At 36.1% G+C, this 57,671-nt stretch carries 41 protein-coding genes (1 of these 41 running past the window's edge); 34 read left to right on the plus strand and 7 right to left on the minus strand.

Annotated elements, in window-relative coordinates:
* Positions 1 to 434 (plus strand): aminotransferase class III-fold pyridoxal phosphate-dependent enzyme (locus MRY82_07835; protein ID MCI5072831.1); only part of this gene is annotated, 434 nt, incomplete at its 5' end.
* A gap of 115 nt (positions 435 to 549) precedes the next feature.
* Here MRY82_07835 and MRY82_07840 read toward each other — a convergent pair.
* Complete coding sequence (locus tag MRY82_07840; protein MCI5072832.1) at positions 550 to 1,368, minus strand: HEXXH motif-containing putative peptide modification protein; 819 nt, start codon at positions 1,366 to 1,368, stop codon at positions 550 to 552.
* 508 nt (positions 1,369 to 1,876) lie between these two features.
* Between MRY82_07840 and MRY82_07845 the strand changes: the two genes are divergently transcribed.
* From MRY82_07845 to MRY82_07985, 29 genes are all read left to right on the plus strand, one after another.
* Complete coding sequence (locus MRY82_07845) at positions 1,877 to 3,391, plus strand: ABC transporter substrate-binding protein (GenBank protein ID MCI5072833.1); 1,515 nt, start codon at positions 1,877 to 1,879, stop codon at positions 3,389 to 3,391.
* The gene (locus MRY82_07850) at positions 3,366 to 4,688 is read left to right on the plus strand and encodes an MFS transporter (GenBank protein MCI5072834.1); all 1,323 of its coding nucleotides are present in this window, start codon (positions 3,366 to 3,368) and stop codon (positions 4,686 to 4,688) included. The genes MRY82_07845 and MRY82_07850 overlap by 26 nt, the downstream gene beginning before the upstream one ends.
* Positions 4,681 to 6,828, plus strand: a complete 2,148-nt coding sequence (locus MRY82_07855; protein MCI5072835.1) for a HAMP domain-containing histidine kinase — start codon at positions 4,681 to 4,683, stop codon at positions 6,826 to 6,828. The genes MRY82_07850 and MRY82_07855 overlap by 8 nt, the downstream gene beginning before the upstream one ends.
* Positions 6,829 to 7,073: 245 nt before the next feature.
* Complete coding sequence (gene tsaA, locus MRY82_07860; protein ID MCI5072836.1) at positions 7,074 to 7,538, plus strand: tRNA (N6-threonylcarbamoyladenosine(37)-N6)-methyltransferase TrmO; 465 nt, start codon at positions 7,074 to 7,076, stop codon at positions 7,536 to 7,538.
* Between the two features lie 29 nt (positions 7,539 to 7,567).
* Positions 7,568 to 8,872, plus strand: coding sequence for an MATE family efflux transporter (locus MRY82_07865; protein ID MCI5072837.1), 1,305 nt, complete (start codon positions 7,568 to 7,570; stop codon positions 8,870 to 8,872).
* Positions 8,873 to 8,985: 113 nt separating this feature from the next.
* Complete coding sequence (locus MRY82_07870) at positions 8,986 to 10,506, plus strand: ATP-binding protein (protein ID MCI5072838.1); 1,521 nt, start codon at positions 8,986 to 8,988, stop codon at positions 10,504 to 10,506.
* Positions 10,499 to 11,980, plus strand: coding sequence for a type I restriction-modification system subunit M (locus tag MRY82_07875; protein MCI5072839.1), 1,482 nt, complete (start codon positions 10,499 to 10,501; stop codon positions 11,978 to 11,980). The genes MRY82_07870 and MRY82_07875 overlap by 8 nt, the downstream gene beginning before the upstream one ends.
* Positions 11,977 to 13,464, plus strand: a complete 1,488-nt coding sequence (locus MRY82_07880; protein MCI5072840.1) for a type I restriction-modification system subunit M — start codon at positions 11,977 to 11,979, stop codon at positions 13,462 to 13,464. Before MRY82_07875 ends, MRY82_07880 begins: the two co-directional genes overlap by 4 nt.
* A gap of 6 nt (positions 13,465 to 13,470) precedes the next feature.
* Positions 13,471 to 14,640, plus strand: a complete 1,170-nt coding sequence (locus MRY82_07885; GenBank protein MCI5072841.1) for a restriction endonuclease subunit S — start codon at positions 13,471 to 13,473, stop codon at positions 14,638 to 14,640.
* A complete protein-coding gene (locus MRY82_07890; protein ID MCI5072842.1) occupies positions 14,637 to 17,702 on the plus strand; it encodes an HsdR family type I site-specific deoxyribonuclease in 3,066 nt (1,021 codons plus the stop codon). The genes MRY82_07885 and MRY82_07890 overlap by 4 nt, the downstream gene beginning before the upstream one ends.
* A gap of 78 nt (positions 17,703 to 17,780) precedes the next feature.
* A complete protein-coding gene (locus tag MRY82_07895) occupies positions 17,781 to 18,992 on the plus strand; it encodes a DUF2130 domain-containing protein (GenBank protein ID MCI5072843.1) in 1,212 nt (403 codons plus the stop codon).
* An 8-nt stretch (positions 18,993 to 19,000) separates the two neighbouring features.
* Positions 19,001 to 19,945, plus strand: coding sequence for a phosphotransferase (locus MRY82_07900; GenBank protein ID MCI5072844.1), 945 nt, complete (start codon positions 19,001 to 19,003; stop codon positions 19,943 to 19,945).
* Between the two features lie 144 nt (positions 19,946 to 20,089).
* On the plus strand, positions 20,090 to 21,229 hold the full coding sequence (locus MRY82_07905; GenBank protein ID MCI5072845.1) for a Fic family protein: 1,140 nt from the start codon (positions 20,090 to 20,092) through the stop codon (positions 21,227 to 21,229).
* A 438-nt stretch (positions 21,230 to 21,667) separates the two neighbouring features.
* Positions 21,668 to 26,101, plus strand: a complete 4,434-nt coding sequence (locus MRY82_07910; protein ID MCI5072846.1) for a DEAD/DEAH box helicase family protein — start codon at positions 21,668 to 21,670, stop codon at positions 26,099 to 26,101.
* 421 nt (positions 26,102 to 26,522) lie between these two features.
* Positions 26,523 to 26,765 (plus strand): zinc ribbon domain-containing protein, encoded by a 243-nt coding sequence (locus tag MRY82_07915; GenBank protein MCI5072847.1) that lies wholly within the window; start codon positions 26,523 to 26,525, stop codon positions 26,763 to 26,765.
* A gap of 25 nt (positions 26,766 to 26,790) precedes the next feature.
* A complete protein-coding gene (locus MRY82_07920) occupies positions 26,791 to 27,270 on the plus strand; it encodes a nucleoside deaminase (protein ID MCI5072848.1) in 480 nt (159 codons plus the stop codon).
* A gap of 371 nt (positions 27,271 to 27,641) precedes the next feature.
* Positions 27,642 to 28,736 carry a pilus assembly protein PilM gene (locus MRY82_07925; GenBank protein ID MCI5072849.1) on the plus strand — a complete coding sequence of 365 codons (1,095 nt, stop codon included), beginning with the start codon at positions 27,642 to 27,644 and terminating at the stop codon, positions 28,734 to 28,736.
* Complete coding sequence (locus MRY82_07930) at positions 28,733 to 29,311, plus strand: PilN domain-containing protein (GenBank protein MCI5072850.1); 579 nt, start codon at positions 28,733 to 28,735, stop codon at positions 29,309 to 29,311. The genes MRY82_07925 and MRY82_07930 overlap by 4 nt, the downstream gene beginning before the upstream one ends.
* Complete coding sequence (locus tag MRY82_07935; GenBank protein ID MCI5072851.1) at positions 29,308 to 29,868, plus strand: type 4a pilus biogenesis protein PilO; 561 nt, start codon at positions 29,308 to 29,310, stop codon at positions 29,866 to 29,868. The genes MRY82_07930 and MRY82_07935 overlap by 4 nt, the downstream gene beginning before the upstream one ends.
* A 50-nt stretch (positions 29,869 to 29,918) precedes the next feature.
* Positions 29,919 to 30,428: a pilus assembly protein PilP gene (locus MRY82_07940; GenBank protein ID MCI5072852.1), complete on the plus strand. Its 510-nt coding sequence runs from the start codon at positions 29,919 to 29,921 to the stop codon at positions 30,426 to 30,428.
* Entirely contained in the window at positions 30,421 to 33,672 is a 3,252-nt protein-coding gene (gene pilQ / locus MRY82_07945; GenBank protein MCI5072853.1) for a type IV pilus secretin PilQ, read from the plus strand. Before MRY82_07940 ends, pilQ begins: the two co-directional genes overlap by 8 nt.
* Before the next feature lie 2 nt (positions 33,673 to 33,674).
* Positions 33,675 to 34,187 carry a hypothetical protein gene (locus MRY82_07950; GenBank protein MCI5072854.1) on the plus strand — a complete coding sequence of 171 codons (513 nt, stop codon included), beginning with the start codon at positions 33,675 to 33,677 and terminating at the stop codon, positions 34,185 to 34,187.
* A 47-nt stretch (positions 34,188 to 34,234) separates the two neighbouring features.
* Positions 34,235 to 34,810 carry a tetratricopeptide repeat protein gene (locus MRY82_07955; GenBank protein MCI5072855.1) on the plus strand — a complete coding sequence of 192 codons (576 nt, stop codon included), beginning with the start codon at positions 34,235 to 34,237 and terminating at the stop codon, positions 34,808 to 34,810.
* Positions 34,807 to 35,169: a hypothetical protein gene (locus MRY82_07960; GenBank protein MCI5072856.1), complete on the plus strand. Its 363-nt coding sequence runs from the start codon at positions 34,807 to 34,809 to the stop codon at positions 35,167 to 35,169. Before MRY82_07955 ends, MRY82_07960 begins: the two co-directional genes overlap by 4 nt.
* Before the next feature lie 41 nt (positions 35,170 to 35,210).
* Positions 35,211 to 35,693 carry an acetyl-CoA carboxylase biotin carboxyl carrier protein gene (accB, locus tag MRY82_07965; GenBank protein ID MCI5072857.1) on the plus strand — a complete coding sequence of 161 codons (483 nt, stop codon included), beginning with the start codon at positions 35,211 to 35,213 and terminating at the stop codon, positions 35,691 to 35,693.
* A 4-nt stretch (positions 35,694 to 35,697) separates the two neighbouring features.
* Entirely contained in the window at positions 35,698 to 37,032 is a 1,335-nt protein-coding gene (gene accC, locus MRY82_07970; protein ID MCI5072858.1) for an acetyl-CoA carboxylase biotin carboxylase subunit, read from the plus strand.
* Positions 37,033 to 37,108: 76 nt separating this feature from the next.
* Positions 37,109 to 39,169, plus strand: coding sequence for a tetratricopeptide repeat protein (locus MRY82_07975; GenBank protein MCI5072859.1), 2,061 nt, complete (start codon positions 37,109 to 37,111; stop codon positions 39,167 to 39,169).
* Positions 39,170 to 39,181: 12 nt separating this feature from the next.
* On the plus strand, positions 39,182 to 39,976 hold the full coding sequence (locus tag MRY82_07980; protein MCI5072860.1) for a prolipoprotein diacylglyceryl transferase: 795 nt from the start codon (positions 39,182 to 39,184) through the stop codon (positions 39,974 to 39,976).
* 14 nt (positions 39,977 to 39,990) lie between these two features.
* Complete coding sequence (locus MRY82_07985; GenBank protein ID MCI5072861.1) at positions 39,991 to 41,115, plus strand: thioredoxin domain-containing protein; 1,125 nt, start codon at positions 39,991 to 39,993, stop codon at positions 41,113 to 41,115.
* Between the two features lie 52 nt (positions 41,116 to 41,167).
* On the opposite strand, the gene MRY82_07990 is transcribed toward MRY82_07985, so the two are convergent.
* On the minus strand, positions 41,168 to 41,401 hold the full coding sequence (locus tag MRY82_07990) for an oxidative damage protection protein (protein MCI5072862.1): 234 nt from the start codon (positions 41,399 to 41,401) through the stop codon (positions 41,168 to 41,170).
* A gap of 91 nt (positions 41,402 to 41,492) precedes the next feature.
* Between MRY82_07990 and MRY82_07995 the strand changes: the two genes are divergently transcribed.
* Positions 41,493 to 42,005 carry a DUF4230 domain-containing protein gene (locus MRY82_07995; GenBank protein MCI5072863.1) on the plus strand — a complete coding sequence of 171 codons (513 nt, stop codon included), beginning with the start codon at positions 41,493 to 41,495 and terminating at the stop codon, positions 42,003 to 42,005.
* A gap of 37 nt (positions 42,006 to 42,042) precedes the next feature.
* Here MRY82_07995 and MRY82_08000 read toward each other — a convergent pair whose 3' ends face one another.
* The 4 genes from MRY82_08000 to MRY82_08015 all read right to left on the minus strand — a co-directional run bounded on the left by MRY82_08000 (position 42,043) and on the right by MRY82_08015 (position 49,668).
* Positions 42,043 to 42,633 (minus strand): porin family protein, encoded by a 591-nt coding sequence (locus MRY82_08000; protein ID MCI5072864.1) that lies wholly within the window; start codon positions 42,631 to 42,633, stop codon positions 42,043 to 42,045.
* A gap of 199 nt (positions 42,634 to 42,832) precedes the next feature.
* Complete coding sequence (gene acnA, locus MRY82_08005; GenBank protein ID MCI5072865.1) at positions 42,833 to 45,499, minus strand: aconitate hydratase AcnA; 2,667 nt, start codon at positions 45,497 to 45,499, stop codon at positions 42,833 to 42,835.
* Positions 45,500 to 46,118: 619 nt separating this feature from the next.
* A complete protein-coding gene (gene aceE / locus MRY82_08010) occupies positions 46,119 to 48,761 on the minus strand; it encodes a pyruvate dehydrogenase (acetyl-transferring), homodimeric type (GenBank protein MCI5072866.1) in 2,643 nt (880 codons plus the stop codon).
* An 82-nt stretch (positions 48,762 to 48,843) separates the two neighbouring features.
* Entirely contained in the window at positions 48,844 to 49,668 is an 825-nt protein-coding gene (locus tag MRY82_08015; GenBank protein ID MCI5072867.1) for an EI24 domain-containing protein, read from the minus strand.
* Positions 49,669 to 49,698: 30 nt separating this feature from the next.
* On the opposite strand from MRY82_08015, the gene MRY82_08020 reads away from it, so the two are divergent.
* From MRY82_08020 to MRY82_08030, 3 genes are all read left to right on the plus strand, one after another.
* Entirely contained in the window at positions 49,699 to 53,574 is a 3,876-nt protein-coding gene (locus MRY82_08020; protein ID MCI5072868.1) for a translocation/assembly module TamB domain-containing protein, read from the plus strand.
* An 87-nt stretch (positions 53,575 to 53,661) separates the two neighbouring features.
* The gene (locus MRY82_08025) at positions 53,662 to 56,340 is read left to right on the plus strand and encodes a BamA/TamA family outer membrane protein (GenBank protein ID MCI5072869.1); all 2,679 of its coding nucleotides are present in this window, start codon (positions 53,662 to 53,664) and stop codon (positions 56,338 to 56,340) included.
* A 198-nt stretch (positions 56,341 to 56,538) separates the two neighbouring features.
* A complete protein-coding gene (locus MRY82_08030; GenBank protein ID MCI5072870.1) occupies positions 56,539 to 57,474 on the plus strand; it encodes a hypothetical protein in 936 nt (311 codons plus the stop codon).
* Positions 57,475 to 57,485: 11 nt separating this feature from the next.
* Here the strand turns inward: MRY82_08030 and MRY82_08035 are convergent, their stop codons facing one another.
* On the minus strand, positions 57,486 to 57,671 hold the 3' end of the coding sequence (locus MRY82_08035; protein MCI5072871.1) for a hypothetical protein. Its footprint extends 2,496 nt past the window's final position; 186 of the gene's 2,682 nt are visible here — the last part of the coding sequence; the start codon falls outside the window, past its right edge; the stop codon is at positions 57,486 to 57,488.

Raw genomic sequence — 57,671 nt, forward strand, 5'->3', positions numbered from 1 at the left:
GTGGACTAACTTACAGTGGTTATCCCTTAGGTTGTGCAGCGGCATTGGCTAGCATATCCGTTTATGAAGAAGAGAACCTTGTTGAAAAAGCTGCAGAAAATGGGGTATATTTAGAAAAAAAACTTCATGAATGTTTGGATGGGAATCCGTGGTTAGGAGAAATACGAGGTAAAGGTCTTTTGCAAGTTATAGAGCTGGTGAGTAACACAGACACTAAAAAACCTCTTTCTCCTTGGAATGCAGAGTTAAGCAATGAAATGAAAGTTTTAAAACAAAAGCTATTAAGTCATGGTTTGTTTGTATTTTTAAGGTGGAATATGCTCTTTATAACGCCACCTTTATCTGTGTCGAAAAAGCAAATAGATCATGGTGTAAATATAATTAAAACCGCTATACATGAGACTCAGGCGTATTTTATTTCCGAAGGAGGTTAATAGATTAAGAAGCAGTATAACCGTATGTATAAGATATATTTTTTACTACCGTTAAATAAAGCTAAGGTATAACTTAAGTGATGCCAGTAAAAGCTTTTAGCTACAAAAAATTAATTTATTTGTTTAAAGATAGATTGTAAATGTCATGAATAATTTTATTTGCAAAAGTTGTAAGTTCTCTTCCAGAGTTAAAGGTTTTGATTGTGTTTTTTAAGGTTAGATCTAGATCCGAAGTAGACTGTTTTGCACTTTTTTTAAACTGTCGCATTCTAAATAAAGCATGAGCTGAATGTAACCTACCAATTGGAGGCCGCTCTCTTTTTTGGAAAGGTGCGTGAACAAGGTTGTAATCAGAATCTGACAAAACTAATCGATCAATAAGGTTTAATAAAAATAACTCTTGATGAGCAAGTTCATGAACAATGGCTAACGCAAGCTCTTCAATTGCTTGATCTATATTTAGAAAAATACACCCAAAAAAGTGGGGGTGTGAACCAGACTTCCAGCTATCACTTTTAAAAAAACAAATATGAGTAATTGTTTCATTTGTATTTTTGTATGATGTTAAACAATGTTTTTTTAAGTAAAAAAAAGCTTTTTGTACTTTTGTGAGTTCGTTATTATTAGGGCAATGTAGACTAGCTTTTCTTTCTTTCACTTCATTAAAAATGAATTCCCAGCTACTTAGATCAGAATCGGTTCTTTCTATTATAATCGGAGTCTTTGAAGTCATTTTTAAAGTATGAAAGTGATCTAAGCAGTTTCTGTATACAGCCGCTGAAAGTGATAAAGTGCTTGAATTATTCAGTTCTTCAGCAGGTAATATTTTTCGGTTTAATATTTTTTGAATTAAAGATGATCGAAATGGAGGGACTAAGTGATCAAAAACAGTATTTTTGCTAATTTCTTTAATTAAATCTTCTTTTTTAATCATGATATAGCAGGTTAAATTTATTTTTAAGGATTTTCAATTATATATTAAGATTATTTAAAAATATATGAAGTTGAGAGTGTCCACATTTTGTACAATGATATGTACAAAATATGGACACATGATTAATTTAATAGCTATTTTTTTAGAATACAAACGATTTGATTTTGGCATGATTTATGCTTATAACAATGCATCGAACCGTTAAAAAGATGTTATCTGATTAATTAAGGTTAGAAATATCTATTTTATAGTTTGATAAGCAGTAAAAACTTGAAAGGAAGGTGAATTGTTTATGAAAATTAACTTAGATATTTTTGATAATGAAATTTTTTCTGAATTAAGACAAGATTTTAATTAATCAAAGAACTGAAAAGTAAACTTAAAAAGAGCAATTAATTACTTTCTTGCTCTTTAAGTAAAGGATCTCCTCTCAGTGTTTTTTATTGTAGGAAGCATTGAGAGGAGTCATTATTTTAAATGAAAAAAGTAACATAACGGTTAATTAGTGATGTGTAACGATAAAAAGATCTTAATTTTATGCCTAGTTCTTTCAACTATGGTTGTGACTTTCTTTTCATGTCAATATAAAAAAAAACGCGAAGTAGGTAGTGAAATAACTGTGTTAAAAGTTCCAATCACTTCGATGCCAGATTTTCGTATTAGTCGAGGTAATCACTTAAGTACAAAAAAAATTATTGATAATGTGTATGAAAACCTTGTGAACATAGATGAAGCTTTGTCACCTATGCCAGAAATTGCATCTATATGGAAGATAGATAATAAAAATAATGCGATTAAGTTCTCAATTGATAAAAGCAAGGTTTTTCATGATGGTGAAAGAGTAACTTCTAAAACTATTTTAAATGCATTTTTGAAAATGTATGAAAAAAATAGTGCGGCTGTTTCTCAATTAAAATCGTTAGAGAAGTGCAAAAGACATGATTATTGTGAGGGATTTGAAATTATAGATGATTTTAACTTTATAATTAGAATTAGAAATAAAAATTTTTCTCTACTTATGAAAAAATTAGCAAGCACTAGAGCTATGATATTTAGAGAGGTGAAAGGGAGTTTCCTTGGAACGGGTCCGTATAAAATTACTTCTTCTAATGAAAAAAGGACTGTTCTCACGAAAAATGATGAAAGAGCAAATTTTGAAAGTATTGTATATACAAAAATGGAACCTGAAGAAGCATATCAAAATTTTCTTAAAAAGAAAGTTGATACAATAATAGATATAGAATCTAATATAAATTTAACTGAACTCCCTCAAGGTGTTTCTTCAACTCAAAAAGTTGCTGGAACATACACGCTTTTATTTAACTTAGAAAATAGTGTTTTTAGAAACAAGCAAGTTCGTTTAGCAGTTGCTAAAACAATGAATGTTTCTTTTATTTCTAAAGTTCAAAAAAATAAATGTATTCCTGCAGGAGGTATGATTCCCCAAGGTTATTTAGGCCATACTCCATATGGATATAGTATTAATATAGCTGAAGCTAAAAGACTAATTGAAAAAAATGTAAAATTGAAAGATAGACATGTTAACTTAGGTTTAAGAAATAGATTTAAAAATAATATTAAAATGCATAATTATTTAGTAGAAAATTTTAATAATATTGGTCTAAACCTTTCTATTGAGTATTTGCCATATGATAAGCTTAATCAAAAATTTAGAAATAGAGTTCTTGATATGATGTATAAAGGAGAGGCTCTTATTAATTATGATCCAGTTACTTTTTTCTCAGGCTATCTTGGTACTAAATATACAAAAAAGTTTTCAGGATATGAAAATATTAAATTAGTTCAACTATTTGAAGAGTATGAAAACATAACATCAAGAATAGAAAAGTTGAAAATTTTAAAAAAAATGCAAAATATATTTTTCGAGGATGTGCCTGCTATACCATTGTTTTATTTAGTTGCTGAAACTTGGTATGGTCCTGGTTTAGCAGTCGAGAAAGAAAAAAGTTTAAACTTAAAATTTTGGGATTTTTCGTATGCAAAAATTAAATCAAAATCTTGAGGTAAATATGCCTAAAAAATTGAATGTAGAATTGATTATTAAACACTTGGGAATTTATAGAGCTTTTCATGCGTCAGCTGTTCAATTTAACTCTGTAATATTTCGACTGATTGTAGGTGTTTTGGCACTTATTTCAGGAATTTCTCCAACTGCTGTAGCAATTGTTACGTTTATTGAGTTTTCACTAAATGGTTTATTAGAAGTCCCCCTTGGTTATCTGGCAGACACTCTTGGTCGAGTACCTTCTATTATTTTAGGCTTAATGATGTATATGTCAGGTTTAAGTTGTGTGTATGTAGCTTTGATTCTTAATAATCAATGGTCTGCTTATTTATTTGTAGCTCACGGCATATTAATTGGTTTGGGAAAACCATTTAAATCTGGGTCTGTTGAAGCTTTTTATCAAAATGCTTTAGATTTACATTGTAAAAATGATTCAGAAAAAAAGCTTTTGTTAACAAGCCTTACAGACAGTCAAAGGTATGGAAAATTTTATGTTTTAATCTCTGTGACAGTTGCCTTTTTTTTGTCTTGGATATTTAATTTATTAAACGCTTTACCTCATGTGTTTATTGTTGGAATATCTCTATATGCGGTTTGTATTAGGATTTTATGGAAAGATTATTTGATTTTTGGTGATATAGAGAAGCGCAAAAATAACTCAAGTTTTAAAAAAGTTTTCAAAACTATATTGCAGAATAGAAAAATTAAATTGTCAATACTATATAACTTTTACTTTTGGATGATTGGAGTGGTTATTGCTGGTTATTTACTTGTTTCTTTAGGTAGGGAGCATGAAGGAAGTGAACAGTGGATTTTTATGCTTTCCTTTATGTATGGATGGTCTGCAATTGGCCCAATTGTGAGAGGCTATCTACTTCCTCATCTTATTAAAAGAATGAGCACAAAAGCTTATTTAATAACTTTTTGTGCAAATATTGTGGTTTTTAGTTCAATATTTTTATTGTTATATCAAAAGGTGCATTTTACTTTTCAAGCCTTGTATCTCCTTTTTTACGGAGTAATATTTCATGTATCTTTTTCAGCTTTTCAGAATTTGTCAATGAATCACCTTATGGAGCAAATTAAAAAAGAAAATTATGCAACTGCTTTGAGTATACAAAATATTCCGGGATTTTTAGGAGTAGGTTTATATAGTTTATATTTAATTTTATTTCGTAGTGGAGCGCCAACAGTTCATGAAGCATTTATATCAGTGTTAATTTTTTCACTTTGCTATATTTTTGTTATTTATTACTTTGAAGGGAATAGTAAAGGTATAGCTGAGAATGAGTAACAAAAAAAAAGTTAGTTTGAAGCAGGTTCTAAAAAAGTCTGAACAATCAATTTTAGTATATGCATTTATATTTAATTTTGTAGTGATATCAATTGTACTTTCAAATCTTCTTATTAGTTCTGAAAAAAGTAAACTAAAACAAACAGTTAATCAATTGTCAGCTATAGTTAAGTCAAGTATTCAAATTGGTGATGAAATTGAAATTAGAAATATTCTAGTGAAAACTCTAGAAACATCTTCAGTTGTTAACGTTGATGTTGTGGGTGATAATATTATGCCGATAAATATCTCAAAAAATAAAAAATATGGTAGAGATAAAGGCACGTTGTTTGATTTTCTGTTTTCAAATTTTATAACTCAAAAAGAAGATTTCTATATTTATGAAAATTCAAAATTAAAGTATTCAATGGCAGTTACATTTCCAAATTTTGTTAGAGGTCAGATTCTTTTGTATGCAATATTTTCAGCGATTTTAATTGCGGCAATTCTAATGCTTATTCTTAGAATACACCTTAAAATGGTTTTAATCAGAGTAGTTAATCCTATTGATAATTTAACGTATTATATTGAAGGATTTAACGCTAGAACTAATGCTAGTTATTTTAGTAAAAATAACAATTTAGATCTTGTGGAAGTTAGAAAAATTAAAGAGTCATTTGATTTGCTTCAGAATAAAAATAAAAAGTTATATGAAAAATTATTAAAGAATAAAATTGATGAGGAAGCTATAAAAATTGCCTCACAAGTTGCACATGATATTCGCTCTCCTTTAACTGCTTTAAATGTAGTATCTAAAGACTTAGCAAGTTTATCTGAAAACTCAAGAGTTCTATTAAGATCATCGATACACAGGATACAAGATATTGCCAATAACCTTGTAAGTCAAAGTAGTGAAAAAGTTAAAGAAAAAGAAAGTATTGAAAAACAAAACCTAGAATCAAATTTATTACTTCCAATCATCGAGGAAATAGTTTCAGAAAAACGTTATCAACTAAGAAGTAGAGCAGGAGTTAATGTAACTTTAGATGGTGAGAAAGCTTATGGTTTGTTTGCAAAAGTAAATGATTCTTCATTGAAACGTATTATTTCAAATTTGATTAATAATAGTGTGGAAGCGTTTGATGATTCTGGAGAAGTTGTTGTTACTGTCAGTGATAACGAAAAAAATAATACTGAGGTTTTGTTAAGTATAAAAGATAATGGAAAAGGCATTTCAAAGGATATCTTGCCAAAACTAGCACAAAGAGGCATCTCATTTGGAAAAGATACAAATAAAGAGTCTGGTTCGGGATTAGGTCTATACCACGCAAAGAATAATATAGAGCAATGGGGCGGTAGATTCTTGATAGAATCTGAAGAAGGTAAAGGAACAGAAGTTAAGCTTTATCTTCCAAAAGCCAAAGCACCCACTTGGTTTGTGCCGGCAATTCATCTTAAAGGTATTAAAAATATTGTTATTTTAGATGATGATGAGTCGATTCATCAAGTATGGGACAGGCGTTTAAGGAAGTATATAGATAAGTACGCAATTAATTTACAACATGCTCGAAGTCCAGAAGATTTTAAAAAATTAACAGAGGGTCAGAAAAGCCTATTATGTTTATGTGATTATGAGTTGCTAGGCTTTGAAGATACGGGTTTAGATTTAATTGAAGACAATGGTTTAGAAGATGTATCTATATTGGTAACCAGTAGGTATGCTGAAGAAAAAGTACAAGAACGATGTGAAAAAATGGGTGTAAAACTGATTCCTAAAACATCCGCCGATCTTGTACCTTTTAATGTAGAAGAAGTTCAGAGAAAAACACAGTATGATGCAGTATTGATTGATGATGATCCACTGATTCATAGTGTTTGGAAGATGAGAGTAAGAGATACGGATAAATCAATTTTGATGTTTGAAGATCCTAAAGTGTTTTATCAAAAGGTTGATGAAATTTCTAAGCAAACACCTATTTATATCGACCAGAATTTAAGTGATGGTCAGCTAGGGACTGAAGTGGCAAAAACGATTGCAAGCCTTGGCTTTAAAAAATTATATTTAGCCACTGGAGAAGAAAAAAGTTCAATTAAAGTAAAATTGAAAGATGATGTGAATATTTTTGTTGATATTGTTGGTAAAGATGTGCCCTGGGACTGAAATGGCGTGATGTCAATCAAGCTGTTTTTAGAGGTATTTGAGGTATAGCTAAGAAACTGTACAAATATTAGACAGTTTAATGTTCATTTTTTGGACACAACTTTTATATTCAATGCAAAAAAAAATTCTTATGAGTGTGTTGTGTTGTTAAAAAACATAAGTTTAAGATTTTAAGCTTATTAAGTAGCTAGGCATAAAATTTGAATAAGATATACGGTTAAGCTGTCGTTCAAATAGGAGTGAATATGATTAAAGAAGTTACGTTATATCCTATTGGGTATGTTCAATCTCCAAGGAAAAAACATCAAGACGATGAATGGGGAAATATTATTTCAAAAATTGAAATAGATAAAAAATATGGTGTTGATTCTTTACAGGGAATGGATAGTTTTTCACATGCAGAAATTGTTTTTTATATGGATCGCGTATTACCAGACAAAATTATAACGGGTACAAGGCACCCCAGAAATAATCCTAATCATCCCAAAGTTGGAGTTTTTGCACAGAGGGTAAAAAACAGGCCTAATCAGATTGGAGTTTCAACTGTCAAAATATTAAAGCTTGAAGGTAATATACTAACGGTTCAAAGTTTAGATGCCATTGATGGCACCCCAGTTTTAGATATTAAACCATTTTTTAGTGAAATGCGTCCAAATGAGGGCATACGATCTCCCAAATGGGTAAAAGATATAATGAAAAATTATTATTAAAAAAGCGTTGTGAAATTATAGGGCGCGCTATGTACTATCTAAAGAAAATCCTTAAAATATCTTTGCCGAACGTTATCGGCTTAGGTTCAAAGTTTGTCTGTGATTTGATCAACATTTTTTGGATGGCTCAGGTGAGCACGGAAGCTGTTGCTGGCGTTGTTACGGTTACTATGATCACGTGGATGGTTATAGTTTTTGATGACATGTTTAAGGCAGGAGCGGTATCGATTGTCTCTAGAAACTTCGGTGCTAAAGAATACTCTAAAGTAAAGTCTTATATCTTTCATTTATTGGTGTGGAAGACACTGTTTATTGTTTTATTTGTTGGCTTTGTCTTGACTCTGCTAGGCCCCATTTTGGATTTGTTTGTCATCAGTGATGTGAAAACGGCGGCCTATAACTATGGCTTGATTCGAATTGCTACATTGCCACTTCAATTTTTATTATTCTCAACAGTATCATGTCTAAATTGTCTAGGAAAAGGAAGTTTGGCCATGTATCCACCCCTTATTGCCAATATCATTAACTTGCTGTTGGACCCCATTTTTATATTCAAGAAAGCCTATGGTTTAAATATTGGCATGGGTTTGAATGAAAGTGGGGCTGCCTTGGCAACAGCAGTGTCTTTCTTAGTATCATCTGTGATTGGACTGATTATTTTAGCCAGACATTCACGCAGCATTGGAACAGAGGATTATGATAAAAGTTTCAGTACTCAAAAAATGCTCAGCATGCTTAAAATTGGTTATCCAGTAGGTATACGCAATTTTATACGCCATGGAACCAACTTGTTTCTTCTTAAAATAGTGGCTTTGTACGGAACGGTTCATATTGCCGCTTATGGAACTGTAGGTAGGATGATGGGTGTGTATTATGTACCAATTTTGGCTTTTTTAATGGGTGGAACCGCTTTAATTGGCCATGAAATTGGTAAAAAAAATCAAGAAGCCATACAGCACATCGCAAAAACCATTTTTTGGTGCATGGGGGTGATTATGGGGTCTTTACTATTGTTTAATATTGTCTATGGCGTTGAATTAATCCAATTTTTTAGCCAAAGTGCTTTGGGTGTAGAGTCGTCTTATAAGCTTTTGGTTTTTGGTATGTTAGGGCTTTTATTTATAGCGCTGAGTGCACATAAGCTAGCTCAAATAGCAGCCAGTAAAAACCTCAATAAACTTTTTTATGCCGTAGCCCTGTCTAGGCTGGGTGTGCAAGTGCCGTTGGTCATTGTTTTTGCATTGGTTTTAGACTTACCCATAGGATACATATGGCTAACATTTCCTATAGCGGACTTTGCTGAGATGGGATATTTGAACTTTTTTAAAGAGTAATTCTCCATTAAAAAGGTAAAACAATACGGCATTAGTGGTAACATTTGATTATTTAAAATAAGATAAGAAAGCAATGTTAGTCTAATTTTATGAAAATTCACGCAAAAGTTTAGATGACAGATATATTTTTTAAAAAAATAGTGCTTGAAAACTATAAGTGCTTTCAAAGCCAATCTATTGAGCTTAATTGTCCTGATGGAAATACATTAGGTAGTGGGCTAAATATATTAATTGGAGAAAATGGCACAGGTAAAACTTCAATTCTAGAAGCGGTTAATTTTTTAACTCAGTCAAGATATAGCTCTGAAAATAAGCTAACTATCAATGATTATTATGATTATGGAAAAACAATTAAAATCCTTGGTCATACAAAAGAATTTAAATGTAAATCTTCTATTGATTTTAATAATACACAGAATAACAAGTTACATTTTAAAGCTTCAGGGATTGTTTTTGAAGCTAAGTCAAGAGACCGTAAAGAAGCCAATAAGCTGCTTTCTTCCCCGCTCATGATTAAAAACCGTTTTTATGTTAATGATAGAAAGTATTATAAAGGTTCTAAACAAAAAGGAGATATTGATTCTCGGGATATAAGCTTTTCTGATAGTCGAATTCAAGAAGGAGGGATTGATGTTTTTTATTTTGATAAAAATAGATCTCGGCACCTTGTTTCAGGCATTTATAAAACAACATTCGACAGAGTATGTGAAGATTTGAACTGGAAATTTTTTAAAAATCTTAATGAAGAAAACATAGAAAAAATTTTGCAAAGTATAACGGGTGAGTATTTTTCGAATACGATTAATATCTCTCAAAAAGATATTGGTAAAAAGCTTGCCAAGGAAATGGTTCAGTTCTTTAAAAATGATCTCTTTAAAGATTTAAAGATAGACCTTGTTGATATACTCAGGCCTTTTTCTAATGCTTCCATAGTAATTAGAGCCGATGAAGGTTTAAAGCAGATCAATACAAAAAATCTCGGCTCAGGTATAGAGATTATAATGACATTGCTTTTATTAAAATCTTTATCAGGTGGTGCAAAAAATAACAGTGTCATTTATCTTATTGATGAACCTGAGCTTCACCTTCATCCAAAAGCACAGGAATCTTTAGCAAAGATACTGCTCGAGGAATCAAAGGAAAAACAAATAATAATATCTACGCATTCACCGTATATGTTCAAAGAGCTTCTTCCCCATTCGGGGCTAATAACATTGCAAAATAAAGAAAGTAAAATACTGATTCAAAAGGAAGATAGTGCACAAAAACCAAGATTGCTTCCATGGAGTCCATCATGGGGAGAAATTAATTTTATAGCATACGGTATGCCTACAGTTGAATTTCATAATGAACTTTACGGTTATTTATGTGAAATCACAAATAACAATCAAATTAAAAGCTTTGAAACATTTTTAAAAAATAGAGCTGTTAAGCAAAATAAAACCTGGATCAAAATTAAAGATAATAACGAAGAAATTAATGAACCCGTAACCCTTCATACATACATAAGAAACTCTATTCACCATCCAGAAAATAGAAAAAACCTTGAGTATTCGGACAAAGAATTAAAAAATTCAATTGAAGGCATGATTGAAATTTTAAAGCAAATAAAAGAGGAAAAACTCAATGGGTAAGGAGTTAGAGTATTTACTCTGGATGGCCGCGCATATCATTACCGGGCCTATCGATGCGTCTGATTACAAGACCTACATCTTCCCGATCTTATTCTTCAAGCGCATCAACGATGTCTATAACGAGGAATTTGAAACGGCGATGGAGCTTTATGGTGATGAGGACCTTGCCAACGCTGCTGAGCAACACCGCATTCAAATTCCAAAAGGCTGCCGCTGGAGCGATGTGCTTTCAACCACAAAAGATGTCGGTAAAGCCCTGCAAGGTGCTTTCCGCTGTGTTGAAAAAGCCAATCCGCACCTCTATGGCATATTTGGTGATGCGCCGTGGACCAACAAAGATCGCTTGCCCGACGCCTTAATCACGGAGCTGCTCAATCATTTCCATCAAATTCCGATGGGTGTGAAGGATGTGCGTGACGATGACATGGGCCGCGCTTATGAATTTTTGATCAAGAAATTTGCTGATAAGGCCAATAAAAAAGCGGGTGAGTTCTATACACCGCGTACTGTTGTCAGACTGATGGTCAATGTCCTTGATCCAAAAGCAGGTGAAGTTGTCTATGACCCGGCTTGCGGTACAGGCGGCATGCTGCTTGAAACAATCCATCACGTTCAGGAGCGCGGCGAAGACCCACGGCTCTTGACGCTCAAAGGCCAAGAAAAAAACCTGACCACCGAAGCCATAGCCCGCATGAACCTGTTTCTGCATGGCATGGAAGATTTTCAGATCATTCGCGGTGACACGATGCGCGATCCCAAATTTACCGATGGTGACAAGCTGGAAACTTTCGATTGCGTGATCGCCAACCCGCCATTCAGCCTTGAAGAATGGGGACATGACAGCTGGAGCGCTGATCAATATAACCGCCATGCCTACGGCATCGCCCCGAAAAAGAACGGCGACTTTGCTTGGGTCATGCACATGTATGCTTCTATGCGTGATGACACAGGTCGGATGGCCGTTGTTGTGCCGCATGGCGTATTGTTCAGAGGAAGCTCAGAAGCCAAAATCCGTGAGGCGCTTATTAAAAATGGCGCTCTGGAATGTGTGATTGGCCTTGCAGAAAATTTGTTCTATGGCACAGGGATTTCCGCTTGTGTGCTTGTCCTGCGGAAAGACAAGAAAACGCTGAACCGTAAAGAAGTCCTCTTTATCAACGCTGATGAGATTTACACCAAAGGCCGCGCTCAAAACACCATAAGCGAAGGCCAAGCCGATGAAATCTACGACATCTATAAACGCCAGCATGAAGCAGCGGAAGAAATTGAGGGCGTAAGTCGCTGGGTGCCGATTTCAGAAATTGAAGAAAACGACTTTAACCTCAACATTGCGCGATATGTGCAAAAGCCGCTTGAGGAAGAAACCATCACGGTGGAAGAAGCCCTGAAAGATTTCAAACAGAAACTTGCCGATCTTGAACAGGCAGAAGATGAATTAGAGGCCCTGCTAGCCAAGGAGGGTTTCGAGCTATGAGCATCACGCAGAAACAACTGGAAGATTTGCTCTGGGGCGCGGCTGTTTTGCTGCGCGGTCAAATCGAAGCATCGGATTACAAACAATACATCTTCCCATTGCTGTTTTATAAACGCATGGATGATGTCTATCAGGAAGAATATATTGAAGCGCTTGAGCTTTATGAAGATGATGAGCTTGCCAAAAAGCCTGAACAGCACCGATTTGTCATTCCCGACAATGCCCGCTGGAGCGTGGTGCAATCCACCACCAAGGATGTTGGGAAAGTCCTGAAAGATGCCCTGCGAGCCATCGAAAAATCCAACCCGCGCCTGTATGGCGTGTTCGGCGATGCCGTATGGACGAACAAAGAGCGCCTGCCTGACCATTTGCTGGTATCGCTAATCAACCATTTCAGCCAAATTCCGCTCGGCGTGAAGGACATTGATCAGGATGATCTGGGTAACGCTTACGAATATCTGATCAAGCAATTCGCCGATGATTCCGGCCATACCGCCGCTGAGTTTTACACCAACCGTACCGTTGTGCATTTGATGACACGTATCCTTGGCTTGCAGCCGGGTGAAACTGCTTACGATCCCACCTGTGGCACAGGCGGTATGCTGCTCAATGCCGTCATGGATTTACGCAAAGACGACCGCGAATGGCGCACCGTCAAACTCTATGGGCAAGAGGTCAATCTTTTGACCTCAGCGATTGCCAAGATGAACATGCTGCTCCACGATATTGAGGAATTTGATATCGCCCGTGGCGATACGCTGAAAGAGCCCAAATTCACCAAAGGCGACAAGCTCCAGCAATTCGATGTGATCTTTGCTAACCCGCCATACTCCATTAAGAAATGGGACCGGGAAGCATTTGGATCGGACCTATATGGCCGTAACATGCATGGCGTGCCGCCGCAGGGCTGTGCTGATTATGCGTTTTTCCAGCACATCATGAAAAGCCTGAACTCAAAAACAGGCCGCGCCGCCATGCTTTGGCCGCATGGCGTACTGTTCCGTGATCAGGAAGAAGATATCCGCAAAGGCGTGATTGCCAGTGATTTGGTTGAGGCCGTCATCGGCTTGGGGCCAAATCTGTTTTACAACAGTCCCATGGAATCTTGCGTGGTGCTGCTGCGTCATAACAAAACTGCAGACCGCAAAAACAAGATCGTTTTTGTGAATGGCGTGCATGAAGTCACCCGCGAACGCGCCACCAGCTTTTTATCCGATGACAACTTGGAAAAGCTGGTCGAAGCCTATTACGAGCCAGAAGACCACCCGGATATCGCGCGGCTGGTCGATCTGGATGAGGTCAAAGACAATTTATTCAACCTGTCCATTCCGCTCTATGTCACCGCCAAGAACGGTAATGGCAACGATGCGGAAGAACAAGATTTGGAAGGCGCGATTGAAGATTGGAAAATCTCTCGCACTCTTCTCAAAAAACAAACAAACAAGCTGTTCGATAGCTTGAAAGAGTTGGGATATGAGGCGTAAACACCGATGCAGTTAACAGAGAAACAAAAAACAGAAGGCTGGCGCATCGTTAAATTTGGTGATGTGGCAAAAGAATGCAAAGAAAAAGTAGATAGAGATAACAATCCCTTTGAAAAATATGTTGCTGGTGGAGATATGGATTCAGAAAATCTGAGAATTAGCCGTTGGGGTGTGTTCGGAGATGATTATGTCGGTCCTGCTTTTCATCGAGTATTCAGAAAGGGGCAAATCCTTTATGGCTCCCGTCGTACGTATTTAAAAAAAGTAGCTGTTGCGGATTTTGATGGAATCACGGCAAATACCACATTTGTTATAGAGCCGAGGAAAGATAGTTTCTTAGTGCCTGGTTTGTTGCCACATATCATGCTTTCTGATTGTTTTACAAAACACTCGGTTGCGAATTCAAAAGGCTCCACGAATCCATATATAGTTTGGTCTGATATTGCTAAATATGAATTCCCACTGCCACCCCGCCCACGGCAGGAGGAGATGCTAGAGGTTTTTGAGAAAATTGAAGACAACCTTTTTCAGTATGAGCAATCATTGTCCCAAGCAGACCGAACGCTTTCTGTCTTGCGATACGAAAAAATGATGAAGCATGATGAAGGCGATGAATTGCAAAGCATTTCAAGTGTTGCTGAGATCAATCCCAAGTGCCAACCAAACAAGGGCAGCCCAATTACGTTTTGTGATATGGCAGCACTAGATACCGATAGTAAAAGTATTTCTGGAGAACTGATTAAAAAGGAAAAGCCTTCCGGAACAAGGTTTATGAATGGTGATGTATTATTTGCACGCATAACACCATGCACAGAAAACGGTAAGCTCGCTCTCGTGGATTTCCTTAAAGATGGTGAAACTGGTTATGGCTCTACAGAGTTCATTGTGCTGCGTGGGAATAAAGTAGAACCTCTTTATCTTTACCATTTATGTCGGACGAGAAAGCTCCGACACTACGCAATTGATAGAATGATTGGGACTTCTGGCCGTAAAAGGGTGCCGAAGGAGGTCTTTGACGAAATCAAGGTTCCATTACCGTCTAAAGATGAACAGCAGAAGATACTTAACGTATTAGAGTCAATCGAAGGACAAAAAGAAAATATAAAGACATCTGTCAAATCTTTGATTGGTGTAAGAAATAAATACTTAAAAAATATTCTTGAGGAGGCAGCATGAGCGGATTTAACGAAGCCAATACCATCGAAGAAGCCATCCGCGACCGCCTTGCTGCGTTACCGGGTGATCACTGGACATTCATCCACGGGGCCGAACTGCCGCGTGAGGCACAAGATGTGCTGATTGAAAGCTGGCTGAAAGATGCGCTATGCCGTCTGAATCCTGATATTGCCAAAGACCCTGAAAAAGCCGATGAGGTTATTTACAAGCTACGTGGTGTATTGCTGGAGGCCAGCCATAGCGGCCTTGTACGCGCTAATGAGCTGTTTACCGAATGGTTGCGCGGTGAAAAATCCATGCCGCTGGGCAAAGATGGTGAGCATATCACCATCAATTTGATTGATTATCACGACCATTCCAAAAACCAGTATGTGGTTTCACAACAAGTGCCATCCATGGGCGCAAAAAATGCCTTCTTTGATTTGGTGCTGTATGTGAACGGTATACCGTTGGTGGTTGGGGAAGTCAAAACACCTGTCCGCATGGCGATCAGCTGGCAAGACGGTGCCTCTGATTTTATGGGCGGTGATAAGCATTACTGGCATAACCAGAGCAGTTTCTTTGTGCCGAATCTTTTATGCTTCGCCACGGAAGGAAAGACCTTTGCCTATGGCGCAGTGAATGCCGGGTTCAAACACTGGATGCCTTGGCACAAAACCACAGATGGCGATGAAATAGCACAGAATATGAACACGGTCCTGACCAGTGCTGAACGCTTGTTGGAGCCGCAAACATTGTTGGAATTGTTGCAATCCTTTGCGCTGTATTCAGCCACCAAGCTACCCAACACCAATGTCATTAAACGCATCAAGCTGCTGCCGCGTTATCCGCAATATGAAGCGGCCAAACAAATCGTGGATCGTGTAAAAAGCGGCGAAATCCGCAAAGGGTTAATCTGGCACTTCCAAGGCTCCGGTAAATCCTTGCTGATGCTCTATGCCGCGAAGATGCTGAAAGCTGATCCTGATTTGAAAAACCCAACCGTGGTGGTTGTGGTGGACCGTGTCGATCTGGACAGCCAAATCAACACCACCTTTGACAATGCGGATGTGAAAAACGTCACCCCGGTGAAATCCTGTAAGCAGCTCTCCAAGGAGCTGGAGCATGATAGCCGGAATATCCTTGTGACCACCGTCTTCAAATTTGATGACGTGGAAATTGATGAGAACAATAAGGACGGCCTGAACCCACGCGAAAATATTATTGTTCTGGTCGATGAAGCGCACCGCACACAAGAAGGTATGCTGGGCGAAAAAATGCGCTGGGCGTTGCCGAATGCGTATTTCTTTGGCCTGACAGGCACACCGATCTCCGGCATTGAGCGCAATACATTCCGTCTCTTTGGTGCCGACCAAGACCAAGGTCGGTATATGAATCGCTATTCATACAAACAGTCCATTCGTGATGAGGCCACACTTCCTGTAAAGTTTGAACCGCGTCTGGCAGAGCTGCGTGTTGATCAAGAGGCCATCGATAAAGAGTTTGATGCACTGGCCGAGGCCAATAACCTGACGGAAGAAGAAAAAACACAGCTCTCACAAAAGGCTGGAAAGCTCGCGCATTTGCTTAAGGCTCCCAAACGCATGGAAGCCATCGCCAATGATATTCAAGAACACTTCACCAGCCATGTTGAGCCTAAAGGGCTGAAAGCCATGGTGGTGGTGTATGACCGCGAAGCCTGTGTTTTGATGTATGACCTGCTGACCAAGCGTTTTGGTGAAGGTACCTGCGAAGTGGTGATGAATCTCTCGCAAGGGGCGATTGATGATGAAAAGGACGAAAACGGCAATCCAAAGAAAAAGGCTGCCGATTGGGTGAAATGGGAAAAGCTGGGCCTGCCGCTAGACAAAGAAGCCTTTAGACGCTGGCAGTCTATTGATGCCAGCTCAACCAATCAGGAAAAAGTGCTCGATCAATATCGTGACTCCACTGATCCGCTGAAAATCCTGATTGTGACGGCTAAGCTCCTGACCGGATTTGATGCGCCGATTTGCTATTGCATGTATTTGGACAAGCCTCTGCACGACCACACATTGTTGCAAGCCATGTGCCGGACGAACCGCCTGTATGATGAAACCAAGCAACATGGTTTGATCATCGATTATCTGGGCGTGTTTGAAAATTTGGCAAAGGCGCTTGCCTATGATCCGAAAGAGATTGAAGGCGTTGTTGATCAGCTGGGCAAATATAAAGACGAAGTGCCTGTTGCGATTGAAAAATGCTTGGCCTTTTTTGACGGCGTTGATCGCACCGTTGGTGGATATGAGGGCTTAATCGCGGCGCAGGATTGCCTTGCCTCAAATGAGGTGCGTGACCAGTTTGCAGCACAATTCAATGTTCTGAAAAAATTGTGGGAAGCTCTAACTCCTGATCCATTCTTACAGCCATTCCAAAAGGATTATCGTTGGTTGGCGCAGGTGTATGATTCAGTGCGTCCTGTTGGTGGTTTAGGCTCATTGATTTGGCAGTCGCTTGGGCCAGAAACAATTCGCTTGATCCACCAGCACACAGATATTGACCAAATTCGCGGTGACCTTGATGAGCTGGTGATGGATGAGGATTCCATCTTCACTTTAACAGAGGCAGAGCAATCGAGACGCTCCAAAACACTGGAAATCAGTTTGATGGCTAAAGTTCGTAAGAAGTCAGGTGATCCCAGATATGTTGAGCTTGGCGAACGCCTTGAAAAACTCCGCGAAAAATATGAATCTGGGGTGTTAAGCTCTATCAACTGGCTCAAAGAACTTCTCGACGCTGCTCGTGAGGCTGTGCATTTAGACAATGGCTCTGGGCATGACGAAAAAATCGTCGAAGATAACAAAACGGCGCTGTCTGAATTATTTAAGGAAGTTCGCAACGATCAGACACCTGAAATTATCTCTCGTATTGTTGATGACATTGATAAAATTGTTAAAGCAACACGCTTCCCGGGATGGCAAAACACGACAGCAGGTGATCGTGAAATGAAGCAAGTGCTGAGAAAAACATTGCTCAAATATCAGCTGCACAAAGATGCGGAACTGTTTGAAAAAGCTTACGGCTATATTAGCGAACACTATTGATTTACAGTGTATACAGTGAAAAGGCACGAGGAATAATTTACAATTGAATTAATTAGTATTTTACTTAAGAGGTATATGATGAACGAAATCAAATGTCCACATTGTCAAAAAGCGTTTAAAGTAGATGAGTCTGGTTATTCTGAAATATTAAAGCAGGTTCGGAATAGCGAGTTTGAAAAAGATTTACATGACCGCTTAGAGTTGGCTGAAAAAGAAAAGCAGAGTGCTATTTTATTGGCCAAAGAAAAAACCAAAAATGAACTTAAAAATGACCTTGCTAAGCTTGAAAAAAAACTTACGGAATTAGAAGCAGAAAAAGACAAAGAAATTACCTCGCTTCAAGCCAAAATTAATGCGGCTGAAACTGAAAAGAAACTGGCTCTTTCTGAGGCAGTTAATAAACTGGAAAAAGAGCGTGATACACTAGCTAATCAACTAGAAAATAAAGAAACAGAAAAAAGGTTGCTTGAAACATCACTTAAAGAAAAACATGAAATTGAATTAAAAAGCAAAGATGAAGCAATTGAATATTATAAAGATATGAAAGCTAAGTTGAGTACTAAAATGCTAGGGGAAACACTTGAACAGCACTGCGAAATTGAGTTTAATAAGCTTAGATCTGCAGGTTTTCAAAATGCTTACTTTGAAAAAGATAATGATGCTTCTTCAGGTACTAAAGGTGATTATATTTATCGTGAAAAAGAAGAAGGTGGTATTGAAACCATTAGCATTATGTTTGAAATGAAAAATGAAGGCGATGAAACTGCTACAAAAAAGAAAAATGAGGATTTCTTAGCTAAACTCAACGATGATCGAAATAAAAAAGATTGTGAATATGCAATTTTAGTTTCATTGTTGGAATCGGAAAGTGAACTGTACAATGCTGGAATAGTAGATGTGTCGCATAGATTTCCTAAAATGTATGTAATTCGTCCACAGTTTTTTATTCCCATGATTACACTTCTGAGAAATGCAGCAAAAAATTCATTAAAATATAAATCTGAGCTTGCTTTAGTTAAATCTCAGAATATTGATGTGAGTAACTTTGAAAATGAGTTGAATGCTTTTAGGGACTCATTTGGTAAAAATTTTCGTCTAGCTTCAGATAAATTTAAAAAGGCAATAGAAAGTATAGATAAATCTATTGCGCAACTTCAGAAAACCAAAGATAACCTCTTAAGCTCCGAAAATAATTTAAGGTTAGCCAATAATAAAGCAGAGGATTTAACAGTTAAAAAGCTTACAAAAAATAACCCCACAATGAAGGCAAAATTTGATGAAACAAAATAAAGAGTAAAATGGGCGCTCTTGATAATAAAACATTAGGCTTTGCTAAAAAACGTTGGGGAATAACTGACGAATTACAGTTTGTTAGAAGAGTTGCAAATTATATTTATTATGCACCTGGTTCAAAAATTTACCTTAGGTTAACAGAGCCTTGGCATAGAAGCGTAGAGCAAGTTAATTCTGAGCTTGATTGGATGTTTTACTTAAAATCTAAAGGAATTGAGCTGGCTCAGCCTATCAAATCTAAAAACGGTCAATATTGTGAAGTTATAGAGAATAATCATGAGCCGTATATTGTTTCAGTATTTGAAGAAGCAAGAGGGAGAAAAATCTTAGAAAAAGAAGATTTTACAGAAATGGTCTTGTCAAACTGGGGTGAGCTTTTGGGTAAAATGCACAAAGTCACTAAAGACTATATGCCGTCAGGTATTAAAAAAAGATCTGAGTGGGATCAAGGAGAGTACCATAAGAATATCTTAACCTTAGCAAGCCCAGAACATGGCAAAATATATGATGAGTTTAAGAGGCTTGAACAGGACTTTTCTCAATTACCTAAAGATAAAGACAGTTATGGTTTAATTCATGCCGATCTTCATGCAGGCAATTTTCATATTGATAAAAATCATCAAATTATTCCCTTTGATTTTGATGACGCCATTTATTCTTGGTTTATGTATGACATCGTTGTTTTTTTATCGGCTTTAGAACGATTTGATCTTGATTGGACGTTTGTTAAAGGTTCTATCTTTGAAGGCTATTCAAAGCATAACCCAATAAGTGAATTTTGGATTAAGCAGGCACCGGATTTCTATCGTTATAGGTTAATATTGCTGCATTATTATTTCATGAGATGTTCAGCCGATCCAAAACGTGATCAAGCCTCAGTGGAGTTGATGCTACTGCAGGCTAAAGAATATCGGGATTTTTTTGATTTAGAAAAATCATGTCCTTTTTAGAGCTTTATATTTCAAATTGATTGGCGTTTTAAAATACTTTAAGCTTAATAGGTTTAGAGTATTTGATAGATAAGTTTTAAATTTATCAATCATAAAATAATAAATAATGATTGATATCTAGGCATTTTTATATATCATTGGAGTATGAGTACTCAATATGCGTGGCAGTTGAAAGACTGGAAGGCTTTCAAACATACACCCAAAAAATTTGCTGAATATGAAGCAGAGTTTTTACATATGGCAGGTATGGCGTATGGCTTACAAAAAGGCCTTTCAGAAGATGATATTGCTCAGTTTAGAGTTGTCCATATGGTTGAAGAAGCCTATCAAACTTCGGCTATTGAAGGCGAGACTCTTAATAGAGAGAGTTTGCAATCATCGATTAAGCGCTATTTTGAACTCAAATCTCCACAGTCTAAGAATCATCCTAAAGAAAACGGTATTGCCAAAATGATGGTGAATTTATTTCATCATTTTGGAGCTGATTTAGATCATCAAACACTTTGGGATTGGCATCAAATGTTAATGAATGGTCGTACAGATTTAGATGCCATTGGAATGTATCGATTTCATGAAGAGCCTATGCAAATTGTTTCTCAGAAACATAATCTGAGCACTGTTCATTATCAAGCACCACCTTCAGAACATATTAAAACTGAAATGGATGACTATATAAAGTGGTTCAATACAGCTGAACATACTCCACTGATAAAAGCTGGGATTGCGCATCTCTATTTTGAGATGATTCATCCATTTGAAGACGGCAATGGCAGGATAGGAAGAGCTTTAATTGAAAAGTCTTTGGCTATAGCACTAAAGAAGCCGAGCTTGATTGCGATTTCAAAAGAAATTGAAAAGCACAAAACAGATTATTATGCTGCCTTAGAGCAGGCCAATAAATCAAATCAGATTGACGGTTGGTTAGATTATTTTTGTAAGACTATTCTAGGCGCACAAAAAAATAGTATTGTGTCGATAGAACTTTTGATTCAAAAGTCACAGTTTTTCTCAAAACATGATGCTGAACTAAATGAGAGGCAAAAAAAACTTATGCTTAAACTATTTGCTTTAGAAAAAGATTTTGTTGGGGGGATTAGTGTCAAAAACTATATCCAGTTGGTTTTAACGTCAACGGCAACAGCAAATAGAGATTTAAATGATCTGATAAAAAAAGGTATTCTTTATAAAACAGGTGAACTTAAATCCACCAGGTATTGGTTTAGCTTGTACAAAAACATGAAGCTTGGGAAAGAAATGGGAAAGAAGAATCATGACAAGAGATGATTTGTGATGTAGTACGATGTAATCAAAGTATGATTAAGTTGTTGTTATTGTTGAATTTAGCAATGATTTTAATATCTTAAGAAACGCTAGATTGCTCCCAATCGCCCCGACCATCATAAAAAGCCAGAAAAAATAAAGTTATTAAAACTAAGTACATCGTTGGTTTAAAGCTATACTAATGATGAGTAAGCCGAAGGCGCAGCGAAGAGTTTAGTATAACTTATGGCAACACCGAAGGTGTTGGCCAAATCTAATCACCCCGACCATCTTTTTTCTTATTAGTAAAGTGTTAGTTTTTTATCCTTTTTTTAAAAGATCATTTTGTATATTGGATTTGAACTAAGCGCCAAAGGCGATGGTTCGCTTTAATTAATATTGGTTGAAATGCTATGTATTATTTGATAGATGCGCCAGCATTCATATGTAGAGGGGATTTTTATGAAGAGTTATTTGTACAGCGTTTGCTTGCGCTACTTGGTTGTTTGTTTTTTTACCTTGCAAAACTGTCTACAGTTCTTGCCAATTGTACATGCAAAAACAAATAGAGATACCAATCACTTTGAAAAAATTACAGAGCGTCAAGTTCAAGAAATACTATCGTACACAAGAGAAAAAATTTCTGTAAGATCTCAGGTTAATGAAAGCGGTGAGTTATTTGCAGAATATCGAGCAAGCGGCATAGATAAGAAGCTTTCTTCATCTGAGCAGTTTTTGGTTGGTTTTTATGGACTGTCTTTACTGAGTGAAAACATACAAAGCACTATAGATAATAGTGAGTTTGAGCTAGAGGAAGATTTTAGTAATGTCACAATTAGATTTGTAAGACAAGATGCACGTCTTTGTGGAAAACTAGAAAACAATGAATGTATTATTGAATTGGGTGGAAAAAACGGCATTTTTTTTCAACAGCCTAATCGAACAAAGTTTGGGTTGTTTAACTTATTACTTATTGAAAATGCTTATGCACAAAATAGCTCTAGTGATGAAGATACATTTACCAAAGGTTTTTTAGATGGCTTAGCTATTGATTGGGCAGATGATGCTTTAAATGCGGGTATCAGTGCTGCTGTGGGTACTGTTATTGGGTTATTCGGTGGTCTTGGTCCACTTGGTTGGGCAGCTTTAGGTGCCGTAGCTTTGTATACTGTAGGTTCTGACATGTTAACTATGGGAGAGCATTTATATTATGGTGAGTATTATAAAGCCGGAGAAGTATTAGGTGACCTTCTTAAAGACCTTGTTATATCTGTTGCCAGTGGTTTTGCTGGAGGAAAAGCAGGTAAGGCGCTAAAAGATCTATTGATAAAAGCTGCTGAAAAAAGTGATAAGTTTGCAATTGTTGCAAGAGCTGTTTTAGAAATCGTTGAAAGAGTAACAGCTTCTATTATTCGACCTGCACCGGAAAATAATACTTCTAGTAGAAATTCAGATAAGGGTGGTAATGATTCTGGTCCTGGCGGAAATGGTACTTCGCCGAGTAATAACTCACCTACCGCCAATAATTTACCCTCTAGCTCTTCGCCAGGTAATATAGGTAGACCGCAAACTAACAGCAGTTCACCTCAAAATCAGTATAGAAATGATTCCAATGTTTTGGAAAAACCAGCTGTTGAAGTTATGCAGCCAAAACCTGCTCCGAATCCTACAGCAAGAAATCCAGTTGCTGATGCAATGGGAGTAACTATTATCCCGAATCAACCCAGTGTTACAGCTCCAGCATTTTCTGGTGCAGCGAGACCTTGGATACCACCTACAATTGATGATGATCAAAATGATATTGAAACAGCACCAGTCTTTGTAAATAACTCACCTCAGCAAAGCTTCTTTAATTTAAGTTTTAATCCATTGAATATTAATATTTCTGAAAAAACAATGATGAGTAAACCTACTTATCCTACACTTCTCTATGCCAAGGATTATGGAGAAGACTATGTGATTCATCTTCCAAAAGGAGGAGCTTTAGAAGAGTGGGCAGCGTATCAAAAGTTTCAGCTGCAAGGTAAGCTTGGGATTAACGGCGTAGCTATTCCACGAGTAGAATTGTGGCAAAAGACATATTCTGGTGCAAGTCCTGATACACCGTATACCGATAGCGATCCTCCAAGGACGTATATTTTTGCGATTCAGCATTTGCCAGGAAGTAAGCCAGAAGATGTAGGTTTTATTGAAGAGTCTTTTTCAAACAATATTCCGAGTATGACGATTCAAACAGTGCAGGCGATGGATCGCATAAATGGCAGGCAAGTCCGAAGAAATTGGTTTAAAGATTTAAGAATTGATGGAAGCACCTATTATGCGATTAATAATGCTGATTTCTCGCCCGCGGTATCAAAAAGAGAAATGATACCTTTTGAGTTAGACTATAATCAAGCATTGGTAACGCTTGAAGAAAACCAATGGGATCCATCAATATTTTTAACCAACCATATACCAAGCATGAACTATGTTTTTGGTGTTCAGTCTGAGTCACAATGGAGCGCCTTAGAGCATGAGATGGATCCACTCAATGGAACATTTGAAGATGATTTTACAAAACTGCGTAAGGCTTTGTCCGGTGACATAGCATATGCAATGTGGCTTCGTCAGCAAGCAGAGCTTTGTCGTTTAGGAGAGAGTTCCTTTAGTGATGAACTGTGCGCAATACTTATACTAGTATCAAAGTTTAACTCGGCAGAGCAGTATGAAGATATTCCGTTACCTAAGCATTTAGAAGAATCTATCAATGAACAGATAAGAGTAATAACCGATAAGCAATTTAAAAAGAGTATTAAAGAGTTACTGATGCTGATGTACTTGGTTAGTGGAGGTAAAGAAGATTTGGTTGCTTTTGTTGAAGGAGACCCTGTTTTATCAGAAGTCGATGGCATTTACCTTATCATCGATCAAATAGTTGAAGAGTTAGAGGCACTAACTAAAGATTTTACTCAAATATTAAATAATTTGCGTTCATATACCGGCCATAAAGAGGGAGATAAACCTTCGTTGTATGAAGAGCAGCTTCCCATTTTTAGAGCTATATCGATGTATCTTTATGGAGGTGGTAAGTCTGGGTATATCAAAGCGCCAACAGGCATTGGGAAAACCGTTATTTTTTCAAAAATAGTTGAAGGGTTAGCTAAAGGTCTTGAAGAAAAAGTGATGATCGTTGTTCCTAATCAAAATTTGGTGAAACAAACGGCAGAAAAAATTATTAAGTTTACTGAGTTTACTGAAGATCAAATTGGCTTTTATTATACTCAAAAAAAGATACTTGGACGGCAGATTACTATTACAACATATCATTCACTTGTATCTGCAACGAATTCTGGGGTTTTTAATCCTGATGAGTATCCTATTATGATTCTTGATGAAGCTCATCGAGGAACAAGTAAAAAAAGAGCTAAGGTTATTGATAGCTATAAAGGAATAAAAATTGGATTCACAGCAACACCACATTTTTCAAAAGAAAAAACAGTGAAAAACGTATTGCCAGATGAAATTTATCATATGAGCGTATTGGAAGCTGTAGAGCAACTGGGTCTTTTGTCTAGTTTTAAAGTGGTGGTTCAATATTTTTCAGACGTTGACTTAGCTGAAGCAGACACTGGAACTGGAGACTATGAAGAAGCTGCTTTAGGAAAAATACTTCAAAGACATGGTGTGTCATTAGCGGCGCTTAATGCTTACAATAATTACATCGAACAAGGTGACGATAGAGCAATTATATACTGCAGCGGTATTGATCATTCCGAGAATGTTGCTCAGGTGTTTAGAGATGCGGGAATTGAGGCTCAAGCGGTTCATAGCAAATTAAGTAGAGCTAGAAGAGATGAAATTTTAAATGATTTTCACGAAGGTAAAATCAAAGTTTTAACCAACCCTGATGTTTTGGTTGAAGGTTTTGATGAAGAAAAGATAAAGCTTATCATCAATTTAAGAGCAACTTTATCAAGAGTAGTGGCTGAGCAAAGAGGTGGAAGAGGTATTAGGAAAGATCCAGATAATCCTAATAAAATAGCAATCATTATTGAGTTTGTTTATTACAATTCCAAAAGAGCTAGAAATGGCAAACCTTTACAAATTTTATACCCCGAAGTTGTGGGTATTTCAGAAGCATTTTCTAGCGTTCTAGATGAAGAAACCATTGATAGACTTAAGCGAAGAATTAATCAAAAAAGTGAAAGATTAAGGCAAAGTAATCAAAACAGTGACGAACCTCAATCTGAAGTCGTTATTATTGATGATGCTAGAGAAATTACAGTTCTTTCAAAAAGAATCGCTGCAGAAAGAACAGACTATCCTGAAGAGTTTGCCTTTGAAATAATTCGCGATGATATCGATGATTGGAACAGATACAGCCAAATGGGTATGCTTCGTCAGTACGTTACTGCCTATGCGAGTGAAGACGTTTGGGAAGAGGCAGTAAATGCTACTGGAGTAGTTATTATAAATGAAAGTACTTACTATGAAGTCTATAGAAACTTTGGAAAATATGTAGGATGGCACACGCCAGCTAAAATAAAGAAAAATCAAAAGTTTCTTGATTTAGCAAATTCAAACAAAGAGCGTTGGGAGATTTATACAAATTATAATCAGGATATGGAGTTTCAAAATGATGATAATACTCCTATGCAGGAGCCAGTTGTTGAACCTGAACCTGAACCTGAACCTGAACCTGAACCTGAACCTCAACCAACCGTTGAAGAGGATCAAGGTGGTGATGAAACTACGGAGAATCAAGAAAACTTTGGTGATTCACAACAAAATGATGGTTCAGGATCTAATCAAGATACAGGCGGTCAAAATAAAAATGATAACGAAAGAGATGAACCAAGCTCGAATGAAACAGGGAACTGGATTCAGAGGTGGTTTAGAAGAATATTTGGTGGATAGAAGTTGAACAGCTTTAATATTGTTTACATAGCTAGTATTATTTTTAACGTCTTTGAATAGAATTAAGATTTAAAAAAATTGTAATTCCGGGGACAGTCGACTGAATTAGAATTATTTAAATGGAGTAATTACGCTAGCTGTCCCCAGAATTAAAACCACGTTTTTGTTTTTGAGTGGGAAGCATTTCCCCTCTAAAGAAACAGAGGACTTGAACTACGCGCCAAAGGCGCTAGCTCACTTTAATATTTGGCATGCTAAAGTAGGCATGGAATCCTCCCAACATTCATAAAAATTCAGAAAAAAGAAAATAACTAAAATAGGTACGTCGTTGGTTTAAAGCTAAACTTAATGATGACCAGAACGCTTTTGGCAGTTTTATAGAAACCTTTATTTTACTGACTTCAAATGATAATAAAAAATTATGAAAGCAAAAAACTGTGCCTGTTGTTTTATGCCACTCAAGCAAGATTTAAAAGAGAATGGTTCAGATATTTATTGTAGCTATTGTTATATTGATGGTCAGCTTTTGGCTGAGGGTATGACTTTAAAAGAATTTAAAGAAAAAGCTTATCAAGGCATGCTTGAAAAAAATATGAACAAATATCAGGCAAAGTTTTTTTCCTGGATGATTGGTTTTGCACCTTATTGGAAAGCACGGAGTTAAATCTTTAAAGTAAGAAGGCGTTGATTTGAATCAGCCAACAGTTTTTTCAGAAGAACAAGATCTATTTTATATGCAAAGGGTTTATGCTTTGGCACAAAAAGCTTTTAAAAAAGACGAAGTGCCCATAGCGGCTGTTTTGCTTTTTAATGATCAAGTTTTTGAAAGTTTTAATCAAAGGCAGTCAAGTCAACGACCTAATGATCATGCAGAGTTTAATGTCATTGATCAAGCTTGCCGTCAGTTCAATACCTGGCGTCTGAATGATGCTATGCTTTATGTAAATGTTGAGCCGTGCTTGATGTGCAGTGGACTGATTTATCAAGCGAGAATCTCACGAGTTGTTTTTGCTGTTGAAAATCCTAAGGGTGGGGCATTAAGCTTTGCTCAAGAGCATAGAATAAGCTTGGGGCTCAATCACTCTGTGGATATTCACTGTGGCTTGTTGCAGGAAGAAAACAAAGAATTACTAAAGCAGTTTTTTAAAAATAAAAGAAAAAAACTCTAATATAAGTCACTGATTTTCTTGACATTCATAGACCATGAGCAGTACCATTTAAAGTAGTAGTTAAGCTCAAATAATAAAATTGGTACGACATCAATTTTTGCGCAAAAAGTTAAGTAAACCTAACGACGTTTTTTGTTTGCAAGGGGGCTTTGCATAAGAAACTGTAAGACCACAGGTCCAACAGTTTCTAAAAAGCGATTTTCCCTTTTGAGTATAGTGAAGAGAAGCGAGGTCTTAAGAGTAAGGTAAGCCTGCTAAAGACTAAAAAACCAATTTTATATTGGTTTTTGCGCAAAGGGATAGCAAACAAAAACGACGTTTTTTGTTTGCAAGGGAAAAGCGATTTTCCCTTCAAGAAACAGAGGAGAAGGTTGTTTTTTAAAAGATCAAATAAATTAGTGGGTATTGACTTGGGTGCAAGCTCAATCAAGTTAGTGGCTTTGGAGAAAGTTGCTGATAACGAATATCATTTAAAACACTTTAGAATGTTGCCCTTGCCCAAAGATACAATTCTTGAAGGATCAATTATGGATACCGCCATGGTTACCGATACCATCAGCAAACTGTATGAGTTAGAGAATATTAAAGAAAAAAATGTAGCCACATCCATTAGCGGTAACTCTGTGATTGTCAAAAAACTACTTTTACCTCAAATGAGTTCGGAAGAGTTAGAGCAATCCATACATTGGGATGCAGATCAATACATACCGTTTGATGTGAATGAAGTGAATCTTGATGTTAAAATTTTAAAAGACGCCGGAGAAGGCGCTGGGTTTGATGAAATGGAAATCTTGCTTGCTGCGGCAAAAAAAGAAGTGATTGCAGATTATGTTTCAGTATTTGAAGCTGCATCGCTTAAGCCTGTTGTTGTTGACTTGGATGTTTTAGCTGTTGGTAACATGTTTGAAGTCAATTATCCTGAATATGCTGAGCAGACAGTTTTGGTAGCCAATATAGGGTCGAGTGTGACCAATATCAACATTGTTGGTCAAGGAACGTCAAAATTTACTCGTGACGTACCTTTGGGTGGTATAAATTATACTTCAGATATTCAAAAACAGTTGCAGGTGAGTTTTGAAGAGGCCGAAGACTTAAAAATAGGGGGTAAAATTAATGTGGAAAGCCCCGATGCAATTGATGGTTTGTCTGAAAGCAATGAAGTTGGGAGTATTTTGCATGCTGTATCAGAATCCATTGCGGTAGAAATTCAACGTTCGATAGACTTTTTTTCATCCCAAGCTGTTGGTGAAGAAGTGTCGGCCATTTTTTTAACCGGAGGTGGTGCTAAGTCTCCAGGTTTGAAAGAATCCATACAGCAAAACACTGAACTACCAACAGAAATTATTGATCCATTTAAATCAATTTACATTGATAGTGCAAAGTTTGATGAAGAACAAATTAGAGAAGTTGGTCCAATTGCTGGAGTGGCTGTAGGTTTAGCCTTGAGGGAAGTGTTAGAGTCATGATTAGGATTAACCTCTTACCTACTAAAGCCAATATTAGAAAAGAAAATGCTTTGTTTCAGCTTGGTGCAGGCGCTTTTGCTTGTGTTTTTCTTATGATCGTATGTTTTGTTATCAATAAAAGCTACGACAGTAAGATTAAAAAACAGCAAGCGACCATTGCAGATTTAAAAACAAAAATCAGTAGGTTGGCCAGCATAAAAAAACAGGTGAATGACTTTAAAAAGAAAAAACAAGATTTGGAAAGTAAAATTAAAACAATAGAAGATTTGGATAATAGTCGTTCTGGCCCGGTGAAGCTTTTAGAAGAGTTTACATATGTTTTACCAGAAAAAGCTTGGTTAACGGAATATAAAGAAAACAATAAGCGTTTAGAAATATCGGGTGTTGCAGTGGATGGCCCAACAGTATCTCAATTTGTTGATCAATTGAATCAATCAAAGTTTTTTAAAAATATAAAGCTTGTTCAAGTAGAGCATGGTCAACAAAGTGAAGCAAGTTATAAGCGGTTCAATATTGTATGTAATGTAAATTACAACGTTGGCAGTGATGAGAATGATCAGGGAAGTCAGTCATGAACGATTTTCTGTCTCAATTTGAAAAGCAACCCAAAGCCTTAAAAATTGGCATACTGTGTTTTTTGCTACTGCTGATAGCTTTTGTCGAATATCAGTTTTTTATCTCTTCAAGAAATGAAGTTATGAATAAAAATGAAAAAGAAATTGCTAAGTTGCAAAAAGATTACAGTGAAAGTCAGGCAATCGCAGATAACTTAGAGAACTTTATTGCCCAAGTTGCTTTTTTAGATGAAGAGTTAAAAAGGGCTTTGCTGCTACTGCCTAATGAAGAAGATATTCAAGGCGTATTAAGGGCTGTTTCAAAAGAAGCCAATATCACTAATGTTCGTTTAATTAGTTTTAAGCCGCAAAGCAGGGCCAATAAAGGATTTTATTCTAGCTTAACCATGACTATAAAATTTGAAGGCAGCTTTCATGATATTGCAAAGTTTATTGATAGGGTCGGTAAACTGAAAAGAATTATCAATGTGTCTGATATTGTTTTTGAGCGGGTAGGTGGAAAAAGCCATACAGTCAGTGCCAAAGCTACAACGTACATGTTCGGAGGTAATGCATGAAATATAGGGTGAAATGCATACTTCACACGAGTTTAATATGTGCTTTGGTATTGTTAGTTTCTTGTGGTGAAAAAGTGCCAGAAGATTATGATTCTAAAAACAATAAGCAAGAGCAGCGCTTAGATAAAATAAAAAAACAAAGTGTTATAGAGCCAACAAGCCGTTTTGGAACAGAAAAAAACATCTACTTTTATGATCCTGAAGGTAAGAGAAATCCATTTGAACCTTATGACCTAAATAAAGATAATGTCGCAAGTATCGTTGAGTCGCCGCTTGAAAAGTATCAGTTAGAGGAGCTGTCTCTTGTTGGGATTATTTGGGGCATTGCCGACCCTAGAGGTATGATTAAAGCTCCTGATGGAGAAACTTATGTTGTAAGGCGTATGTCTAGAATAGGTCGCAATCGAGGCAAAATTTCCAGGGTTGCAAAAGATAGTGTTTATGTAGAAGAAGAGTATCGTGATCCTGCTTCTGGCAATATTGCAATGAAGGAAACAAGAATAGAATTAGAAAAAGATAGTGTTGATGCTTTATCTGGAGGTCTGAAAGCAGATGATTAGAGTTAAAAATAAATTTACAGTTAAAACAATCAGTTTCGTTATGATGATTGTTTTCTTTGCCTTGTACGGCTGCAGTCAAAGTAAGCAAAAAGTTTCAAACTTAAAACAAAGCAGGGTTTCTGATGTTGGGGCACAACAAAGCAACGGCTTAAAGAGTTTAACTTTGCAGGAAGATGAAGGCCAGCTGGCGATTAAGTTTCAGGCAGAAAGAGCCTTGTCTCCAAATATATTTAGATTATCAGATCCGCAAAGAATTGTGGTTGATTTAGTCAATACCCGTAATTTGTTAAAAGATCGTATTGTCATTGCCTCTAAAAACAATGTCATCCAGGAAGTCACAGTCAATGAGTTTAATGACAGTAATAACATACTAAGCCGGGTAGTGATTGTATTGAACGCAGCTGTTGAATATGAAGCACATGCACTGAATAATGGTTTAGCCCTAAAGATTTCAAGGTCAGATCAGCAAAAAACAATAGAACAAGACAACGATAACTTATCTATAGCTGAGTTTTCGCTTATGGAAAATGAGGAACAAAACAATTCTCAAGCATCAGCTGCGAGATCAATGGCCGATAAAGCTTCAAATTTTGACTCAATGCAGTCATCTAATACAACAAAAAACCAACTTATAAAGATATTGTCTCGTCCAAAGCTAGACGGTACCGAGATTGAGTTGATTTTTTCAGGCTCCGTAAAGCAGTATGAGGATTTTTCATTGAAAGGGCCAAACAGAATTGTGTTTGATCTTCAGCAGGTTGAAAATGTTTTAGCGGAAGGTAAGACAGTGTCTGTTCTTAGTGATGAAGTTTCTAAAATAAGGCTGGGTGAAGCCAAGAATAAAACGAGAGCTGTAATTGACTTGTCTCGTGATACCAATCCAAAATACGAGGTTTCAAAACAAGAAAACCGCCTTAAAATTTATATTCCAGCAAAAAATACACTTGATGCAGTACCTGTGGTGAATAAAACTGTTGATATTGCAGCAAAAGAAAGAATAAAAGTTAACTTAGCCCGCAAAGAAGAGAAAAAAAGTGTTGAGCCAGAAGTGTCGATGGCTCCTGTTGATGTAAAGACTAACAATATAGAACAACAAAACACAGCTTTGGAGCAAAACAAAAGCCAACCTTCAGCACAAAAGCAAAATAGTTTTCTTGATACAGCTGCTTTAAACAAGGCTACACCCTCAGCGGCAAGGTCACCTAAGAATTCTCTCTCTGTTAACCCTGTTGATAAAACTAAACCCAAGTCAACATTACTCAATGAGTTGAATGATGTTAAACTGGAAAAAAGTAAACAAGAAACAGTGGTCAAGTTAATGCTTGATAAAAATAGTCTTAACTATGACGTTCTCAATCCAGAACCAGGCGTTTTAAATATACAGCTAGACAACACTGTATATAAAAAATCAAAACTAAAAAAAATATTGAAACGACAAAACTATTCTGGAACGGCAATTAAAAAGATAAATCTAAAAAAGGTTTCTAAACAAAGTGCCGTGCTTGAAGTATCTTTACAAGATCAAGCCATTTTTGAAGTTGGAGAAGAAAATAAAGGCTTATTGCTTAGAGTTCGACCTAAAAAACAAATCATTAGTGACATAGTAGATAGTAATAGTGCTATAAAAAATACGAAACAAACGCCTTTAAAACAAAATAAAACGCTGGCAATAGCCAATACTCAGCCAGCAACACAAAAACAAGAAGTATCAACCAATAGTAAACCTATGGATTTTGAAGATAAAACTATTGATATTGCGGAAAGTGAAGTTGAAACCTTGGCCAACGATTTAGTAGAAATTGAAGGCTTAGAGGATAATGTTAAAAATACTTTTCCGCAAGAACGAGTGATAAAGAATCCATTGGGAGTTGAGGTACAAGATAGCAGTAAAATAAAAAACTATGCATATGTTAAAGAAGAGTTCATGAGCGATACGATAGCTGACGGTGAACCTTTGAGTCAAATGGGTTCAATTTTGTCTGGTGCCGTGGAAGGTAAAAAGTTTACCGGTAGAAGAATTTCTCTAGACTTTAAAGATGCTGAGGTCAAGAGTATTTTTAAGCTTATTGCTGAGATCTCTCAGTTTAATATTATTATTTCTGATGATGTGGTCGGAAGGATTACCATACGTTTAGATGAGGTTCCATGGGATCAGGCTTTTGCAATTATTTTACAAACACGTGGCCTCTGGTTTGAAAAATATGGTAACATTATCCGTGTTGCACCCGCAGCTAAATTACAGCAAGAAAAAGAAGCTGCCGCCAATGCTGAAAAAGCGGCCAAAGCGGTAAAGCCATTGGATATTTTGTTTAAACCCGTCAGTTTTGCGCAAGCAGGGACTCTAGAAAAACAAGTCAAAAGTGTCCTCAGTGATAGAGGTACAGTTGATATTGATAGCAGAACCAATACCTTAATTATAAAAGATATTAGAGAGCACTTGGATAAAGCCAAACGCATGATAGATATTTTAGACACACAAACACCTCAAGTTACAATTGAAGCGAGAATTGTGGAGGCAACAACCACCTTTACCCGTTCATTTGGTATCAATTGGTCTGGGAGTGCATCGTTTACTTCAGCAACAGGAAATCCTACAGGATTGTTTTTTCCAAACTCAATTGGAATTCCTAATTTTGCATTAAACTTTCCAGTTGAAGCAGGTGCTATTAATACACAAGCTAATTTGAGATTGGGTAGTATTAATAATATATTAGATTTAGACTTGGCCATTGCTTTGGGTGAACAAGAAGGTAATTTTAAGCTGATATCTTCACCCAAAGTTACAGTGTTGGATAATAGTTCGGCAACCATTTCAGCTGGAACACAAATTCCTTATCAAACCCAAAGTGATAACTTGGGTACCAATGTTAACTTTCAGACAGCCAATACCAGTTTAACGGTAACACCACACATAACAAATGACGGCTCTATTTTGATGAATATCAGTGCAACCCGAGATGAACCTAACTTTTCAGCATCAGTTGAAGGTAATCCCACGATCGATCAGAGAACAGCCAGTACAGAGGTTCTTGTTAAGAGCGGTAACACTACTGTCATTGGTGGGATTTACTCTACATCATCTGGAGGAAACCAGTCTAGACTTCCAGTGTTACACCGTATTCCTATTATTGGAGCTTTGTTTAAAAACTATAATAAGACAGTTAGACGGTCTGAGCTTTTAATTTTTGTAACGCCAAGGATTGTTGGCGATGAACGTAAAGCAATAAGAAATGTTAGGGAATAGTTATGAAAAAGTGTTATAATATATTTATTATGAATATTTTTTTTGCAGCAATTATAAGTTTACTACTAACATCTTGTAACCAAGCACCCGTTGGTTATGGCGCACCTTTTGGGTCTACAGTATCTATTTCTGAGGATGCGAGTTACACAGTACCTGTTGGGACAACACAGGTCGCTGTGGTTTCAGGTTCAGTGGTCTTACCGCAGGCGAATGTGGGTCAAGGAGATCAACAGCAGCAAAGTGGTGATCAACAGCAACAGGGTCAACTTCAACAGAACCCAGGGAATAACATTTATGTAAAGCTAACTTGTTTTGGTTGTGAGTTTATAAATGAAAACTCTGAATCCTTAGGAACAGTTTTGGAGACGACTACCAACAGCTCAGGAATATATGTTGCATATGTACTGTTACAATCTCCAGCTCAGACAGGTTTAGACCAATATGAAGCAAACGTTACAGCAGACATTACGGTTGCCAATGCATCGACCAAAATTACAGTTTTGGATTCTAATTGATTATTTCTAGTTTGATGATATTTTGAGTTGAGTATACACTATAAATCATGCATCAAGATAATTTAAAACAAAAGCTTATTGAGCATCCTTCAGTTGAGAATTTTTTTAATTATGCTGACTTTTTTAGAAGACTCGCGCAGTATAAAAAAGCTTTGGAGATTACTTTTGATGGATTGAATGAATTTCCTTTGAGTGTTAAGCTCAAACTCTTAAAGGCTCAAATTTATTTTGAAATGTCGGATTTAAGCAACAGTTTGGAAACATACCAGAGAATTGTAGAATATACACAAAACAATCCTCATGCAATTAAAGCTATTGCACAAATTCAGATTGAACAAAAAAAGTTTTCAGAAGCAAAAAACACCCTTAAAAAATTAAAAGAAGAAGATAGAGAAGACGATGCTTGGGTGGAAAGAATGTTGAATAAAATTAATGTGTCTAGCCAAGATATTAGTAAGATACATTCTAAAACTTTAGCAAAACTTTATCAACAGCAAGGCTTTAATCAAGAAGCAAAGTCCGTTTATGAAGAAATCGGCGTTGATCATAAGCATGATTTAGGAAAAGTTGAAAAACTAAAAATATGCTTGCAACGGATACAAGAAAGAAGGCGATCTTTATGAGTTTAGAAAATGCACTTGAAGAAATCTTTTCAAATACAGACGGTGCTCAATTGGTGGCTTTACTGGGTTTTGATGGTGTCCCAGTCTTGTCTCAAGGAAGTGAAGAGAGTAAAAGTATTTTAGATGGAGAAGAGCTTGTAACGGTTGTCAGTATGATCAATGGGATGCTGGAAAAATCACAAAACGTTCGGTTAAATGGAATTGAGCGATGTTTGATTGAGGCAAAACAATATGACTTTTTTTTTCAAGTGGTTAATTATGAATATTTTCTATTGTTGGTCTTAGAAAAAGCTCAAAATATCGGAAAAGCTAGGTATTTGCTTAAAAAATGGACGCCACAAATTGTCCAAGATTTATAAATGCATTGGACAATCTTCTTTTTTATGGTTATCAAAGCTCAATGAATTTAAAAGAACTCAAAGAAATTTTTAGGTTGATTGAAAAAACTGACTTTTCGGAAGTAGAAATTCAGAAAGATGAGTTTTTTATTAAAGTTAATCGACATGCAAAAGACAGCTATGAAAAAGGTGTAGTTAAGACAATTGTTAGTCAAGTCGAAGAAACGCCTAAAATAACAACAGTAGCTGATTCTGCTTCTGAAGCTGCTAAGGCTTCAGTCAAAGATAACAGCAATATAGAAAAAAAATCCGGTCAGTATATTACCTCGCCTTTTGTTGGAACCTTTTATGCAGCACCTTCTCCTGATTCAGAAGATTATGTCAATATTGGAACTGCAGTCAAAAAAGGTCAAATTGTGTGTATTGTTGAAGCAATGAAGCTGATGAATGAATTAGAGAGTGAAGTTGAAGGCAAAATCAAAGAAATTTTGGTTGAAAATGGTCAGCCTGTTGAGTTTGGCCAAAAGCTTTTCTTAGTTGACTAAGGCCATGTTTAAAAAAGTTCTTATAGCCAATAGAGGCGAGATAGCATTACGTATTATTAGAGCTTGTAGAGAGCTGGGTATTTCGACAGTTGCAGTGCATTCTGAGATTGATGAAGAGTCATTGCATGTTAAAATGGCCGATGAGTCGGTTTGTATAGGTAAAAACTCCAGTAAAGACAGTTACTTATCAATGCATCAAGTTCTGAGTGCTGCAGAGATTACCAATGCAGATGCTATTCATCCTGGGTATGGGTTCTTGGCTGAGAATGCAGAGTTCGTCAAAATGTGTGGGTCTTTTGGAATTAAATTTATTGGCCCTACAGCGGAACATATAGAGTTAATGGGAGATAAAATTATCTCGCGAGATACCATGAAAAAGGCAGGTATCCCTATGCTCCCAAGCATAGAAATTGATAAAGAGGCAGATGAACAGGTTTATAAAGCCATTAAAAAAATGGGTTTTCCAGTCATTGTTAAAGCCACCGCCGGCGGTGGCGGAAAAGGCATCAAGATTGTCTACCATGAAAAAGATTTAAGAAATGCCATTAAAACCGCTCAGGCGGAGGCTAAAGCAGCATTTAATAATCCAACAATTTTTATTGAGAAATACTTAGAAAAAGCCAAACACATTGAGTTCCAAATTGTTAGTGATGGCAAAAACATTATTCATTTAGGTGAAAGAGACTGCTCCATTCAAAGACGCTACCAAAAGCTTATTGAAGAAGCACCCTGTGCTATTTTACCTATTAAAAAAAGAGATGAGATTGGTAAAACAGTTGTTAAAGCCCTGAAAAAAATAGGCTACTCCAATGTAGGGACTGTTGAGTTTTTGATGGATGATGATTACAATTTTTATTTTCTTGAGATGAATACCAGGATTCAGGTGGAACATCCGGTAACAGAGGCAATCACCGGGATAGACTTGGTTAAATTACAAATAGAGCTTGCCTATGGCAAGCCTTTGACCTTGAAGCAAGAGGAGATAAAGTTTAGAGGCCATGCCATTGAAATGCGTATTAATGCCGAGGATTCTGAGAAAATGTTACCTTCTGTAGGCACTATTTCAGGCATTCATATACCGGGAGGGCCAGGCGTTAGGGTTGATAACGGTGTATATGATGGCTTTTATGTCAGTCCATTTTATGACTCCTTACTGGCCAAACTCATTGTTAGAGCAGATTCTAGAGAAGAGTGTATATCAAGAAGTAAAGCCGCATTAAAAGAGTTTTTAATTGAGGGTGTTGACACCAGTTTAAAGCTTCACCAAAAGATTTTATCCAGCGACGCATTTAAAAAATGCGAGACATATACCAAATCTTTAGATAACCTATTGAAATAGTTTTTATTTTTATCATATTAACAAACAATGATATACTGTAATTTGCAGTTGAATATTGTAATTTTGGAGTATTAGGTTGTCATTCAATAGGAATAAAAGTTTAGCAAAAGCCCAAAAACTCGTTCAAAAAGGACGGTATCAGGATGCAATTGCTGAATATGAAAAAGTCCTAGACGGTGATCCAAATGATATCCGCAGCTTAATGAAAATTGGTGATCTTTATGCCAAAATCAAAGATATTAATAACGCAAAAAGAAAGTATTTAAAGGTTGCATACCAATATTCTCAAGATGGCTTTTTTTTAAAGGCTGTAGCAGTTTATAAACAGATATTACGGTTAGATCCCAAAGCCATCAACCTTTATAGTGAATTGGCTGTTTTATATGAAAAATTAGGTCTCAATGGTGAAGCGATTAAAAATTATGAGTTAGCTGCCAGAGCTTATGAAGAGATAGGAGATACCAAAAACTCCTTTGATATATTAAGAAAAATTGCCTTAATCAATCCAGATGAAGTTGCTTATCAACTGAGACTGGTTGAGATGTATCTTCAACATGGCTATATGCAAGAGGCTAAAAACTACTCTCAAGATATTATCAAGCAAGTTCGTCTCAAGGGTGATGAAAAAAAACAAATGTTAATCATTCAAAAACTTGCAGATTTAAATTTGGCACAAAAAGAAGATATATGCTTTTTATGCGAACTGTATTTGGAAAATAGTTTTTATAGTAAGAGCTTAACGGAATTACAAAAAATTTTTAGTCAACACAGCAATGATCAGGTTGTTTTGGATCTACTCGCTTTAACATTCAGTAAGCTTAACCAAATTAAAAAGGCACAATCTATATACAAAGAAATTATCAGAAGTTTAAAGCAAACTGATCCCGAGCATCAAGATATTGAATATTATACAAGAAAATTAGAACAAACTGAAGATGTCAATGTTGCTGATCATAGTAACTATATTGATACTGAGCATAATGATGGTGACTCCCTTGTTTCACCTGATAATAGAAACAATGAACAAACATTCAGTCAACCCAAAAGTGATGATAATAAGATTATAGAAGAAGTCAGTACATACTTTGAATATGGTTTGCTAGAAAAAGCAATGAGTACCATTGAAAGGGTTTTAGAGAGCTCTGAACACCCTGAAGCGATTAAGCAAAAACTTTTGGAAGTCAAAGAACGTTACTTAAACCATAATTCTGATGAAGTTACGTCACATGAAAATAAAGAAACAACGGATATTTTACCTAAAGGATTAAATGAAGATCAAAGAGATCAAGATGAAACCATGGCCATGGAGAGTAAAGAACAAGATACATCTGAATTTGATTTTGATGAAACAATGAATTTCTCTGGTGTTGCATCAAATAACGTAGAAGAAAAAAACAGTTTGCTTGCTTCGTTTGAGAGAGATGAAACCCAAGTTTTTGATGAAAACCAGTTTTCAGTTGAATATGATACTCAACAAGAAAAAAATAATGAAAACTTACTGTTTGATGAAGATGAAGTGCGTGAGCGTGAAATCACCTCTGAAATGCCTATTGAAGAAGCTGAACAAAAAGGCGTATTTGATCTACATGAAGCTTTAGAAGAAGAGATAGGCAAGTTGGATATAGAGCTTGGAGATTTTGCTAAAACCAGTCATGCTAAACTTTATTTAGAGCATGATGAAGTTTTAACCGAGTTTAAAAAAGGTGTTGAAAAAATCATCTCTTTGGATGATTATGAAACTTATTATTATTTAGGCATTGCTTACAAAGAAATGAATATGTTGGAAGATGCCATGACATGTTTCAATATAGCATCAAAAGGAAAAGAATACTTTTTCCGAAGTCAGAACTTAATTGCAAGTTGTTATGTGCAAGATCAAAAATTAGATAAAGCCATTGAAGTGTATGAGCAATGTTTGAAAAAAGTTGATGAGGGATCTTCAGATTACCTGGGTCTTAATTACGAATTAGGAAAAGTTTACTATCAAATGCATCGCAAGAATGAAGCCATGAGTTGTTTTGAAAAGGTTTATGAAAAAAACAATGAATACAGAAGTATCCAGCACTATATGAACGCATTGAATAATACCAATGAAATACCCATTGAAAATGATCTCGATCAATTATCATCAATATGATATTAAACGCCTATGATTCCATATTTTACAATTCCACCGCTTAAAATTTATGTTCTAGAGTTTCATGCTTTTGGCCTTTTGGTGGCCATTGGTTTTTTTACAGCAACACAACTGGCTATGCATAGGGCTAAAAATTTAAAATTGAGTCAAGCAATTGTCTCAGATATTTCATTGATAGCCATTATTTTTGGTATTTTTGGTGCACATCTTTTTCATGTGTTTTTTTATGAACCTGAATTACTAAGAAATCCGATTAATTTATTAAAGTTTTGGTCTGGATTGTCTTCGTATGGAGGAATTATAACCGTAACAATAGCATTGATTGTATACCTAAAACTTAAAAGAAAACCTATATTACCCTATGTGGATATGTTGTTTTTAGGAGGATGTCTGGGTTTCTTTTTTGGGCGAATGGGATGTTTTACAGCGCATGACCACCCGGGTAATTTAACGGACTTTTTTTTGGCAGTTAAGTTTCCTGGTGGAGCGAGGCACGATCTCGGCTTTTATGAAATGCTTTTATGGTTATTGATTTTGATTGTCATGCTGATCAAAACCAAAAAAACTAAGAAAAAGCCAAAGTTCTGGGGTCAAGATTCTTTAATTATTTTAAGTTTGTATGCGCCTGGGAGGTTTTTTCTAGAATTTTTTAGAGCACAAGATAACAGCGGAAGTTTTATGCCTGACGCACGTTACTTAGGCTTAACGCCTGCGCATTATGTGTCGTTGACAGCATGCGTATTTTGTTTGTTAGCATGGGTTTATGTTTTTATTAAGAAGCCAAGCAATAATGAAGTTAAAAATTGAGGGAGAAAACAAGAGTGAAGCAAAATAAGTGTGCATTTTGGGGCTTTATAGTTGCCAGCGGTATGGGCTTATTAGACTCATTGTGGCTGGTAGGGATGCATTTAAACAAAAGCTTGCAAGCCGGTTGTTCGGTCAATTCATTGATTAATTGCTCTGCCATTAATCATCCTACATATTCTCAGTGGTTTTCAATTCCTGTTTCATATTTTGCTGTATTGATTTTTATAATGCTGGGAAGTTTGTTTTATCTGTGGCAAAAGTCAATGCATAGTGAGCGTAAAGCTGCACTTGAAAGCTTTATCACATTGCTGGTTTGGCTATGTTTAGGGTCTATGCTGTACTTTGCGGCTGTCACACTGTTTATTATCAAGTCATTTTGTTTGTATTGCACTATTTTTTATTTAGCCAGTATTGGGATGTTTATCTTTTGGAAAAAACTATCTTCTAGTAATAAAAGCCTATTTGAACACATAAAATTAGTTTTAGCCTCAAGTTATTTTAAGTACAGCATTGCGTTTGCAGTGATAATGTTAAGTATAGCAAAGCTGATTCTATTTAAAGATCATCAAAGTGTTGCCAACAAGATCAATGCTATAAAAGTGAGTGAAGACTTACAACAAAGGACTTTAGGGCAAGATAATGCTCCCATAACCATTGTTAAATTTAGTGATTTTCAGTGTCCAGCCTGTAAGCAAGCGGGAAGTATATTGAAAAACATTACACGAGAATCTAAAGGTAAAATAAAGTTGGTATACAAATATTTTCCACTGGATTCAAAGTGCAATCCCAAAGTTCCAGCTGGAAGAGGGCATTTGCAGGCCTGTCAAGCGGCGGTATCGTCTCTTTGTGCGGCCAATCAAGAACAGTTTTGGGCTTATCATGATCTTATTTTTGCCAATCAATATAATTTAACAGATGATGCTTTTAAATCTTTTGCAGAGCAGTTAAATTTGGATATGAATCTTTTTAAGAAATGTAGCCAATCAACAGTAGCATACGATATTGTAAAACGTGATATTGCTGAAGGTGAAAGTATGAATATCCGTCATACACCAACAATTTTTATCAATGGTAGAGAATACCAAGGCAGAATTAGTTATTCGGGGATACAATCAGTTGTTGATGAGTTACTGCCATAGAGTTAATCTATGGCTTATGAAGACGTAAGATAAAGATGGCAGTCTCGTTTCTTTATTCAGTAAACAGAAACTCTTCGGCTTTTTTTAGCAACAAATCACGGGACTCTTTTTTAAACAGTTGTAATTTATGTTCGTTGATCAGTTTGGTTTGTTCTTCTATCCACATCTCCCAAGCTTGGGCAGAAATATGATTTAAAACTTTTTGTCCAAAATCTCCTGGCAGAGGTGCCTCAGACAAGGCAGGTAAATTTTTTTTAAGTTTTTGACAGTGGATGATTTTTTCCATGCATGTGTGATATCATAGATTTATGGGTATATTCAAAAAAATAATGGTTTATGGACTGATCCTTGTCTGTGTAGCGGTAGGCTCTGCTTTTATGAGTTATACATTTTTTTCTAAGCATAAAAGCGTTGAACATCAGGCATTTGATATGAAACTTTGGGTAAAAGATGTACTTAAATTAAGTATGGTAGAGGTGCAAATTTCGCAAATTCATCGTTTTGAATCAGAAGGGATCAAGCTTTATGACTATTCTTTACCTTTTACCCAACAGCAAAGTCTTATTGTCACAGAAGGAAAAATATCTTTGGGTTATGATTTAAAGCAAGTTCAAATCAATGAAGATAAAACCACAATTGAAGTGGTTCTGCCTAATATTTCCGTTCAAAGTGTTGACTTGGATTTTAATTTCATTTCAGAAAAAGACCCTTTGCTCAATAGAATTACTCCAGCAATGCGCAACAAAATGCTAATAGATATTAAGCAGCAAGTTGTCGAATCTATACAACAGAGTTACAAACAAAAAATTAAAGTCAAAGACAAAGCAATTGTTCAATTGTTGCAACAGCTTAGTACTAAAAAAGTATCCATAAAAAAAGGCGACCTTTAACCGGGTCGCCTTTTTTAATCAGAATAAGTGGTAACAATTAAAACTTGTAATCAACACCCACTCTAAAAAACTCAACGCTTAATACGTCTAGAGCATCGTTGATACCAAAGTTGTACTGTACGTTAAAATCGTAACGAAGAAGCATGTTTTGAATGCCTAAAGACTCGCCTAAGTTCCAAGCAACACCTAAACCACCAGCAACACCGACATCAAATTGATCTTCTTTACCAGCAATACTTGTTGCAGCACCACGGAAAGTTACAGGAACATCAGCCCTTACATATGGGTTAAAGGCTTCATTGGTGTACCATCTGTATTGAACACCTGGAGCAAAAGCATATTGACGAGTTGTGCCAGCTTGCTCTTCAACGTCAAAGCTAAAGCGACCACCAATGTTAAAGTTGTCAGTGATATAGTAACGACCATCTAAACCTAAGGTATAGTTTGTTCTTTCATTGGTGTCGTTGCCATCAACTTGCAATGCATAAGGCATAGCAAAGTCAATACCAAACTGAGTATCACCAGATACTGTGGCATTGCTGTTGCTGGTTAATGGATTTGTGTTGGTTTCGTTTGCGTAACTTGCTGTAGCTAAAACAAGAGCAAGCGCTAATAATGTTTTTTTCATGTTTCCTCCGAAGTAAAAAATAAATTTAAATTTACGAGAAAGATACCATTTATTAATAATATAGCAAGGCAATAGTTTAGTTTCTATGATTAAAAGCCTTTATATATCAATTAGTTAATATAACTTTTTATTATAAAGTCATGGTCCGCAATATTTTTTCATATTGATATTGCGGACAATGATATTAATTTGGACGGGATTAACTTTTTTTAGCCAATTTTCTTAGAACGTATTGTAAAATACCTCCATTTTTAAAATAATGGGCTTCGTTTGGGGTATCAATTCTTACACTGACTTCAAAGTTAACATCGTCTCCGTTGTTTTTATGAGCAGTTACATCTAGATGTTTTATGTTTTTGAATTCATCGGCTACACCTTGTGCAATACCTTGAATATCAAAAATCTCAGTACCATCTAACCCTAAACTTTCTGCACTCTCACCTGCTTTAAACTGTAAAGGCAAGATCCCCATACCTACCAGGTTAGAACGATGAATGCGTTCATAGCTTTGCGCAATAACCGCATTAATACCTAAAAGTTTTGGTCCCTTTGCAGCCCAGTCTCTGGATGAACCTGTGCCGTACTCTTTACCGGCAAGAATAATCAAGGGAGTATGGCTTGCTTGGTATTTCATAGAAGCATCAAAAATACTCATTTGTTCATTTTCCGGTAAATAGTTGGTGTAGCCGCCCTCAACATCATTAAGTAACTTGTTTTTAAGCCTGATATTGGCAAAGGTTCCACGCATCATCACCTCATGATTACCTCTTCTTGATCCATATGAATTAAATTGTTTAGGCTCTATATTGTTGTCACGAAGATATTGCGCTGCTGGACTTTCAAGCGCTATTGCGCCAGCAGGAGAAATATGGTCTGTTGTTACGCTATCACCCAAATAGGCTAGAACTCTGGCATTATTTATGTCTTTGACCGTTTGAGTATCTTGACTCATGTTTTCAAAAAATGGAGGGTTTTGAATATAGGTTGAGTCAGCCTTCCAGTCATAGGTTTTACCTGTACTCGACTCAATGGCTTGCCAAGCTTTATCTCCGTCTAAGACAGTTTCATAGCGTGTTTTAAACATTTCAGAATTGACAGACTCGTGAACAAAACGTTCAATTTCTTCACGTTCTGGCCAAATATCTTTAAAGAAAACATCATTGCCGTTTTGGTCTTGACCCAGAGGTTCATTGTCTAAGTCAATGTCAACTCTACCCGCTAATGCATAAGCAACCACTAAAGGAGGAGATGCTAAATAGTTAACTTTTGTTCTAGGGCTTACTCTCCCTTCAAAATTTCTGTTACCGCTAAGCACTGAAGCAGCAACCAAGTCACCACTATCAATGGCATCGGCAATTTCTTTTGGAAGTGGGCCACTGTTACCAATACATGTTGTGCAGCCAAAGCCTACTACATGAAACTTCAACTCTTCCAAAGGTTTTAAAAGATTGGCTTTTTCTAAGTAGTCAACCACCACTTTTGAGCCAGGCGCCAAACTGGTTTTAACCCAAGGTTTTGTATTGAGGCCCAGTTGCCTAGCTTTTTGAGCTACCAAACCGGCAGCTAACATCACCGATGGATTCGAGGTGTTGGTACAACTGGTAATTGCAGCAATAACAACCGAACCGTCTTTAAGTTTTTCTGTTGAGTTTTCTATGGCTTGCTCTTTGATAGGACGAGCTAGCGTTTCTTTAAAGCTTGTTGCTAATTGGGATAAAGCAACTCTGTCTTGCGGTCTTTTAGGGCCGGCTAAACTGGGCTCTACATGATCTAAATCTAACTCTAAGGTATCACTGTAAATTGCTTCAGAGCTGGTATCAGTAAAAAACATGTTTTGTTTTTGCATGTAGGTTTTTGCAAATTCAATTTGCTCAGCTGAGCGTCCAGTGAGCTTTAAATAATCCAAAGTTTTTTGATCGACTGGAAAAATACCACAAGTTGCACCATACTCTGGTGCCATGTTAGCGACTGTAGCTCTGTCAGCAAGGGTTAATGATTTTAAACCTGGACCATAAAATTCAACAAACTTACCTACAACGCCTTTTTCTCTGAGCTTTTGTGTAATGGTTAAAACCAAGTCAGTGGCAGTAACATGACTTTTTAGAGAACCACTGAGTTTAAAACCAACAACATCAGGTAAAAGCATAGTCGTAGCTTGGCCTAGCATGGCAGCTTCGGCTTCAATACCACCAACTCCCCAGCCTAAAATACCTAAGCCATTGATCATGGTAGTATGGGAGTCTGTTCCAACCAAAGTGTCAGGGAAAGCATAATTTTTACCATCAATATTACGAGTCATGACTACGCGAGCAAGGTATTCTAGGTTTACTTGGTGCACAATCCCTGTACTGGGTGGAACCACTTTAAAGTTTTCAAAGGCATTTTGGCCCCATTTTAAAAACTCGTAACGTTCATTGTTGCGCGCATATTCAATTTTTGTGTTTAAATCTAAAGCATCTTCACTGCCAAAATGATCCACTTGCACGGAGTGGTCAATGACCAACTCAGCGGGTTGCAAAGGGTTGATTTTGTTGGGGTCTCCACCCATTTTTACAATAGCATCCCGCATGGCGGCCAGGTCAACCACGGCAGGGACACCCGTAAAGTCCTGTAAAAGGACTCGAGCTGGCATAAAAGCAATTTCTTTATCAGGGTTGTTTTTAGCATCCCATTGGGCAACATGTTCAATATCTGATTTTTTAACGCCAATGCCGTCTTCATAACGCAGTAAGTTTTCAAGGACAATTTTCATGGCAAAAGGTAATGTATCTGTGTCAAAACCGTGATCTTTAAGTTTTGTTAAATCATGATAAAAGTATTCTTTGTCGTTGTGTTTAAAGCTGGATAGGGTGTTAAATGAATTCATGCTTAGTCCTTTCAAATCAAATGTTCTTTTCTGATATCACGTTTATATCAGCAAGCGCAGCTCACCAATAGCAAAAATCAGGTATCAAATAAAGTTATGTTGTGAATGAATGGTAGAAAAGCAATTTTATGCTTTTCGAATAGTGCGTTAAATTTTATGCAGAAACAAGAGAAAAAACAATTTCTACCAGCTCAGACAGTTGGCAGGCAAAGCCTGCCAAAACTCGCTGTACGAAATTTGTTATTTTCTCTTGAATCATTTCTAGGTGAACATTAAATTTATTTTCTTTACTGTATTTAGGGCTTTCTTATTTGGCTAGGTTGATCATTTAAGAGGTGATTTGCTATAATTGTAGCTAGCGGTAGCTTTACTTTTATTATTGCTCTGGTTGACATGCGTTAATGCCGAGGAACGCAATGTGCTTCCAAAGGGCTGGCTTAACCAGCAAACAATAATAAAGGAGGATAATTATGAAAAAAAAATTATCGTTCTGCCATAACTGGTAAATTTGTCACTAAGGAATACGCTAAGCGTAATCCTAAGACAACAGTTAGTGAGCAGAAAAAAAATAAAAAACCTAAAAAAAATAAGTTATTAAATAATAAGCTGCCGCTCATTATCAAAGCTGCTCTAACTTTTTCTGATCAAACAAGCCTTTGCTGCTTAAGCTGGATAAGCTGGCATACACAATGGACTGGGCATCCACTTTAAAATGCTTTCTTAAATACTCTCGGTTTTCACTTAAGCCAAAACCATCGGTGCCTAAAGCCGTTAAGGGCAATGGCAACCAGTTGGAAATACTGTGTGGTAAGGCTTTAACATAGTCTGAGGCAGCAACACAAACACCTTGTTGACCTTTGAATTGAGCGGTAACATAAGCCTGTTTTTTGGGTTTGTTGGGGTTAAAGGTATTCCATTCTTCACAAGCAACAGCATCCGTATACAGTTCTTTGTAACTGGTCACACTCCAGACTTCAGCAGCAACCTTATACTTTTCTTCAAGAATGCTTTGGGCTTTGAGTGTCTCATTTAAGATAGAACCACTGCCCATCAAGTGCACAATAGGTTTTTGGGCATCAATTTTTGAAGGACTGTATTTATACATGCCTTTTAAAATTCCTTCTTTAACGCCTTTTGGCATGGCAGGCATGGCATAGTTTTCATTTTCTAAAGTGATATAATAAAAGATATCTTCATTGTTCTCGTACATCCGTTTAAGACCGTCTTCAACAATGATAGCGGTTTCATAAGCAAAGGCTGGGTCATAGACTTTAAGATTGGGTACCGGGTAAGCCAAAAGAATACTGTGGCCATCTTGGTGTTGTAAACCTTCTCCAGCCAAGGTTGTTCGACCAGCGGTTCCACCCATCATAAAACCCTTGGTGTTTTGATCAGCAGCGGCCCAGACCAAATCACCAATACGTTGCATGCCAAACATTGAATAGTAAATAAAAAATGGAATACAAGCTACACCATGATTTTGAGCAGCATTGCCAGCAGCAATAAAGGAAGACATGGAGCCAGCTTCAGTGATGCCTTCTTCCAACAATTGACCGGTTTTAGATTCTTTATAGTAAAGCAGGCTTTTTTTATCCACTGGCTCGTAGTTTTGGCCATGGGGTGAATAAATACCAATTTGACTGAACATGGATTCCATACCAAAGGTACGAGCTTCATCTGGAACAATGGGTACAATGTGTTTGCCAATGGTTTTGTCTTTTAACATATTGCTTAAAAGTTTAACAAAAGCCATGGTAGTTGAAACTTCACGGTCTTTGGTGCCATCATAAAACTCTTGATAAACTTTATTGTCTGGCAACGATCCTGATTTTGACACCGGAACTTTAGCACTATTGCGGCTGGGCAAGAAGCCGCCCAAGGTTTTGCGTTTTTCAAGCAAATACTGCATCTCTGGGCTTTTTTCATCAGGGCGATAAAAGTTTAAGTCTTTGGCATCTTGATCAGAGACTGGAACTTCAAAACGATCTCTAAACTCTAAGACCTCAGCGTCACTCAATTTCTTTTTTTGGTGAGTGGCATTTGCGGCATGGCCAGATGGTCCTAGACCATAACCTTTAATGGTTTGCGCAAGAATAACGGTGGGTGCATTGGTTGCAGCTTGGGCTTGGGCATAAGCATTGTAAACTTTTACCGGATCATGTCCGCCACGTTTAAGGTCATAAACTTGCTCATCATTTAAATGGGCAAAAAGTTTTAACAAGTCTGGATTGTCCTGACATAGATACTGACGTTTTTGTGCACCGTCTAAAGTAGCCATTTTTTGCATGTTGCCGTCAAGTAAGCCTGTAAGTTTATGCTCTAACAAACTTTGTGAGTCTTTTTCAAAAATACTGTCCCAATCGGAAGACCATAAGACCTTAATCACATTCCAGCCTGCGCCTCTAAACTGCCCTTCGAGGTCTTGAATGACTTTACCATTCCCTCTAACTGGACCGTCTAAGCGTTGCAAGTTACAGTTGACTACAAAGTTAAGGTTATGCAGGTTTTCTTTTTGTGCAATATGTATGGCTCCTAAACTCTCAGGTTCATCCATTTCACCATCGCCTAAAAAGGCCCAGACCTGGCTGGTGTTTTCTGGTTTTAAACCGCGATCTGTTAAGTACTGCGCCATTCTGGCTTGGTAAACGGCGGTGATTGGCCCTAAGCCCATGGATACTGTTGGAAATTCCCAGTAATCCGGCATGGATCTGGGGTGTGGATATGAGGATAATCCGCCTCCTGGTTGGAGTTCGCGCCTGAAATTAATCAACTGTTGTTCATTGAAGCGACCTTCAAGATAGCTTCGAGCATAAATACCTGGAGATGCATGGCCCTGAATGTAAATTTGATCGCTATTTTCTTTGGCCTCTTTCCCTCTAAAAAAATGATGGAAGCCAGTTTCATACAAATGCGCAGAAGAAGCATAGGTTGCTATATGACCGCCAATGCTTGAGTCTAAACGGTTGGCTCTAACCACCATCACCATGGCATTCCAGCGAATAAGCTTAAGAATTTTCTCTTCAAGGGCTAAGTCACCGGGGTAAGGATTTTCATTAGATGCATGGATGGTATTGATATATGGCGTTTGCGCGATGTTTTGTGGAGAAACCTTGGTTTTTGCGGCGTGATCAACTAAATCTTTAAGCACTTCTTTGGCTTTTTGGGGTCCTAAAATTTTAGTAATAGCATCTAAGGACTCTCGCCACTCTTGTTTATCCAAGGCTAAGTCATTTGAATCATTGTTTAAATATGGATTTTTCATTTCCTGAGGCATTAATTGTATCTCCAAATAAAATATTTTTTATGGCCTATCTTTAAACGTATTTTGTAAGAATCGCAACTGTTTAAGGCTTTGTTTTAATGATTTGGCTGTCTTGCAGTTTTAACAAAATATCATCGGCATGAACTAACAGACCGCCAACAATAAATGAAGGGTATAAAAAGTAAACAACTGGGAAGATTAGACCATAGATACCTGCCCCCAGTAAGAAGGGAATATTTTTTTTTGCCCAGTGGAATCTATTTTTTACAGGAAGTCCCAGGACAGAAAAAGCATAATCAACATGAGCATACCCCAAAATGATACTGCTTAACAGAGGCAATAAGACGATAAAAATGCTTTGCCCTAGAACAGGGACAAAGGTCATGAGCCAAGTTATAGCGACAAGGCTAAGGAGCAAAATTTCTTTGAACAACTCTCTGACCATGGATGTAAAAATATTTTTGACAGTTATTTTTAGAGGCATGCTCTTATTGAAGTGCGGAGATTGGGCGAGGATTTTTTCTGCTAAGATTTCCCAGAAGAATGAACAGAGAATATTTCCAATTAGCCAAGCAAATACCAAGTTTAGAGAAAATAAGACTACATAGAGAATAAACTTTAGACCCCCCAGTAAAAAAACGCCGATATAACTAAAAACCTTAAAATCTAGGAAAGTTGGCCAGGTGTTTATGAACCAATTTTTAATGGGAAGTAGACTATTATCTATAACTGGTGGTAAGTAGCTGTAGGATAGATAAAGGCATACAAAAAAAAGAGATACAATAATAATAAATGGAATGGCAATGATTTTTTTGGCAGATGAAGAACTAAAAATAAATCGTGCCCCTTTCCAAGGAGATCTGATTCCGGCAATAAATTGACGGATGATAGGGTCAATGCGTGTCATACGTAGTTGTGTATGATATTTTAGGGGAAAATGGCAAACAATAGGCAAAAAAAAGTGTTTAATCTCTTTATTGCATTTTCAATCATTGTGATTTGTATTGTAATTTTTGCCTCACCTATTTTAAGTAAATTAATAGAAAAACAACTTGAGACATACTTGAAAGATGTTGACACGGTTGAAATTCGTTTTGAGAGTATCAAAGTAAAAATTTTACCACCAAAAGTATCAGTGAATAATGTGGTTGTTGTTGGTAAAAAAGATACGGCATTAAGTTCATTTAAAACAGATAAAATTGAAATTATTCCCAGAGTTAGTCCAGGGTTTTTAGGGCATATTAATATTAAACAAGTTAAAATAAGTGCACCCTACGTTGAGCTCCGTCAAGTTGAGACTTTACAAAAGAAAAAAGATAATAATAAAACCTTTCAATTACCTCAGATACAAGACTTTGTAAGCGTCATGATTGAAAATGTTGATTGGGGAAAAGCCACAGTCAGTATGCCTGTTAACAATAAAAAAACTTCATGTATTTTGTTTGATAGTGAAAGTTCATTTTTATTGAGTAGAAAAGAAGATGTTTTTAAGCTCAAAAGCAAAGCTCAATTTAATATTGATGGGCAAGTAGTTGATCTTGATTTTATCAGTTTAAGTATGAGTAGGAGTGGGCAAGAAGTTAAGTTGTCTGCACTTAATATTTTAAGTGATGTTATCAATTTAAAGGCTGATGGACTATTAATGCCAGCGCCAAAGATTAATTATATAGGGACATTAGACTTGCATCAGCTTTTACGAGTGCTCAATGATTTTGGGTTAGTCAAAGGGAACAACGATCTTTATGGTAAACTGAATTATCGAGGTCGAATAGAAAACAGTTGGCAAAAGCCTTTGATAACGTCAGAGCTGAACAGTAATTCTGTTGATGTTTGGCAGAGAAATGTGTCGGCATTTCACACTAGGCTTGAAGTCGGTCAACGTGAGATTAAGTCATTAGAAACACGGTTTTCTTTAGGCAAAGGGGTAGCCAAAATAACAGCTAAAAACATCAGTCAATCAGGCGAAGGCACAGCAAGTTTAAAGGTTAGCCATTTGCCGGTAGAAACCTTTATTAAAAGTATTGACCCTGAAACAACTTCCCCTTTACATGGAAACATAGATATAGTGAGTGAAGGCAGTGTTAGCTTTGATCCTAGTAAAATAAAAATGGATACGCAAATTACTTCAGAGCAGTTCAAAGTTTTACTAGAACCTGAAGTGGAGCGTTTTGCTCCTTTGATTTTTCAGAATGTTGAGCTTACATCAGTTTTAAAATCTTCAAAAGATAATGTTTTAATGATTGAGGATGGTGACTTAAGTGTTGAAGGGTTAAAAGGAAAGTTTTCTTTAGACATTCAAAAAGGTGGCGGAGTAACAGGCAAGTGGTTAGGTGAAATTCAAGACTTTTCAAGTATCTTTGAAAAACCTTATCCAGTAAAGGGGGTGGGACAGTTTTTAGGTGGTGTTAAAGCATCAAAAAACAAATTCTTAGCTAATATTGGTGTTGATATTGATGCTTTTTCTTATGACAATTCTGAGCAGGGAAAATTAAGTGGTAACATCGTTTTTAAGAACCAAGAAGTTTCATTTCAAGATATCAGTATTAAGAATTCAAAATCAGTCTTAAAAGCAGAAGTTGAAACTTCTTCAATTAATCAAAAAAATAACTTTGTTAAGGCATCTTTTAAAAACTTTGATTTGTCAACCATTGCAAAGGTTGCTGGAAGAGCTTATCCAATCATTAAACAAGTTAAGGGCAGAGGTGATGGACAAATTAATGTTACTATAGACAATACTGTCAACGGCCGTTTAAAATTAAATGCAAGCCAATTGAGTTATAAAGCTTTAAATTTTAAAGATGCAGTTGTTGATGTAGCGATTCAAGATAACAAATATATTTTTAATGAATCAGCATTTGCCGGTGGAGAAGCAAAATTATTGGTTTCGGGTGAAATAACAGAAAATTTATTCAACGACCTAGTAATAAAGGCAATGAATCTTGATGTAGGGTCGCTTAATTTACCGCAGTCAGTAGACGCTTATTTTGATACCATGTCAGGGTATATTCGTCTTAATGGCGATACAGAAAATCCAAAAATTGATGGTGAAATTAAATGTACTGAAGAAAAAAACCAGTCTAAAAATTTAATAGGTTATACATGTAAAATGTTTCTTGATGGGGTACTGAATAACCTGAGTTGGAAATTAGCTGTGGGGGAAAATAATTTAAAAGCCAATGGTAAGTTTCACTTTAATAATAAAAAAATTGAACTGTTGGCTGACTTTAATGACTTTGTTATTTTGCCATTTTATAAAGTTATACCAACTACAGTCAGTTCAAAAATAAGACTTGCAGGAAGAATTGATGATTTGTCATCGATGTACGGCGCCATAGAAGTTGATCAAATTATCATGCAGAGACAGACCGAAAAAATCTATAATCAAAAGCCATTTGTTATTGATATAAAACAAGGTATTGTCAATATTCCATCAGTTCACTTTGTTGATAATAAAAAAACAGATTTAAAGTTTGAAGGTCAAGTTTCTCCTTCACTGGTTGATGTGCAGCTAAGCGGAAGTTTAGATATGCAAAATTTGCTTATTTTTGATATTGGTCTTGAGCGATCGGAAGGAATGAGTAGTATTAACTTGGGTATGAGCGGGAAACCAGATGCAATTAATTACCAAGGAAGTATTAGAGCTGAGCAAGCATTTATTAAGTTGGAAGCTTTTCCTCATCCTTTTGAAAGATTGAGTTTGAATGGGGAGTTGCAGCAAAACATTCTTTTTATCAATGAGCTTAACTCCAAGTTAGGCGGAGGCGATTTAAACCTCTTTGGAGAAATTAATATAAAGCCTAAAGTTTTAGATTCAATTGTAAATTTACAAGGTAAAGCCCAGAGAATTAATCTTAGGTTTCCAACATGGTTGCCTGTAGAATTATCAGGGTCCGTTTTTTTAAGAGGGGCTATGTCGGCACCAACATTAGGAGGGGACTTTACTGTTTTAAATGGTCAATATGAAGATAAATGGGATTGGCAAAGTAGTGTTTTGACATTTGGTGCGCAAAAATACATTGAAAGGGTCTATTATGATGAAGATATCTCAATGTATTTTGATATGAACTTTAAGACAACAGCAAATACTTTTCGTTTAAAAAATAATATTGCCCAAGGTTTATTAACAGGTGATGTGAGGTTGACCGGAAATAATCAAAAATTAGGCCTCTTAGGAAGTGTTGAAATTACGAATGGTGAGGTTGAATTTTTAGATAATATTTTTGAATTAGAAAATGGTGCTATTACCTTCACCAATCAAAACAGTATTGACCCAAAGTTTGATTTGCGTGCGACAACAACAGTAGCTCAGAAAAAAATTATTCTTGATATCACCAGTGAAAGTGATGAAATTATTGCGCTATTATCCAGTGATCCATATTTAGATGAAACAAGCATTGTTACACTGTTAACTGTTGGTGTTGAAGCAGATGAGTTTCTTAATTCAGAAAGTCAGGCTAATAGGCTTTCAAGTTCATTCTTGCCAAGTGTACTGTCTAGCCCGATCCAATCAAAGCTAGAAAAAGGTTTAAGAGAAGTGAATGTTGTGGATACTCTACAGTTTATTCCATATTTTTCTGAAGAGCAGCAAAGTACAGGTTTGAGAGTTCTGATTGGCAAAAGAGTTTTTCCTAGGTTTAGAATTTTATATTCAACAGATTTATTGCAAACAAATGCGCAAAGAAATTTACGATTACAACAGAACTTTAGTAGAAACCTTTCCATTCAAGGGAATATTAGAGATAATAATAACACGCTGACAAATGACGAACAAATTGATTTTGGTCTGGATTTTGAGTTTAGGTTTGATTTTTAAATGCGTTGTATTCAGATAAAATATTTTTTTTTGGTTATATTGTTGCTGCTATGGATTTTTCCAATAAGCGGTTTTGCTAAAATAATAGTGCAATGGGATAAAGTAGTTAATATAAAAGATAAAGAAGTTTATGAAAGTTTTGTTAAAAGTGACTTCAGTGAAAATTTTACGCAACAAGAAATTTCAGAGTTTATCAAAATTTCACATCAAAGATTTCCAGTTGAAAAATTAGTTATAGAAAAAAATGAAAATAATTATATTTTAAAAATTAAACAAAAAGTTTTTTTAAATAAGATTAATTTTGAGGGATATGAAAATTTATCTAGAAAAAAGTTGTTTGTAGCATCGCAGTTTATAGGTGGAAAGTATTACTCTGAGTATGAAATTAATAATATAGTAGATCTGATAAAGAGTTATTATCGTGAGCGATCATTTTGGAATGTAGCTGTTGATTTTCAGACTGTAACTTACCCCCAGAAAAAAAATAATATCCTCGAAATTGTTATTATTGAGGGCGTATCTTGTAAAATTAGCTCTATTCAGCTTAATTATACCAGTGAACAGAGACTACCTAAAAAACTATTAAAAAAGATGCCTGTACGTAACGGCACTTTATGTGACGAAATTAAAATAAAAGATAAATTGAGAAAGTATGATTTAAAAATCAGATCCTTTGGTTACAGGCAGTTTGATTTTAAAAACATACGTTTAGATTTTAGTTCAGATAAAAAAAAGGCTGAGCTGGTTTTAGATTTAGATGTTGGAAAAAAGATTGGTATAAATTTTAAAGGCAATACTTTTGTTTTTGAAAGATCTTCAGTTTTATTAGAGCAGCTTTCAATGCAGTCAGAAAAAGTTTTTGGTGAGACATGGTCAAAGTTTACAGCGGTTCCCGCACTTAAAAACTTTTATACATCTCTAGGCTATCCTTTTGCAAACATAAAAGTATATAAGCATGAAACTGAAAATGAACTGGATATTTTGTTTGATATTACTCGTGGAGATCGATTTTTTATTCATGATATTACATTTAAAGAGCTGGGTAATGAAAGCGCTATTAATTTACAAAAAGTATTTAAAGCTTACTCTTTAGAGCAATCAAGAAGAGGTGTCTTTGTTAAAGAAGAGTTTGAGCAAAGTATTGATTCTATGATTTCTTTTTACCAAAACAAAGGTTTTATAAGAACTCAAATTGATGACATTGATTATGATTATAACTTGTCAAGCAGATCTATAGGTATAGTCACACAATTTAATGTGAGTGAGCAATCTATGTTTAAAAAATTCATCTATAAAGGCAACTCGGTTTTTACCAATAGTCAATTAGATGAAATGATGAACTTTAAAGCTGAAGAACCCATTAGTCCACTAAAACTGTCTAATCAGGTGGAGATGCTGATGAATCAATACCAAATACGTGGGTATAAAAATGTTGAGATTGTGTATCCAAAAATAAATGACATTATTGAAGGTGACAATCAAATAATATTAAATATCAATGAAGGTGAAAAAATATATATTGGAAAAGTTAAAATAGAAGGTAATCAAACCACTGAAAAAAGAATTATTAAGAAGAACTTGGTTTTCAAAGAAGGGGATATTTTCAACCCTGATAAAATTAGAACCAGTCGCAGGAATTTGCTTCAGTCAGGTTTTTTTGAATCAGTGTTTATTGATACTCAAAGTAAACCAATCAATCAACTACAAAATGTTGTCATTCGTTTAAAAGAAAGAAAAAAAAGATCTGTTATTCTAAGTCCAGGCTTTTCAACAGATGATGGAATTCGAGCTAGAGTTGAGTATAGGCATATCAATATTGCTGGGACTGGGCGTCAGCTAAACTTGTTAACTCGAGTTAATAGAAGATTTAATGATAGGACAACAATAGAAAGACGTTTGGGTATAACCTATGTTGAGCCTTTTATTTATGGAAAAACCAATGCAACACTTAGTTTTTTAAATGAGAGGGTAGATGATCAGCAGTTTGACTTAGAACGTAATCTTTTTAGAGTCGGAATAGAAAATGCTTTCCTTCAGCGTTTTAGACCAAGATTTAATTGGATCTTGGAATTTAGAGAACCCTTTAATGTTGAAGAAGGAGCAAGTTTAAATCCTATTGATGAACAGTCAGCACGTTTTGGAGCACTGGTTTTAGAAACTGATGTTGATTTACGAGATGACTTTCTAAACCCAATAAGAGGAACTTATCATCAATTTAAATTTGAATTGTATGATAAGGCATTTTTATCTGAACAAGAGTTTTGGAAGTTGTATATAAAGAATAATTTCTATTGGCCTATTTACAAGCGTTTGCGTACAGTTTTGTCTGTAAGACTAGGCTTTTCTGAAACTTATGGTGATACTGTTGAACAAAACATTCCTATTGAAAAGCGTTTTAGAATAGGAGGTAGTTCAAGTTTTAGGGGGGCAAGGTTTAACTGTATTGGAGGAGTAACAAACGGTGATCCAGAAAACTGCTCTAACAGTTTAACCAATCAAGCCCCTGGTGGAAACAGTATGTTTAACTACTTGTTTGAAATATTGATTCCAATTTCAGAGTCATTTGATATTGCATTGTTTACTGATGGTGGGAATGCCTACCTAACCAACAGTGAATTTGATCTGTTTAATATTAGAACTGCTGCAGGTGCAGGCATTAGATTGAATACCTTTTTTGGACCTATGCGTTTTGATTATGGAGTTCTTCTAGATAGAAGAGAGGGAGAAAACCTTGGTACGTTTCATTTTTCTGTTGGACAGTTTTAACATACAATATAAAAAGATTGTTGTGATTGGATGAGTTTTAGGTATTGGTCTGATCATATACCTTTCCGTTCTTATCTTTGTATGCCTTAATTGTCTAAAGAACAAAAAGAAAGTTTTTACATTTGGGTGATTTTTGTTTTATAATCACACGATAATAATTTCTGGTAAGCTAGAAGATGTCGAAATAAGCTATAAACTATGAACTGTCCAAAATGCAATCACTATAATATTAAACAAGCACTGGAGTGTCAGCAATGTGGCATTGTTTTTGAGAAGTATATTGACGCACGAGAAAGAAAAAGACTTTATCACGATAAAATTGAGCGTGAGTACCATGAGCTATCTAAAAAGTCTCAACTGATTATAGAAGAACGCTGGAAGCTTTTATTCCCAATATTTGCATTTGTTTTTATCCCCGTGGCTAAATTTTTTATTTTCCCTGCAATGGTTTTTGATTCAATGCATATGTGGGCGCATGAATTTGGTCATGCTTCTGCTGCTTGGTTTGGAGGTAGAGCGGCAACGCCTTTTATTCTTTGGACCAGTATATCATTAGAGCGATCATGGCTGGTTTTTGTGTGTTTTTTGTTTTTAACTTTGTTTATTTTATATAAAACTTATCGTGAAAAAACATACTTTGTTATGGTTTGTTGTTGCCTAGCAATCTTTTTGCAGCTGTATTTAACATTATGGATATCTGAAGATCAGCTTGACCTTGTGTTTACGCATAGTGGCGTTGGAGGTGAGTTTTACATTAGCACTTTTGCAATTATGGCATTTCATTACAGGTTTCCAAAAGGCAGTTACTGGCCCTTTTTGCGTTATTGGTTGCTGTTGGCAGGCGTGTATGTTTTTTTTAAAAGTTTTTATTTTTGGCAGCAAGTAGATGAGGGTGTGAAAAGTATTCCTTGGGGATCAGCCATACATGGGCACGATGATCAGAACGGCGATATGAATAAACTCAGATATGTCTGGGGATGGTCGCCTAAAAGAATTGTTAACAATTATGTAGGAATAAGTTATATGTGTTTAAGCGTTATGACTATTCACTATATTACGGTTGTTTTAGTTCAAATAACATCCAAAAAATACTTGATTATAGAGCGCTATAATAAAATCTTTAATAAAATATAAGTTTTCAAAAGCTAGTTTAAGCTCGGGACTTTAAAAATGGGGTGATTGATGAAATCTTGTTTGAACTGATCAGGTACGTTGACCAAAATTTCATCACGAATACTCTGGTATTCATCAATCAGTTCTTTAGTTTCTTTCACGTTGTCTTGGCTTTTTAAATAATTGATTTTGGTGATATAGTACCATTGCTTTAAATA

It is taken from the genome of bacterium, from assembly GCA_022763185.1.
In the GTDB taxonomy this organism is placed as follows: Bacteria; Bdellovibrionota_G; JALEGL01; order JALEGL01; family JALEGL01; genus JALEGL01.

What these genes read in the sequence shown, in the direction of transcription:
- MRY82_07840 (MCI5072832.1), bottom strand. Translation starts at nt 1,368, where the DNA reads ATGATTAAAAAAGAAGATTTAATTAAAGAAATTAGCAAAAATACTGTT.
- MRY82_07845 (MCI5072833.1), top strand. Translation starts at nt 1,877, where the DNA reads ATGTGTAACGATAAAAAGATCTTAATTTTATGCCTAGTTCTTTCAACT.
- MRY82_07850 (MCI5072834.1), top strand. Translation starts at nt 3,366, where the DNA reads ATGCAAAAATTAAATCAAAATCTTGAGGTAAATATGCCTAAAAAATTG.
- MRY82_07855 (MCI5072835.1), top strand. Translation starts at nt 4,681, where the DNA reads ATGAGTAACAAAAAAAAAGTTAGTTTGAAGCAGGTTCTAAAAAAGTCT.
- tsaA (MCI5072836.1), top strand. Translation starts at nt 7,074, where the DNA reads ATGATTAAAGAAGTTACGTTATATCCTATTGGGTATGTTCAATCTCCA.
- MRY82_07865 (MCI5072837.1), top strand. Translation starts at nt 7,568, where the DNA reads ATGTACTATCTAAAGAAAATCCTTAAAATATCTTTGCCGAACGTTATC.
- MRY82_07870 (MCI5072838.1), top strand. Translation starts at nt 8,986, where the DNA reads ATGACAGATATATTTTTTAAAAAAATAGTGCTTGAAAACTATAAGTGC.
- MRY82_07875 (MCI5072839.1), top strand. Translation starts at nt 10,499, where the DNA reads ATGGGTAAGGAGTTAGAGTATTTACTCTGGATGGCCGCGCATATCATT.
- MRY82_07880 (MCI5072840.1), top strand. Translation starts at nt 11,977, where the DNA reads ATGAGCATCACGCAGAAACAACTGGAAGATTTGCTCTGGGGCGCGGCT.
- MRY82_07885 (MCI5072841.1), top strand. Translation starts at nt 13,471, where the DNA reads ATGCAGTTAACAGAGAAACAAAAAACAGAAGGCTGGCGCATCGTTAAA.
- MRY82_07890 (MCI5072842.1), top strand. Translation starts at nt 14,637, where the DNA reads ATGAGCGGATTTAACGAAGCCAATACCATCGAAGAAGCCATCCGCGAC.
- MRY82_07895 (MCI5072843.1), top strand. Translation starts at nt 17,781, where the DNA reads ATGAACGAAATCAAATGTCCACATTGTCAAAAAGCGTTTAAAGTAGAT.
- MRY82_07900 (MCI5072844.1), top strand. Translation starts at nt 19,001, where the DNA reads ATGGGCGCTCTTGATAATAAAACATTAGGCTTTGCTAAAAAACGTTGG.
- MRY82_07905 (MCI5072845.1), top strand. Translation starts at nt 20,090, where the DNA reads ATGAGTACTCAATATGCGTGGCAGTTGAAAGACTGGAAGGCTTTCAAA.
- MRY82_07910 (MCI5072846.1), top strand. Translation starts at nt 21,668, where the DNA reads ATGAAGAGTTATTTGTACAGCGTTTGCTTGCGCTACTTGGTTGTTTGT.
- MRY82_07915 (MCI5072847.1), top strand. Translation starts at nt 26,523, where the DNA reads ATGAAAGCAAAAAACTGTGCCTGTTGTTTTATGCCACTCAAGCAAGAT.
- MRY82_07930 (MCI5072850.1), top strand. Translation starts at nt 28,733, where the DNA reads ATGATTAGGATTAACCTCTTACCTACTAAAGCCAATATTAGAAAAGAA.
- MRY82_07935 (MCI5072851.1), top strand. Translation starts at nt 29,308, where the DNA reads ATGAACGATTTTCTGTCTCAATTTGAAAAGCAACCCAAAGCCTTAAAA.
- pilQ (MCI5072853.1), top strand. Translation starts at nt 30,421, where the DNA reads ATGATTAGAGTTAAAAATAAATTTACAGTTAAAACAATCAGTTTCGTT.
- MRY82_07950 (MCI5072854.1), top strand. Translation starts at nt 33,675, where the DNA reads ATGAAAAAGTGTTATAATATATTTATTATGAATATTTTTTTTGCAGCA.
- MRY82_07955 (MCI5072855.1), top strand. Translation starts at nt 34,235, where the DNA reads ATGCATCAAGATAATTTAAAACAAAAGCTTATTGAGCATCCTTCAGTT.
- MRY82_07960 (MCI5072856.1), top strand. Translation starts at nt 34,807, where the DNA reads ATGAGTTTAGAAAATGCACTTGAAGAAATCTTTTCAAATACAGACGGT.
- accB (MCI5072857.1), top strand. Translation starts at nt 35,211, where the DNA reads ATGAATTTAAAAGAACTCAAAGAAATTTTTAGGTTGATTGAAAAAACT.
- accC (MCI5072858.1), top strand. Translation starts at nt 35,698, where the DNA reads ATGTTTAAAAAAGTTCTTATAGCCAATAGAGGCGAGATAGCATTACGT.
- MRY82_07980 (MCI5072860.1), top strand. Translation starts at nt 39,182, where the DNA reads ATGATTCCATATTTTACAATTCCACCGCTTAAAATTTATGTTCTAGAG.
- MRY82_07990 (MCI5072862.1), bottom strand. Translation starts at nt 41,401, where the DNA reads ATGGAAAAAATCATCCACTGTCAAAAACTTAAAAAAAATTTACCTGCC.
- MRY82_07995 (MCI5072863.1), top strand. Translation starts at nt 41,493, where the DNA reads ATGAGTTATACATTTTTTTCTAAGCATAAAAGCGTTGAACATCAGGCA.
- MRY82_08000 (MCI5072864.1), bottom strand. Translation starts at nt 42,633, where the DNA reads ATGAAAAAAACATTATTAGCGCTTGCTCTTGTTTTAGCTACAGCAAGT.
- acnA (MCI5072865.1), bottom strand. Translation starts at nt 45,499, where the DNA reads ATGAATTCATTTAACACCCTATCCAGCTTTAAACACAACGACAAAGAA.
- aceE (MCI5072866.1), bottom strand. Translation starts at nt 48,761, where the DNA reads ATGAAAAATCCATATTTAAACAATGATTCAAATGACTTAGCCTTGGAT.
- MRY82_08015 (MCI5072867.1), bottom strand. Translation starts at nt 49,668, where the DNA reads ATGACACGCATTGACCCTATCATCCGTCAATTTATTGCCGGAATCAGA.
- MRY82_08020 (MCI5072868.1), top strand. Translation starts at nt 49,699, where the DNA reads ATGGCAAACAATAGGCAAAAAAAAGTGTTTAATCTCTTTATTGCATTT.
- MRY82_08030 (MCI5072870.1), top strand. Translation starts at nt 56,539, where the DNA reads ATGAACTGTCCAAAATGCAATCACTATAATATTAAACAAGCACTGGAG.